Below are 57,671 nucleotides of genomic sequence, written 5' to 3' on the forward strand. Positions count from 1 at the left end.
TTCAACAAATGCACCAGCATCTTTTTTAAGATAAAAAGTCGGTGTACCTGTTCCGCTGAAACTGTCTACTGTCAAGGTTCCATCTGCTTCACCATTACAGGAAACATTCGTGTGTGAAGCGGCTAAAGTAACCGTATTCACTGTAATATCAAATGATACTACTGCAGCGCATAATGACCCCGGAAGAACGCTACGAACATATATCGTATCGTCGCCTGATGGGTAAGCATCTGGAGATAATAAAGCATTTAATCCTTTCTCAGCATCATCTTGGGAAAGATGAAAAGAAATGTTACCTCCTCCATTGTTAGTAACACCATTATTAAGATCAAAAGTAGCTGTACCAGACCCAGCGTCACAAGCTGTAAGATTTTTTACCGCTGGTTCTGGTGGTGGGATAACAAACCCAAACTGGTACGGTCCCGAAAAATCTTTCAACTCACTCGTTACAGATCCACCAGAACTACGAGTCTTAACCAATAAACTACCCAGTACATTGGCACATGGATTTTCACTTCCTCGTCTGTCTAAACCATAAGTGGTAAGATTAATGCCAATTTCGACATGTTGCAAGGTCAGATACTCGCTAGAGAAATCGGCTTTCGGCCCTTCCAGGGTTCCCCATGGAGTGCCTAAGGTACTTCCTTCTACATTTACCCTACCAAAAATACTTTCGTCTCCAGCAACGCCAGGATCCTTCTCTGCAATCTGTACATAGCCAAAATTCCCGCTATCAGTCCCTTTCACAAAAGTTCCAGCCACAACATTAAAAGGTCTATCAGGAGCGTTATTATCGAAACTATTAAAAACGGATTCTTCCATCCATACCCTGATCTCTACACCAGGTGATCTCCCTCCGCCTGAATAATCAATCGAAACGAGAATACATCCTGGATCTAAAACGGAACCTACAAATTCTCCCTGAGGTCCTACTTCAGTGCGAAAAGTAAATGCGTTTCGCCCACCTTGCTCGACAGGGCCGGTATTCACAATTTTATTATTTTCGATAGTTGCCAAGGTTCTGAAGAATTCAAAATCAATATGCTTGCTTCCTGAAGTGGATCGCAGCGTGGCCGCCGCAAAAGCCCAAAGTTCTTCAAAGGGCCTGTCGTCTAATTCAGGGTTTTCGGGAGCTTGCGGCTCTGTCCCTCTCAAATGCGCCATCACATCAATGATATCGTCTTTTTGGGGACCACCTGCTCCAACTCCAAGGGTCCACGAGGAAGGATTATCAGCATTCTTATCCGCTCCTGAGGTAAACCAGGTTTTATCAGCGGCATCGCCTGTAATCCCAACCACATTATAGTCCCTGCCATAAACGGCATCTAACCATAAATAGTTTACGCCATTAGTCTCCACGACTGGAAAACCGGCAATAACATCCTTAACATCTGGATTACTTCCAGAATCCGCAGCAGTTAACGACTGCCTTTTTTCAAAGGAATAGTTGTTGTTATCCATTATGTTTTGCATAATATTTCCCAGATCATATGGAACTGTTCCAGCTGGGTCAGAGGCCAATATCCCAAGGTTACTTTGATCTATCACTCCTTTTCCGGAACCAGGCCAAAAAACAGGTAGCCCAGATTTTTTCTCAAACCAGTCATCCGTATTCAAAAAATCAGTCCCAGGACCTGGTGGTGGTGGTGGTGTATAATTAGGTGATATAATGGAGAATCCTATAAAGTTGGCATAGGCATCCGCCTCCACACCAAAATTAGCCTTTACGGCACCCTCCCCGACAAGCTGCCCGTAAGTATTAGTCGTAAAAACAATACCTAAAAGCAGCAGCGTTGCATAGAAAACGAGTCTCTTAGTAAACCTACTCGTCTCAAAAAAACCTGAAAAACCTGCTTTAAAACGGCAGGAAAAAGTTTGACAATACTGTTGCCAGACTTTTAGCTTTGATAAAATTGTAATCTTTTTCATAATAATAGTATTTTTACTTCATAAAACATGTTATACAGGTTGTTTATAGACTCAGGGAAGAAACTATTAAAAAAAAACACCTTCATAAAAAATATGAAGTGGACCGTCAGTTGAAGGAAATTTTGCCGCTAACAAAACTCTTCTATTGAACTTCTAAAAGCTCAATAATTAAAATTAAAGTAGGAGAATTGATAAAGAAAAGCTTGGGGCAGCCTCAAAAAAATAACATCCTTCAAAATTGATAATGAAGTCAAGAATCATAAAAGGAAAATTGTCAAATTAAAAAAATCCCTTTTTAGCACTAAGAGCTTTATTAATAAAATAAAGTGCTTCTTACTGTTAAATAAAGTTAGCTATTAATCAAAAAAAAGAAGAAAATCAGACCCTCTAATAGACAAGGTTCTTTAATAGCCGATAAAAAACAGGGTCGATAAAGAAACCGATTACAAAAAAAATACATTAACACCTTTAAACTTGTTAAAGTGCTGACAAATAGATTATTAGCTTTTATATTACAAATTAAATGTTAACCCTCAGCATAGTTTTACTATTCATTTAAGAATACTTCTTATCAAGGTATTGGTCTTATATTTTCTTTTTAACCGGTATCGTGCTTTAAAATAGTGGATGTATGCTACCTTAATAGTAGCGCATAGTATAAATGAAAAAACCTCCCGCAAATGGGAGGTTTTTTGCTAAGAGATCCCGATTGTTTCGCGTAGCATAAATGAAAAAACCTCCCATAAAATGGAAGGCTTTTTGATAAGAGATCTCGGTTGTTTCGCATAGCATAAATGAAAAAACCTCCCATAAATGGAAGGCTCTTTGATAAGAAATCCAGACAGACATCGGGATAAGAGATTCACACACTTTTTTGCCAGGCAAAAAAGTGGTTCTCTTATTACATATTTCTTCGATATTGACCACCCACTTCAAATAATGCAGCAGTGATTTGTCCCAAAGAACAAACCTTAGTTGCTTCCATTAAGTGATCGAATAAGTTTTCGTTATTAATAGCTGCTTCTTGAATAGCACTCAACATTTCGTCGACTTGGTCATGATTTGCTTTGTGCAAGTTATCCAACATCGTGATTTGGTATAATTTCTCTTTTTCAGTAGCTCGAATCACCTCAGCCGGAATAACCGTCGGGGATCCTTTCGAACTCAAGAACGTATTCACTCCGATGATTGGGAATTCCCCTGTGTGTTTCAACGTTTCATAATACAGGCTTTCTTCTTGAATTTTAGAACGTTGGTACATGGTTTCCATAGCACCCAGAACGCCACCACGTTCAGTTATTCTGTCAAATTCCAATAATACGGCTGCTTCAACCAAATCAGTTAATTCTTCGATGATAAAAGCTCCTTGAATTGGATTTTCATTTTTAGCCAGACCTAATTCTTTATTGATAATCAACTGAATCGCCATCGCACGACGCACGGACTCCTCTGTAGGCGTTGTAATCGCTTCATCATAGGCATTTGTATGCAATGAATTACAGTTGTCATAAATCGCGTACAAGGCTTGTAAAGTCGTACGGATATCATTGAAGTCAATTTCTTGTGCGTGCAAAGAACGACCTGATGTTTGAATATGGTATTTCAACATTTGAGCACGTTCATTAGCCCCATATTTGTTTTTCATGGCTTTCGCCCAAATTTTACGTGCTACACGACCAATAACTGCATATTCAGGATCTACTCCATTCGAGAAAAAGAAAGATAAGTTAGGTCCAAAATCATTGATGCTCATTCCGCGACTCAAATAGTACTCTACATAAGTGAATCCGTTTGAAAGTGTGAACGCCAGTTGTGTAATTGGATTTGCACCTGCCTCAGCTATGTGATACCCTGATATAGAAACCGAATAAAAGTTCCTTACGTTATTAGTAATGAAATATTCCTGCACATCACCCATTAAACGCAAGGCAAATTCAGTAGAGAAAATACAAGTGTTTTGTGCCTGATCTTCTTTTAAAATATCTGCTTGAACCGTTCCACGAACTTGTGACAAGGTTCGCGCTTTAATTTCATTATAAACGTCTAAAGGTAAGACCTGATCTCCGGTCACACCTAAAAGCTTCAATCCTAATCCATTATTTCCGACTGGTAAATCGCCTTGATACTGAGGGCGCTCTACTCCTTTTGCTTTATAAATCGCATTGATTTTTACATCAACTTCCTTTTCTAAACCGTTCTCCTTAATATAATATTCACATTGTTGATCAATGGCAGCATTCATAAAAAAGCCTAATAGCATAGGTGCCGGTCCGTTGATGGTCATACTCACTGATGTCAAGGCATGAACCAAATCAAAACCAGAATACAATTTTTTAGCGTCATCCAAACAACAAATAGAAACTCCTGCATTCCCTATTTTTCCATAAATATCAGGACGTGTATGAGGATCATTTCCATATAAAGTCACACTGTCAAAAGCCGTTGACAATCGTTTTGCAGGTAATTCAGCACTTACGTAATGAAAACGTTTGTTTGTTCTTTCCGGTCCTCCCTCACCTGCAAACATACGAGAAGGATCTTCTCCCGCTCTCTTGAAAGGATATAAACCAGCAGTGAAAGGATATTCTCCAGGAACATTTTCCTGCAAGCACCAGCGTAGAATATCTCCCCAAGCTTTGTACTTTGGTAAAGCAATTTTAGGGATTTGAGAATGAGAAAGTGACTCCGTATGCGTTGGCATTTTTATTTCTCTATCACGTACTTTGAACGTATATACGGGATCTTTGTATTTATTTATTTTTTCATTCCAAGTCAATATAATTTCCCAGTTGTAGGGATCTAAGTCCATTTTTACTTTATCGAACTGATTCAATAGCAGATTTAGAAAAATTTTATTTTCAGCAGCTCCTTCTTTTTCAGATTCAATGGCAGTTGGCAATACAGAAGCATCATCTATTCCTGATTTTGTGATAACGGGAACTTTTGCTGAAACTGTTTCTATTGTTTTGAAAACACCATATAATTTTTGAGCTACTTGTTCCTGAGTCATAGCCGTTTCATCGTAATGACGATTGCTTTCGGCAATTTCAGATAAATAACGTGTTCTGTGTGGCGGAATAACGTAAATTTTCTCGCTCATTTCACGAGTGATTTCAAATGTTGATTTCAAATCAGAATTTGTTTTCTCATCCACCTTATCCATAATCGCTTTGTAAAGCGTATTCATCCCCGGATCATTGAACTGTGAAGCAATGGTCCCAAAAACGGGCATATCATCAGGATTCACATCCCATAGGTTATGGTTGCGTTGGTATTGTTTTTTCACGTCGCGAATGGCATCTAAAGCCCCGCGTTTGTCAAATTTATTTAAAGCCACTAGATCCGCAAAATCAAGCATGTCGATTTTTTCCAACTGGGTTGCGGCACCAAACTCAGGTGTCATTACATATAATGAAACATCTGAATGGTCCATTATCTCCGTATCTGATTGACCAATGCCAGAAGTTTCTAAAATGATAATATCATACTTAGCTGCTTTTATCACCTGGATCGCATCGGCTACATATTTTGATAAAGCCAAATTAGATTGACGTGTTGCCAGAGAACGCATAAAAACTCTTGGACTGTTAATCGCATTCATACGAATTCTGTCTCCTAAAAGAGCTCCTCCTGTTTTTCGTTTTGATGGATCCACAGAAATCAAACCAATTGTTTTTTCTGGAAAATCGACCAGAAAACGACGAACCAACTCATCCACTAAAGAGGATTTTCCTGAACCCCCTGTTCCTGTAATTCCAAGAACTGGTGTTTTGCAGGTTTCGTTCATTTTATGAATAGCCTCCATCGCAGGTTTCGCTATTTCGGGAAAATTCTCTGCCGCAGAAATAACTCTGGCAATAGCTGTAGGATTTTTTGAGGCTAACTGTGCTACTTCATTTGTCAGTTTATCCCCTACAGGATAATCTGAACGTTCAACCAAGTCATTTATCATTCCTTGTAATCCCATTGAACGACCATCATCTGGTGCGTAAATCCGGGTAATTCCATAAGCTTGCAATTCTTCAATTTCATAAGGCAAGATCACTCCTCCTCCACCTCCAAATATCTTAATGTGGCCTGCTCCTTTTTCTACAAGCAAGTCATACATGTATTTAAAATACTCCATATGACCTCCTTGATAGGACGTCAAAGCAATCGCATTTGCATCTTCTTGAATAGCGGTATTCACTACTTCGTCGACACTGCGATCATGACCAAGATGGATTACCTCAACACCTGTAGATTGGATAATTCGCCTCATGATATTTATGGCTGCATCGTGACCGTCAAAAAGAGCGGCTGCAGTAACAATTCTTACTTTATTCTTAGGAATATAGGGTGTTTGTGGATTCATTTTGAGAATATGATAATTATACTGCCGCAATTTACAAATTTTTTTAATGATTGCCCGATGTTCCTTGCAGATGTTGATAAAAAAGCAATAATCTTCTCCTCTAGCCCCGATGGAAGCGACATCCTTCGCTTTTTTGGCGAAGATATAGCGCACAGCGGGACTACTGCCTCTTAAATAAAAAATGAAGTTTATGCTACAAAAACAATTAGTGGCTTTATATTTGAATAAGTAGTATTTTTGAATCAAGCCGAATGGCAACGCAGCTGAAGTAAACCAATATAACGACGAACATGAAAAAATTTTTGATTTTAACAATGGCTTTTTCTCTTTTTGGTTGCGCTGAGATGCAACAGGTAATGAATCAGTTCCCACAAACGGACGGTACCGGACTTCTTAATATTTCCGGAGGGTTAAAAGAAGCCTTGAACAACGGTATTTCTAAACAGGTAACAAAGCTTACTGCTACAGATGGTTTTTACAAGAATGAAGCGGTAAAGATTCTTTTGCCGGAAGAATTAAGGAAAGTAGATGCCGGACTAAGAAGCATTGGTCTTAGCTCTCTAGCTGATGAAGGTCTTAGAGTGCTAAATCGTGCGGCAGAAGAAGCAGTGAAGGAAGCGACTCCTATATTTGTGGATGCGGTGACTAACATGTCATTTGCAGATGCCAGAGGAATCTTGATGGGGAACGAAAGTGCAGCAACAAGCTATTTACAAAACAGTACTTCTACCGCTTTATACGGGAAGTTTAATCCTGTAATAAAAAATTCATTCACTAAAGTGGGTGCTGATAAAGTGTGGACGAACATCATCACTAAATACAATAGCATTCCGCTGGTAAACAAGGTAAACCCTGATTTAACAGACTATGTAACGAACCAAGCACTGAATGGGGTTTTTAAAATGGTGGCTGTCGAAGAAAAGAATATCAGAACAAATCTTAGTTCCAGAACCTCTGTTTTATTACAAAGAGTTTTTGCTTTGCAGGACAAGAAGATGTAATTCTTTTTTCTTGCATCCATGCTATTTAAAAATTACACAAAAAAATAGCGGTAAACAGAGATATAAAACATCCTTTACCGGTCTGCTTTAGCTAAAATGGTTTAGTTTTGGTTTTGCTTTCATCCATTGTATGAAATAGGAAAATTAAAACTAAACTTTTTTTGTTATCCAAAAAAAGAATTGAAAATTACAATATCCGACCATTTAAAACACCAAAAGAACCAACTATAATGCAAAAAATCACCCTACTTATTCATTGCGAAGACCAAAAAGGAATTATAGCTACCGTGACGAATTTTATAGTAAAAGTAGAAGGGAATATCACCTATTTAGATCAGCATGTTGATTTGGAACGAAATGTATTCTTTATGCGACTGGAAAGTGAACTCACTAATCCATCTATTACCCTAGCATCCATAAGAGCTGATTTTCAGCAAACCATCGCCACTGATTTTAACATGTCTTGGGATCTCTATAACAAGGAGGTAGTACCTAAAATGGCATTGTTTGTATCCAAATACAATCATTGTTTGTATGATATTTTAGGGCGTTACAGTGCCGGAGAATTAAATGTGGAAATACCTTTGATTATCTCCAATCACATCGATCTAAAACTCATCGCTGATCAATTCAATATTCCGTTTTTTCATGTTCCTTTCACTAAGGACAACAAAGCCGAAGGAGAAAAGCAACAAATTGAATTACTCCAGAAATACGAAATCAATTTTATTGTTTTAGCCCGTTACATGCAGATCATAACACCGGATTTGATTTCGCTGTACGAAAATAAAATCATCAATATTCACCATTCCTTTTTACCTGCTTTTCCGGGGGCTAAACCCTATCATTCCGCTTTTAAAAGAGGGGTGAAAATCATTGGTGCCACCAGTCATTACGTTACTGCAGAACTAGATGAAGGCCCAATTATCGAGCAAGACATCACCAGAGTTTCCCATATCAATTCTGTGGATGATTTCATCATGAAAGGAAAAGATTTAGAGCGCATTGTTTTGGCAAGAGCCATAAAACTGCATGCAGAAAGAAAAGTGATGGTCTATTCCAATAAAACGGTGGTGTTCTATTAAAACACCACCTCTTAATTATTAGTCTCCCATACATATATTTTGTCCTTGTTGCTAAAAGTTATCTTTTTCCAGAAAGGCATCGCTTTTACAGTTGTGGGATACCAATCCCTCCCCTCGTCAGATAGAGTAAAAAGTCCCGTCTCTGTTCCTAAAACAATGAATTTATCCAGTTTGGGCTGCATTGGAAATACTGAAACTCCAAACCTATCGTAAATTTCATCACTGAGTAGAGCTATATTTTGAGAAACTAAACCAATTTCACTGACAGAAACAATCGAGTTACCATCAAATTTTTTGTCCGATTTAGTATCAAGATTATATCGGGTGATAAATTCTAGTACATTTCCGTTTTTATCATAAAAATATAAAGACTTCGCATTCCAGTTGTAAAAATCCGCTATTTTTTCAGGCGGAATAACTTCTAAAATAACCGTTTTTCTTTCCATCCAAGCATAGGCTTCAAACAGCGTATTTTTAGGAATATCAAAAGCAAAGTGGTAGACGGGAGCTTCCTCTTTAGACCGTCTAAATATCAATTTTGTTGCACCTGCAGCAAATGCAATACTGGATTCGGATTGTGAAATAATTGGCAGACCGATGACCTCGCCATAAAAAACGGCTGTCTTCTCCATATCATTTGTCAATAATTCGAGCTCCTGTATATTCATAGTATATCATTTAAAAAACACTATCGTTGATCGAGGTCTACTTCAAAGTCTAATCCGGCAGAGGCACCCGATCCTAAACGGCCATCTACTCTGTACCAATGGGAAAGCTGTTTATTAATTATTTTGTCCTTTTTAGGGCCTTCAATACCAGACATGGCTCCAACAATATTATTTATGGTGTTTTGTTTTGCTTCTGCGGTCCTGATTTCAAATAAATTTCCAGGCTGGGAATAATAGTCATTCTCCCTTCGCAATTTCTGTCATACCAACCTGCAAAATGACTATTTAATAGTACTGACAGCTCTTTGTGTTTTTGGTCAATTTCCATCTCGTCAAAACTGTTGCAATAGTAATTTGGATATTCACTGCCATTTCCATCTACATGCATCTGCCCATCCCATTGGTAAATATTAACTACAAAAGGATAGCGATTTACCGGAATTTACTACTGATTTGTTCCTAGTCGATAGCGTTGCGCATCCAGATAGCACAACAAACGACCTTGCAACACCAGATCAGGAGCATAACGGCCCGCGTAAACCAGCAGACTAAAACTTTTCATTTTCCGCAAAGGATATTTCTAATGCCGTTGTCAACTTTTTATATAATATCATAATTAAAGTATTTATAATTTCTATTTAAAAAATATGTTTATACACGGTAATGAAACTGATGGTTTTTATGTTTTAAAAACAAATAACCATCAATTAAACTTAATTGAAAATTGAAATAAAATAATTTAGAAGAGGGGGCATGTTATAACGCTAAAAATCGCTACAGCTGAGAGCAACAGGAATTAGGCTACAACATAATAAAGTTAAAAAACTTAACTTATATGCAACAAACTAATAACAAAACCTTAACAACAAATGCCTGAGATATGTATCATCTTTGCTGAGTAATAAACTGGTTATTTATTATTTGGTTTTGGTTAGTTAAAGAACTGCCGGTATTTTAGGATACCGGCAGTTCTTATTTAGTTTCATACATAAAAGAAAGAACCGCATCGTTAAAAACATTGGGTTGTTCCACATTTACCACGTGACCACAGTTTGCAACAACAAACAGTTTTGATGACTTATAATGACTGTCGACCACTTTTCTCACTGATGGTAAAAACATATAATCTTCTTCACCCATAACATAAAGCGTAGGAATATTTAACTCGCTCTGGCGAAACCACTTAAGAATAGGATTAATTTCAGCTGTCAGTTTGAACCATTTTAAAAATTCTTTGTGATACAATTTTTTCGCCTCATTTATAAAAAGAATACGAGATTGCTTGTGGTTTTTTTTGGGCATGATCACAAAGGCGAAAAATCGGTATAAAACCAAATATGGCAAAACATACTTGAACGTATTACCCAAACGCATTAATATCTGGGAACGAAAATTCATTTTTAAGATTGCACCACCAAGTATCATGCTTTCCGCCCTATGCGGATACATTTCAGCTAGTTGTCTGATAAGAATCGTACCCAGCGAAATGCCTACAAAATGTGATTTTTCAATTTTAAGAAAATCTAATACCTCCAGAATATCATTGGCAAGAGCCGAAAAAGTATATTTTTGTTTGAAGGCCGTTTTTAGCGACTTAGAATTCCCATGACCGCGCAAATCCAATAACAGCACATTATACCGTTTTTGAAAATCCCTGACTTGTTTGAACCATATCGATGAGCTTCCCCCTGCACCATGAACAAACGTTACCCATTTGGTACTGTTCTGATTTTCGTAAATGGTATAATTAAGCACGTCTTTTTTTTGTAAAAATAGCACTTTAATTTGAAATCCCAATCTTAACAATTTTTATTGCTCATTTTATCAGAGTATCGCGTAAATTTGCCGAAAAAATACCACCATGATCGGATTACTGAAAGAGAAAAGTGAAATTGAAAAACTCCAAAAAGAATACAAAATACTTTCTGAATCAAATTTCAACACTGAAGAAACATCTCCCTCTACAACAACCGTTTACAAAGAAGAGCTCGCCCTTGAAGAATGCGAATCATAATTCGATTAGTTTTACTTTACCGTTTAAAAAACCCTCCTAATTAGCAACTGACATAAAAACTTTAAAACAGATAATTTGTTAAGTAAGATAGTAACTTATTTATATTCAATTAGTTATTTCTTTTTTGAATTGCTTAAAAATTGCTACAGTTCCCTGTCCTGCAAACTAGGCAACACGGTCCTTTTAACCTATAATAATATTATTTAGAAATATTCTAAACAAAATTTTGAAATTACAAAACTGTAGTATATATTTGCGCAAAATTATTCTTATTCAATCTAAATAAACAATTATTATGATACTAAAAAAGGTGCTACTCTCCACGTTATTAGTAACAGGCTTAACAATCACTTCCTGTTCAAATGATGATATGCCCGTTCAAGACCAAACTACTAATTATACTGTTCCAGCCACTTATACTTTTGAAAGAAGCAGCAACACTACAGTGGACTTTTCAGGACAAAGCAGTCGTTTACTAATGCTTGAAGAAATAGGAACTATAATCAAAACTGCTGCTACTAATGGAACCCAAGCTAGTCAATCAGTTTTGACCCAAATGTACTCTAACACCAACAACGCTTTTTCGAATACCGCTTTAAACACGACAGGTAAACAATTAAAAGATAAGACTGCCGCTTCTAAAGACTACTTTCAATTATTCCTTGGTGGCGGTACAACTCTTGAAAAAGTGAGTGTTCAATCGTTCTTTGAAACTCAATTAACTTTAGCAAATAAAGCCAGTCTGGGCGCAACGGCATCAGCAGGTATGACAGGTTCTTATCTTGATGGTACCAGCAAAAGATTATTTGCTGCCAATGGGTTAGAACCACAACAAGTCTTCTTAAAAGGGATGATGGGTGCCTCTTTTATGGATCAAATTGTCAATAACTATTTAAGCAAGAACAAATTAGACGAAGGAACAAATAGAATAAACAACACTAATAAGGTTCTGGAAGATAGTAAAACCTATACTACAATGGAACATACTTGGGATGAAGCATATGGTTACATATATGGTGCGGATGGTACAAAATTCTGGAGTGATTATATTGACGAAGTAAATGCAGATGTTGATTTCAAAACCTTAAAAGCAGTTATCAACTTAGCTTTTCGTACCGGTAGAGCAGCAATTGTAGCCAATGATTATGCTACTCGTGATACACAAATTGACATTATTAAAGCCAAAATAGCATTAGTACCAGCAGTTAGAGCCGTTTTTTATCTTCAAGAAGGAAAATCAAAATTAACTACAGATAAAGGTGCTAAAGCTTTTCATGCCCTTTCAGAAGCATACGGTTTCATAATTTCATTACGATACACTAACAAACCAGGTACAAACAACCCTTATTTTACGAAAGCAGAAGTTGATGCTATGTTAGCCAATATGGTCAGTGGGACAAATGGACTATGGGACATTGACACCCTTGGAGCAAAATTAGACACTATATCAGTTCAAATCGCTACTAAATTTGGCTTTACAGTGACACAAGCCGCAACGGTAAATTAATTTAGAATTAATCCAAATAAGTACAATTCATTTTGTATTTTTGCAAAAAATTTTTTAAAATGAAGAAACTATTCATCTTTTTTAGTGCTTTACTTACTGTCGTAGCTTGTTCTTCAAGTGATAGTAGCGAAGCTGGCATAGACGGTAATAATTACAACAGAACCTTACTTTTGACAAACTGGGCAGACAACATTATTATCCCTAGTTATGTTAATTACAAAGTTAAAGTAGAGGTATTAGCTACGAACATCAATACGTTCAATAGTGCTCCTACTGAAATTAACCTTCAAGCGCTAAGAGCCTCATGGATTGAAGCCTATAAAGCGTATCAATATGTTGCCATTTACAATTTTGGTAAATCAGAGGAGCTTTACTTAAAAGAGACTGCTAACACCTACCCTACTAATGCATCTGGCATAGAGGCTAATGTTACTACAGGTGGATATAATCTGGCCTTATTATCACAGTTTGACAAGCAAGGTTTCCCTGCTTTGGATTATTTGATCAATGGATTAAATACTACTGACGCGTTAATCGTCACTCGCTATACTACTAATGTAAATGCTGCAAAATATAAAAAGTACTTAACAGATGTTGTTATGCGCTTAAAATCAAGTGCAGACATTGTAGTTGCGGACTGGAATTCAGGCTATAGAAATAGTTATATTGCTAATAGTGGTACCTCTGTAGGTAGCTCAGTAAACACTACTACAAATAACTTTGTAAAGAATTTAGAGAAAAATGTTCGTTCAGGAAAACTTGGAATTCCTGCAGGACTTTTCTCAGGTGGCGTAAAATATCCTGAGAAAGTAGAAGCTTTTTATAAAAATGATCTTTCAAAAGAGTTATTAAACACTGCCGTAAAAGCTTCTCAAGATTTCTTCAACGGAAAACATTTTAATAGTACAGCAACTGGCGAAGGTTTAGGTTCTTATCTTGATTACCTTAAAACAATCCGTAACGGAGAGCAACTCAGTAGCATCATAAACAAACAATATGCAACTATTTTTACTGCGAATGCCACTCTAAACAATAATTTTTCAAACCAAGTTAATACTGATAATGCTAAAATGATCTTAGCTTACGATGCGTTACAGCAAAATGTAATCTACACTAAACTAGACATGATGCAAGCTTTGAACATTACTATTGACTACATTGATAGCGATGGTGATTGATTATGAATAAGCAAATCCAAAAATATCTGAATACCTATTCACATGCCTCGACGCTAGCTTTTTTCAGGCTAGCGTTTGGCTTAATGATGTTGTTTAGTTTAATTCGTTTTGCCAGTTACGGATGGATTAAGAAGTTTTATATTGATCCGCAATTTCATTTTACTTATTATGGATTTCAATGGGTAAAACCCATAGGAAACTATACCTATTTACTTTTTATCATTGCCGGACTTGCTGCTTTTTTTATCGCAATAGGGTACAAATACAAATGGGCGGCTTTTGCCTTTTTCTTGAGTTTTACCTACATAGAACTTATGGACAAAACCACCTATCTGAATCATTATTATTTCATCACTATAATCAGTTTTGTATTGGTGTTTTTACCAGCAAACTGTTATTTTTCGGTCGACGCATATACCAAGGAAAAAATACGATTCCAGAAAATACCACGATGGAATATTGATATTCTAAAATTACTACTGGCTATTGTCTATTTCTATGCTGGTTTAGCAAAACTGAACTCGGACTGGCTATTGGAAGCGATGCCTCTTAAAGTTTGGTTACCCAACAATTCTAATCTGCCATTAATAGGCACATTATTAAATGAAAACTGGGTACATTATGTTTTTAGCTGGACTGGAGCCATCTACGATCTTGGCATTGTTTTTTTATTACTTTACAAAAGAACCCGCCTATTCGGTTTTATCTTAGTTGTTGTATTTCATATTTTAACTAAAATATTATTCCCAATTGGAGTGTTCCCTTATATAATGATTATCAGCTCCTTAATTTTCTTTGATGCCAGTTTCCATAAAAGCGCCTTATCTCTTTTAGGAAAATGTTGTTCTATTCCCTTATTATTATTCGAAAACGGAAAAGAAAAAGTACAACACTATAACTCGGTATATAAAACCAAAATACTATTTATAAGCTGCTTTATTGCGTTTCAGCTATTGTTTCCATTTCGCTATTTATGCTACCCAAATGAGTTGTTTTGGACCGAAGAAGGTTTCCGATTCTCTTGGCGCGTTATGTTGATGGAAAAAGCGGGATATGCAACATTTAAAGTTAAAGATGCTCTTACTAAGAAAGAAATCACCATCAACAACAGTCACTTTTTGACTACATTTCAAGAAAAACAAATGGCGTTCCAGCCTGATTTCATTTTGGAATATGCCCATTATTTACATGAACATTACAAAAAACAAGGATTTACTAATCCAGAAGTTTACGTAGAAAGCTACGTAGCGCTGAACGGAAGATTAAGCCAAAAATACATAGACCCAAAAACGAACCTAATAAACGAAAATGAAAATTTCAAACACAAAACTTGGATACTGCCTTTCAACGACACAATTAAGGGGTTTTAGTGTCTTCTTTCTCTTATTGTTTTCTTTAGGTAGTATAGCCCAAAATAAAATTGCAGGTGTGATTACCGATGGAGACGGACAAAAATTAACGACTGTAGAAGTCTACAATAAGACAACCAACATCAAAGTATTTACCGATGCTGCTGGCGCTTTTGAATTTGATTTAAAAAAATCAGGAAGCTTCGATTTTGTTTTCTTCAAAGAAGGCTACTCCATTGTAGAACAAAACAACATTACAACCGGCAGCACCCTAACGATTGCGCTGAAGAAAATCATAAACCTATCTGAAGTAATCATTAGGAAGCAAAATGCTAAAATATTTGCGCTCCATAAACTGAAAGATATTGAAGGAACTGCAATCTACGCTGGTAAAAAGACCGAAGTCGTATCTGTAAATAAATTGACAGCTAATAAAGCAACCAATAATGCCCGACAAATATTTGCTCAAGTAGTTGGGCTGACAATTAACGAAAGTTCCGATGGGGGATTGCAACTCAGCATAGGCGGCCGCGGCTTAGACCCTAACAGAACTTCAAATTTTAATACTCGTCAAAACGGTTACGATATTAGCGCCGATGTTTTAGGGTATCCTGAAAGTTATTATGCCACTCCTACCGAAGCTTTAGAAGAAATACAAGTAATTCGTGGAGCCGCCTCTTTGCAATACGGTACACAATTTGGAGGATTAGTGAACTTTAAGATAAAATCACCGACTAAAAAACCTTTTGAATTTACATCTAGAAACACCATAGGTTCTTACGGTTTGTTTACCAATTTCACATCTGTTAGTGGAACAAACAAAAAATTCAGTTACTACAGTTTTTACAATTACAAACAAGGAAATGGTTTTAGACCCAACTCCGATTTTGAAAGCAAAAATTATTTTGCCAATTTGAACTATCAATTGAATGACAAAACTTCTTTGCATTTTGATTATACTTATTTTAATTACCTAGCACAACAGGCAGGCGGATTAACGGATGTCATGTTCAACCAAAACCCGACACAGAGCAATAGATCTAGAAACTGGTTTGCAGTAGATTGGAATTTATTTGCCTTAAAATTAGAGCATAAATTCAATAACGATGCTGATTTCTCTTTACAGTTATTTGGCTTAAATGCTAATAGAAAATCGATAGGATATCGCTCAAACCGTGTTTCAAGTCCTGATACAGAGAGAACTATTAGGGATTTAATTGTAGGGGATTTTGTGAACTGGGGAGCCGAAGCCCGTTATTTAAAACGATACAACATAAATGACAACAGAAGCGCCTTTTTAATTGGAGCCAAATACTACCAATCGCAAAACACCGGACTGCAAGGGCCAGGAAGCTCGGGTAGTGATGCCAATTTTAATTTGGCTAACAACGAATTCCCTTTTTATGCCAATCAATCGGATTATACGTTCCCAAACTTAAATTTTGCTGTTTTTGGAGAGAATATTTTCAAAATCACTTCAAACTTTTCTATTACCCCCGGTTTTAGATTTGAAAAAATACGCACCCAAGCAGAAGGGTATTACCGAAAAATAAACCTGGACTTAGCCGGAAATGTAATCCTTGATGAAAACCAGCAAGAGAATAATGTCAAAGACAGGAATTTTGTATTATTAGGTGTTGGATTGAGCTACAAACCGCAGAACCAAATTGAGTTATACGGAAATGTGTCTCAAAATTACCGTTCAGTGACTTTTAATGATATCCGTACCGTTAGTCCAAGTAGCGTAATTGACCCCAACATATCCGATGAAAAAGGATTTACTTCAGACATTGGTATACGTGGACAATTGGGAGACAAAGTAACCTTTGACGCTAGTGTCTACGGTTTATATTACAATGATAAGATTGGGGAGTATGAAACCCGTAACCCAAATGGATCTGCTGCTGTAGTTCGTTACCGTTCGAATATTGGTACGGCAGTCACCTATGGTTTTGAAACCATGTTTGACTGGAGTTTAAACAGAACTTTTTTTGAACAAAAAGAAAACTTTATCTGGAATATCTTCTCTAACATTGCATTAACCGACTCACAATATTTAAAATCAGATGCTCCTAATATAGAAGGCAAAAAAGTGGAATTTGTACCTCTTTTTAACATTAAAACAGGAACGGGAATTGGCTATAAAAACTTTATGTCTAGTCTGCAACTTACATATGTCTCCTCTCAATTTACAGAAGCTAGCAACAGCAAAATAGATAACAACGACAATACCTACGGGATATTTGGAGAAATTCCTTCTTATTATGTAGCCGATTTTTCAGCCTCATACAAGTGGAAAAAATGGAAACTGGAAGCGGGTGTAACTAACTTTACCAACAATAGCTATTTCACGAGAAGAGCTACCGGATATCCAGGACCAGGAATAATCCCCTCGGACACAAGGACATTTTATACTACACTAGAGTTTGTATTTTAAAGGATCGAAGAAGTCATAAAATTCAAAACCATTTAGAAATTAAGTACTAAATCTTAATTTCTAAATGGTTTTTTTTTAATAGTAACAAAAGTATAATTTTAGCTTTTACGAAAGCAAAAAAACTACTTCCCTAACTCTTTGTCAATAATTAGTTTGATGAAAAACTTCGTCAGTTCGAGTGATGCACCGCGGCGAATTGTATCGAGAACAAAAAAGTTTTATCAAAAACGGTTCTCGATACTTTTTTTTGTGGATTCCTTTCGACAAAAAACACTCGAACTGACGTTTATAATAATTAGATTCAACATGTTAATTCCCTATATTTTTATGCAGCATCTTAAAATAATCAAACGCTTTTAAAAGTCGGCTTCCATACCAAGAGAACATTTCCCCATCTACTATAAATGTTTGTGCCTTGTTTGTATATTGCTCTATTTCATATCCATCCTCTTTCTTAAACGGAAAAGGCTCTGAGGAAAGAAAAACAATTTCAGGATCTCCTTCTGTCTTCATTTTATCTAGTTCGATCTCAGGGTAACGTCCCGGAGTTTCGGGATTATTGTCATATATATTTTTGAAGTGATTTAGCTTTAACAACTCATTGATAAAATTATCGGAGCCGGCAACCATGTAGGGATTTTTCCAAATGAAGTAAGCTACCTTTTTTAAGGGTTTGTCTTTAATAAAATTTTTAAAATCACTCAAGGCATAAGCCAATTTATCATTCCATTTCTGCGCTTCGGTTCTACAGTTAAAAAGTTGACCAAAATCAGAAATTATTTGGAAATTATCTTCGATAGTAATGATGTTGGTCACCCAAACCGGGCAAATCTCACTCAGTCTTTCAACAATTTCTTGAGTGTTTTCTTCCTTATTGCAAATGATAATATCGGGTTCGAGCAAACGGATTTTTTCGTAATGAACTTTTTTGGTACCGCCAACACGCTTTTTAGTTGATCTAAAATGGTAGGGATGCACACAAAATTTAGTTATACCAATAATTTTAGCTTCCTGACCCAAATCATACAATAATTCCGTTTGAGAAGGAACTAAAGAAATAATACGCTGAGGCGAAGTTTCAAAAGTATGAGCTGTTCCGAGCTGGTCGATTAGTGTTTTCATAATGTATAATTTAACCACAAAGATTTTTCCTTAACCCCAAGGATTCTCTTAACCACAATGTTCACAAAGGTTTCACAAGGATCGCAAAAGTTTTAACCATTTAGACGTTAAAACAAATTAAGGTTTTATCAACTTAACCACAAAGTACGCAAAGTTTTACGCAAAGACACAACTTTTTTTTTATGATTCTATGTGTTTCATTTTTTTAAACCGCAAAGCATCCAAGGCTTATTACTTGACAATACCCTAAATAAAACATAATTCCTTACTAGTTCAAATCTAAAGGTTAGACAACTTCAGACAAAATTAGCTCCATTTTCTTTTGCATTTTCAACGCTTCTGCTCTTGCTTTTTCGGCAAAATCAGTACCGTTTGAAGCGTAGATAATTCCCCTAGAAGAATTAATAAGTAATCCCACATTGGCATTCATTCCGTATTTACAAACTTCAGATAAACTTCCTCCCTGCGCTCCTACTCCGGGAACAAGCAAGAAACTGTCTGGAACAATCTTACGAATTTCAGTGAAATATTCTGCTTTGGTTGCACCCACGACATACATCAGGTTCTCCGAGTTCTTCCAAGTTTTCGACGTTTCCAGAACGTGCTTGTACAATTCCTTTCCATCCACAGCCAACGTTTGGAAGTCAAAAGCGCCTTCATTTGACGTTAAGGCCAGCATTATAGTATGTTTGTTTTTAAAGGCCAAAAACGGCTCCACTGAATCTTTCCCCATGTACGGAGCAACGGTAACCGAATCGAAGTTTAAATCTTCAAAAAAAGCTTTGGCATACATCGAGGAGGTATTTCCTATGTCACCACGTTTTGCATCGGCAATGGTGAAAATAGCTGGATACGTCTCGTTGATATAATTGATTGTTTTTTGTAACGACATCCAGCCTTTAATCCCATACGCTTCATAGAAAGCCGTATTGGGTTTATAGGAAACACATAAATCATGAGTCGCATCAATTATCGCTTTGTTGAATTCAAAAATCGGATCTTCTAGTTCTAAAAGATGTTTTGGCATTTTATCTAGATCAACATCTAACCCTACCGCCAGAAATGATTTCTTTATTTTGATTTGCTCAATAAGTTGTTGTGTCGTCATGGTACTTTATTTAACAGTAAAGTTCGCAAAGTTTTTCGCAAAGTTCACAATGTTCTCTCTTTTTTGCCCTTATTATCAAGGAATTAAATTCTAATTGATAAAAAAATACCACACTAAATAATTTAGCGTGGTATCTTTATTCTATCTTCTTAGCTCTTGCATCTATTTTCTTAAAAAACTTCGCTAGCTTCTTTTAATTTTTCCATGTTGTTTACTAATGCTAGTTCATCAACAATTTTCTGAATATCACCATTCATGATATTTCCTAGATCATAAAGCGTCAAACCTACTCTGTGATCCGTTACACGACCCTGCGCATAATTGTAAGTACGTATTTTGTTAGAACGGTCACCAGAACTTACTTGAGACGTACGTTTTGTAGCATCTTCAGCCTGTTTTTTGGCTAATTCTTGTTCGTATAAACGAGAACGCAATACACCAAACGCTTTGTCTTTATTCTTATGTTGTGATTTTTGATCCTGACATTGCGCTACTAAACCAGTTGGAATGTGCGTCAAACGTACTGCTGATTTGGTAGTATTTACTGATTGTCCACCTGGTCCTGAAGAACAGAAAAAATCTACCCTCACATCATTCATATCGATTTGTACGTCGAATTCCTCCGCTTCCGGAAGCACCATGACAGTCGCTGCTGATGTGTGAACACGTCCTTGTGTTTCCGTTTGAGGAACACGTTGCACACGGTGAACACCCGCTTCAAACTTCAAAGTTCCATATACATCTTCACCGCTAACTTCAAAAATCACCTCTTTAAATCCTCCTGAAGTTCCTTCATTCATATCAACAACCGAAGTTCTCCAGCCTCTGTTTTCACAATATTTAGTGTACATACGGTATAAATCCCCTGCAAAAATACTCGCTTCATCCCCACCAGTACCGGCACGAATTTCCATCATCACATTTTTGGCGTCTTCTGGGTCTTTCGGGATCAACATAAATTTGATTTCTTCCTCCAGTTCCGGTAACCTTTCTTTTGCCTCGTCAAGTTGCATTTTGGCCATTTCGGTCATATCTGCATCACTATTGTCGGCTATGATTTCGTTTGCTTCTTCAATATTAGCCATGATAAGCACGTATTCATCACGCTTTTCTGCTAATGCTTTCAAAGTTTTATACTCTTGATTCAATTGCACATAACGCTTCTGATCAGAGATTACATCCGGCTGGATGATCAAATCCGATATCTCATCGAAACGTTGTTTTACTATTTGAAGTCTATCTAACATATTCTTAGTCCTTATATTTGGAGTGCAAAATTACGAAAAATAGTTTACAGTTAACTCTAGTTTCCTGACAGTTTTTTTTGGAGCCTTTTACAGCTAACCGCTCTATCTTTTTATCTGCACAAAAGCGGATAAAAAAAGATGCCACTACTATCAGGGGATAAAAAATTAACGCTTAAAAAACACACTTACGGTTTCTCGTAAAGTTGTTAGATTAAAACAATTTACATTTGAAAAACTGAATTTATTTTAATCAGCGTTTTCGGGAGAAAGTTATATATTTGATAATAACCAACAAAGGAAGTTTATCAGACAAAGCAACCCCATTTAGGGATGATAGGTTTGATAACGTCAGGCTTATTTACAAATTAGCAGCAAGTCTGGAAAACCGAAAATTGAATATAACCTAATATTAAAAGGATGAAAAACACAGATATTGAGCTTGAATTTTCAACAGACAAATCAAAACTTGATATTGGATTAATTCATGAGTTTCTGACAAATTCATATTGGGCAAAAGGAAGAACAATTGAGGCGGTAAAAAAATCAATTGAAAATTCATTTTGTTTCGGAATATATTTAAACACCCAACAAATTGGATTTGCAAGGGTTTTGTCGGACAATGTTTTCGCATATGTAACCGACTTGTTTATAATTGAGACATATCGAGGAAAAGGATTTTCCAAAGTGCTTCTAGAGAAAATGCTGTCACATCAAGAACTCGCCGAGATCGAACTATGGTTTTTAGCGACTAAAGATTCACAAATTTTATATAAAAAATTCGGTTTTACAATGATATCTAATCCTGAAATGTATATGATTCGAGGGAAGAATAGTAGCAAATCGAAATGGTATATAAGCCCAGATGCTAATAGCAGTTTGTAACAACTGCGAAGCTGGTACTTCTCCCAAATTTTCTGCGAAAATTAAAAAAGGGTTTTGTACTTGGAATAATCAGTTATTAATCATCGCAGCTGATACAAGCTGCGGAACATTGTAGAGCATAAAAAAAATCGAAAACATAATAACTTTTTACGTAGAACTTAAAAAATATGAAACAAATTACAATTGGAAATTTAACTTTCTCAAAAAAAGCAATTCACACAATTACATTTGCACTTTTTTGTACCGGAATTTTAATTGGAGCTTTAACTGCTCATCGCATTAAAACAGAAACAAATTTCAATTTTGGATTACTCGTGATTTTCAGTATTCCGATTTGGCTGATATTGAAATCTAAATTAAAAACTGAAATAATTAAAAAGATATAATAAATTTTCTCGTTACAAAAGATAACTTTAGCTGAACTAAATCTGAAAATACTTGGGTTGAAAATAAACCAGTTTAGCCAAACTCAACGTAAAAAACCCCTGCTCTGCGCAGTCTCCTGACTTCGTAGCCACTCCAATAATCGACAAGGAAAAATAAAGTTTATTACAGTTAGAGCGGCGTATAGCTATTAGTAAGATCCAAACTTAATTTAAAAAACAAGACTTAAACTACCCGACCAACCTTAGCAAAAGAGCTAGGGCTATTTACGATCTTTTTTCATAATTTTGCAGCTTCATTGTAATACAATTCAATCTCAAAATAGCTATGTATAAAAAAATCGTTTTCCTGTTGGCACTTACCACTTTCATTTCTTGTAAAAAAACAGATTCAGGTTCAGATTCAGATGAATCCGATAAAAATGAAAAGGATAAAATCAAAACAGCGCATTGGCTCCTAGGTCAATGGGAAGCTCAGTCTGGTGGTGGAACGCTTACTGAAACTTGGAAAAAAGCAAATGACAGTACCTATAACGGGCAGACTTATTTCATGAAAGGAACAGATACAATCCACACTGAAAAGATCCTGCTGCAACAAGTCGAAGACCAATTAAGCTATAACACAGCTATAAGAGGTCAAAATGACGATGAACCAGTACCCTTTACACTTACGGATAGAAACGCTACGCAACTTGTTTTTGAAAATATAAAGCATAACTATCCGCAAAAAATTAGCTACACGCGGATTTCTAAAGATAGTATGGTGACTGAAATATCAGGCATGCAATCAGGAAAACTGAGTTCTGAAAAATATATTATGCTTAGAACTAAGTAAGCAACTACTACACGCTATAAAAACGGCCTCGCTTGAATACAGCGGGGCCTTTTTTTTATAATCGACCGTCAAAAAGAAAGGTTCTTTAGCATAAAATTAGGAATGGCCTTTCACTCAATCTAGTAATTATCAATTATCCAACGGTCATACTAATACAACCAGGAAAACCTTAAAACACGTATTGAAATAAGTTATTTCAAAACTAATGCATAGCTAATATATTATTTTAAATTTTATTATTTTCTTACTGCTTCTTTCAAAATCCAAGTAGACCTTTCCCTACAAAATTTATGTTTTTTTATGAATTATTTACAATTGTTATTTTTGTAGAGTCTTAATAGTGAGCTATATTTACCCTCTCAAATAAAAACTATAAAAAATGAAATACGATACTATACTAGAAACCATTGGCCATACTCCCCACGTAAAAATCAATCGGTTGTTTGGACCTAACCATAATGTTTGGATTAAATTAGAAAGAGCGAATCCTGGCGCTAGCATAAAAGACAGAATCGCTTTGTCCATGATTGAAGACGCTGAGAAAAAAGGATTACTGAAAAAAGACAGCGTTATTATCGAAGCGACCTCGGGAAATACCGGAATTGGTTTAGCAATGGTAGCAGCGGTAAAAGGCTACCGATTGATTTTGGTAATGCCAGAATCCATGTCCGTAGAAAGAAGACGATTAATGAGTATTTATGGTGCCGAATTCGTATTAACACCACGCGAGAAAGGAATGAACGGAGCCATAGCAAAAGCGAAAGAACTGTCTGAAGAGCTACCTAATGCATGGTTACCGCTTCAATTTGACAATCCGGCCAACATTGAAATTCACAAAACAACGACCGCAGAAGAAATCATAAAAGACTTTCCTGATGGTTTAGATTACATGATTACGGGTGTAGGAACAGGTGGCCATATCACCGGTTGTGCTGAAATTCTGAAACAACATTACCCAAATCTTAAAGTTTTTGCCGTAGAGCCAGAGGCCTCCCCAGTTATTAGTGGTGGTGCTCCCGGCCCCCATCCTCTTCAAGGAATTGGCGCAGGATTTATCCCAACCAATTTATATACAGAACTTCTGGATGGAGCCATACAAGTGAGTAAAGACGAAGCTTTCGACTATACTCGAAGAGCAGCCAGAGAGGAAGGAATGCTAGTTGGAATCTCTTCTGGTGCTTCCTTAGCAGCGGTCGCAAAAAAACTTTCTGAAATTCCTGAAAATGCTAAAGTACTGACTTTTTGCTACGACACTGGAGAACACTATTTGAGTGTAGAAGGTCTTTTTGAATAATAACACCTTTCAAAAAAGTACTAATAAACAAGAAACCGATTTGTGAACGCAAGTCGGTTTTTTATGTCTTTTTTCTTGGACATGTCCCCGCTTCCACTATCGTTACATCAGGGTCAGGCTGTACGCTACAATCTTTGTTGCACTACGTTTCACAAAGGATTTATACTGCCATCCTTCATGCGAAACAGTCCCTAACCTGACATGAGCTTTCAAAACAAAACACACCAATTCTCTTCAAACGATTGTATTAAAACAAGAGAGTAGAAATATGAAGTTACCATTCCGATGAAAGGGCCAACCGACAATAGGTCGTAGCCTTCCTTCTTTTGGAAATAAAAGAATTATAGCTCATTTTTGAAAACGAGAAACCTAGTTTCCTAAAGATAAGTCGTGCTACGAACTGAATAAAAAAAGTTCTACACTTTAAAGGAACGTGCTTACTTGAACACAGCAAATTCTTGTTTTTTATTGAGAAAAAGTGAAGCTAACCCAACAAGTTACTATTCGATTCACTACCACATTTGCAAACAAAAATCTCCCTTAATTAGTTGCAAATAAAATAACGTATATTTGAATAGTAAGTCATCTGATATAAAATAGTGTCGGCTAGTGTGAGTTTTATTTAGAAACTTGAACGTTAGTGCAAGTAAGGAATGGTTGCGCAACAGCGAAGCAATCTAACCTATTATTGGCCGACCCTGATTGTAGTACTTTGAAAAAGAACTTTAAAAAGTACATACCGAGATTAGAAATTCTTATTTCACTATGTTTTACCACAGAAAAGTACCACTAGAAAATTATAATTAAGGCATATCGATTTGAAACAAATGAAAGTAATAATAATCTAAAAAAGCTTTATGAAATCTAAAGATAAAGACCAAGAGAAGCATCAAGAGGAATTAGAGAAAACATCAGAAGAAATAGATAGTGTCGATGAGCATCGCGATATTTTAAGCCGTGTTATTCGCGAAGGTGAAGAGATATTCAAAATAAATAACAGGGCTATAACGCTCAGTGCTATAATTGCGGGACTCGAAATAGGCTTCAGTTATTTCTTAATATGTAGTCTTTATTACTTATTGTCTGGAACAATTGCTGAAAACACAATTTTCAAACTTTTTAGCTTGGTCTATCCCATAGGATTCATTCTTGTCGTTTTAGGGAAGTCGGCACTTTTTACGGAGCAAACATCCGTTTTAACCATTCCCGTATTGAATAGGCAACGCACGATCTGGGAGTTACTGCGAGTTTGGGGATTGGTTATTCTGGGCAACCTAGTTGGAGGTATTTTGTTTACCCTATTTATAAGTCTGCTTGCACCACATTTAAACTTATTCACTCATGAAACAATGTTGAAAATAGGGAGTCATGTAATTCACTATGATGCTTGGGTTCTTTTTTTAAGTGCAATAGTTGCTGGCTGGCTAATGGGTTTATTAAACTGGTTAATAAACAGCGTCAAAAGCTCACTAACTCGTATTTTTCTCATTTTCATGATAACTGGTGTCATCGGTTTTGGAGGTTTTCACCACAGTATCGTTGGTAATATTGAGGTTTTTGGCGCTTTTTTACATTCAAGTACAATTACACTTTTAGACTACCTAACGTTTCTGTCTTTAGCCTTAGTTGGAAATGCCATCGGCGGCGCCGTAGTAGTGGGACTTTTCAAGTACAGAATTTTCGAATCAAATAGTATGAAATAAAACTACTACTCACTCTAATAAGTCATCGATCATAAGTTTTATGATTGCTCTGCCAATTAACTGAGATCACAATAAAAAATGTAGATTGAAAACGAAAATGGGTCATAGCTTATTAGGGTTCGCAACATATCCTACTAATACTATTTTCATTTTCGAAAATACTTTCGGCTACCACGATATACACCTTTTAGTCACCGACGTAAAAACAAGACTAAGTCCCAAAAAATTCGAGTCTTAGCGTCTTCGCGGCAAAACCGTCACCGTTCATAACTCCTGAAGATTTCATTTCCATACCAACTTCTAAATTCCTAATTTGCGACTTCAAATCAATAGGAAAAATGAAGGTCTGTATTGCCGAAAAACCAAGTGTAGCAAGGGAAATCGCATCCGTTTTAGGAGCTAATACAAAACATGATGGCTATTATGAAGGCAACGGCTATGCTGTTACCTATACCTTTGGGCATTTGTGTACTTTAAAAGAACCTAACGATTACAAATCCTATTGGAAAAGTTGGGATTTAAACAACTTGCCAATGCTTCCCGAGAAATTTGAAACCAAAGTGGTGGAGAATTCGGGTATCCAAAAGCAATTCAAAATTATAAAAAGTTTATTTGACAAAGCCGAGTTAGTCATCAACTGTGGGGATGCGGGGCAAGAAGGAGAGCTAATACAGCGCTGGGTGATGAATGAAGCCAATTATAAAGGTGAAGTACAGCGCCTGTGGATTTCTTCCTTAACCACCGAAGCCATTAGAGAGGGTTTTGAAAACTTAAAACCATCTGCCAACTACGATAATTTATACTATGCCGGATTTTCCAGAGCTATTGGAGACTGGTTATTGGGGATGAATGCGACTCGTTTGTACACTGTAAAACATGGTGGGTACAAACAAGTGCTGTCTATTGGACGGGTGCAAACCCCTACACTAGCAATGGTTGTGGATCGCTTCAAAGAAATCGAAAATTTTAAACCGCAACCCTACTGGGAGTTGCAGACGTTATATAGAGACACTCTTTTTAGTTATGAAGAAGGTCGTTTTTTGAAAAAGGAAGATGGAGAACTATTAGCCAATAAAGTCAAGGAAAGTGATTTCGAAATTATCTCTATCGAAAAAAAGAAAGGGAATGAGTTTGCGCCAAAGCTTTTCGATCTAACGGGCTTACAGGTATATTGCAATACTAAATTTGGCTTTACAGCAGATGAAACCTTAAAAATTGTTCAAACTTTATATGAACAAAAAGTAGTTACTTATCCTAGAGTTGACACTACGTTTTTACCAAACGATGTCTATCCAAAAGTGCACGGTATTCTACAAAAGTTGACTAATTATGCTGTTTTAACCGAGCCGCTTTTAGGAAAGAAGATTAAAAAATCAAGTAAAGTATTCAATGATAAAAAAGTAACGGATCACCATGCAATTATACCTACGGGAATTCAAAGTAACTTACAATACAACCAGCAACAAGTCTATGATATTATCACGAAGCGTTTTATTGCTGTGTTTTATGACGATTGTTCGGTAGCCAATACTACAGTAATTGGAAAAGCGGCTGATGTAGCCTTCAAAACAACAGGTAAAGTAATCTTAAAAAAAGAATGGCGCGTTGTTTTTGAAAATCCAGATGCAAAAGAAAAAGAAGCAGATCTATTGCCCGACTTTGTTGAAGGTGAAAAAGGGCCACACCAACCCTCATTTTTAGAAAAGGAAACCAAAGCACCCAATCAGTTCACGGAGGCGACCTTATTACGTGCTATGGAAACTGCAGGAAAGCAGGTAGACGATGAGGATTTACGAGAATTGATGAAAGAAAATGGTATTGGACGACCATCAACGCGAGCGAATATTATTGAAACGCTTTTTAAACGTCAATACATCGTTAGAAACAAAAAACAGGTATTACCAACGCCTACCGGGATTCAACTGATTGACACCATTCAAAATGATATGGTGAAGTCGGCTGAATTGACAGGGTCCTGGGAAAAGCAATTGAAAGATATTGAAAAAGGAACCTTTACCGCCGCTGCGTTTATCAATAATATGAAACGCATGGTAGATGCTTTGGTGTATGAAGTACGAAGTGAAACCACGCGCGCCAATATTTCGCATGCAGGAAGTATTCAAAAACAAGAAGTCAAAGTCGAGAAAAAGAAAGTGGCAGGAATTGCATCTGAAGTTTGTCCTAAATGCAAAAAAGGGATGCTAATAAAGGGGAAATCAGCCTATGGCTGTAGCAATTATAAAGCAGGTTGTGATTTTGTATTGCCCTACACTTTCGCAGCCAAAAAAATATCAGAGAACCAGTACTTGCGGCTGCTTCAAAAAGGGTCCACGGTAAATTTAAAAGTCTTCGCAACTGATGCAGGTACCGTGGAAGGTTTGCTTCGTTTTGATGAAAATTTCAAACTTAAATTGGAGCCTAAAAAAATAGCCACTTCTACCCCATCAACAGAAAACAAAGCCAATTCAGAACCTTTGCCCTGTCCGAAATGTAAAAAAGGAACCGTAATCAAAGGCAATACTGCTTATGGATGCAGCGCCTATAAATCTGGATGTGATTTCAAAGTAACTTTTGACGTGGTCAGAGAAAAATTAAAAGACCAAAAACCCACTAAAGAACTCGTTTATACTATTTTGAAAGAAAATAACTAAAAAAGTGGAAAGCTCTTTCTAAATTTCGAGTACTACGAAATTAGCAAAGCAATACAAAACTTAAAAAAACCAGACACGATTCTAAAAGGATTTTCCACCTCATTCATAACAAATAGTACATGCTACTTGACCATTTTTTTATTTGATAATAGACTATTTTCGCAAGCACAAATCCGACACCTACAATGAAAAAAAAGACTTTCAGAAATTTACATAGAGATTTAGGTTACTTCTATATTGGACTTATTGTTTCCTTTGCCTTGTCCGGGCTAATGATGAACCACCGCGACATGTGGCATCCTGAAAAATATACTACGGAGACCAAAGCCATTCAAGTACAACTGCCGGAAGAAAGCGGAATTAATGAAGAATTTGCTAAAGATTTAGCCAAGAAACTGGGGGTTGACGATAAAATGAGACGTCAGACGATTAAAGAAGGTACTTTTAAAATATCATTTGAAAACAATGATGTTGAAATAGACATGAAAACCGGGAAAGGCGAAATCGTTTCTTTCATAAAAACGCCTATCATCAGTCAGGCCATGAGTTTGCACAAAAACACTTCTAATTTCTGGATTTATTATTCTGATATTTTTGCCCTGAGTTTAATTACGATTGCATTAACGGGGACTATAATGGTAAAAGCCGGAAAGTTCAGCTTTAAAGAACGAGGATGGAAACTGGCCTTGGCAGGAGTTTTATTTCCATTGATCTTCTTGTTTCTATTGGCTTAAAAAGATTAAACAAGGCATAAAAAATCCCAGTTCTGAAAATTTTCAGAACTGGGATTTTTTTATAAAGAAAATACTAAATTTATTTCAGTCCGGCCAAACTCTGCTCAATCGTAGTGATTTTTGCCAGAGCATCAGCTTGTTTTTGTTTTTCGTTTGCCAATACTTTTTCTGGCGCACCAGCTACAAATTTTTCGTTTGCCAGTTTAGATTCCACAGACTTTAAAAATCCTTTTGTGTACGCTAATTCTGTCGTCAGTTTAGCAATTTCTTCTTCGACGTTAATATTTCCAGTAATCGGAATAAAATATTCATTTGATTTTACTCTAAACGACAAAGCACCATCCACTTTCTCAGAAACATATTCCAATGCGGTAATGTTACCTAATTTGGTTACAACCGAATCAAAATAAGTAGAAGCAGAATCGTTATTAATCGCTTTTAGCTCAATTGTATCTTTAAAAGGGATATTCTTGTCTTTACGAATGGTTCTAATTCCAGAAATCACTTCTGCAGCGTTTTCAAAATCGGAAATTAGAGTCGCATTAAAAGGTTTCAATTCTGGCCATGCTGACACAATTAACGCCTCTTCAGGAGTTCTCTCTGCCAATATCTGCCAGATCTCCTCCGTCAAGAATGGCATAAATGGATGCAATACTTTTAAGTTGTTTTCAAGCATTTCGATCGCTTTCGCAAAAGTTTTGCTGTCAATAGGCTGTTGGTACGCCGGTTTTATCATTTCCAAGAACCAAGAGCAGAAATCGTCCCATACTAATTTGTAAGTTCCCATTAAAGCTTCTGATATTCTGTATTTTTCAAAATTATCTTCGATTTCCAAAAGGGTTTGTTGCAACTTCGCCTCATACCATTCGATAGCCACCTTTGAAGATTCCGGTTGTGGTATCGTCTCTGAAACTTCCCATCCTTTTATCAATTTGAAAGCATTCCATATCTTATTGGTAAACCCTTTACCCTGGTTGCATAATTCTTCGTCAAACATGATATCATTTCCTGCAGAAGCGCTTAACAGCAATCCTACACGAACTCCATCAGCACCGAATTTTTCAATCAAATCTAACGGGTCTGGCGAATTACCCAATGATTTAGACATTTTACGTCTTTGTTTGTCCCTAACCAATCCCGTTAAATACACATTCGTAAATGGTTTTTTACCGGTATATTCATAACCCGCGATAATCATTCTGGCTACCCAGAAAAACAAGATATCCGGTCCGGTCACTAAATCATTCGTTGGGTAATAGTATTTAAAATCTTCGTTTTCGGGATCTGTAATTCCGCCAAAAACAGACATTGGCCAAAGCCAAGAAGAAAACCAAGTATCCAAGGCATCAACATCTTGTCTAAGGTCAGAAGTGAGAAGTGAGAAGTTTCCAGTTTTATCTTTGGCTAAAGCCAGAGCGTCTTCTATATTTTCAGCAACGACAAAGTCCTCTTTTCCTTCTCCGTAGAAATAGGCAGGAATTTGTTGCCCCCACCACAATTGACGGGAAATATTCCAATCACGAATATTATTCAACCAATGTGCGTACGTATTTTCAAAACGTTTTGGATGCAATTTAACTTCGCCATCCTCTAAAACCGCTTTTATGGCAGGCTTTACTAAATCTTCCATTTTCAAGAACCACTGATCTGACAATCGGGGTTCGATAACCGCTTTAGTCCTTTCAGAAGTTCCCACTTTATTAAGGTAGGCCTCCGTTTTTGCCAAAGCTCCTGTAGTTTCCAGTTCTTTTGCGATTTCCTCACGAACTACAAAACGGTCTTTTCCTTGGTAGTGTAAACCAAAACTATTCATCGTTGCATCTTCATTGAAGATATCAATAATTTCAAGATTATGCTTCTCTCCCAAAGCCTTGTCATTCATGTCATGTGCCGGAGTAACTTTTAAACATCCCGTCCCGAATTCGATATCTACATATTCATCTTCAATAATAGGAATCACACGGCCATTAATAGGTACAATGGCGCTCTTTCCTTTTAAATGAGCAAAACGTTCATCATTTGGATTGATACAAATCGCACTATCCCCAAAAATAGTTTCTGGACGCGTCGTGGCAATGGTTAAGAAGTCTTCACTTCCTTCAATTTTATATTTTAGGAAATATAATTTCCCTTGTTGCTCTTCATAAATTACTTCCTCATCTGACAACGTCGTTTTAGCTTCTGGATCCCAATTGACCATTCTGTATCCTCTGTAAATCAACCCTTTGTTATATAAGTCAACAAAAGAATGGATCACTGAAGCGGACATATCTGGATCCATCGTGAACTTCGTTCTCTCCCAGTCGCAGGAAGCACCTAATTTTTTAAGTTGTTCTAAAATTACTCCCCCATATTTTTCAGTCCAATCCCAAGCATGAGCAAGAAATTCCTCGCGAGTTAAATCGTTTTTATTAATTCCTTCTGCTTTTAATTTAGCGACAACTTTCGCTTCGGTAGCTATAGAAGCATGATCCGTACCGGGAACCCAGCACGCATTAAATCCCTTTAAACGTGCTCTTCTAATCAAGACATCTTGAATAGTATTATTTAACATGTGTCCCATATGTAAAACTCCAGTCACATTTGGAGGAGGGATTACTATGGTATATGGGGTTCTATGGTCTGGTTCCGAATGAAAATAATTGTTTTTCATCCAGTAGTCATACCATTTATCTTCAATAGTCTTGGCGTCAAATTGTGCGGGAATTGTCATAAAAAGCAACTGTTAAAACCAAAATTAAACTTTGGTCTGATATTTGTAATTCGTACAGGGAACAAAAGTAAATAATTAAGTACACTATAAAAAGAGAAATAAAAATTTGTGCTTTAATTAAAACAAACTAAATTTACTTTATATCTATAACAAGATTATTATGAAAAAAATAGCAACAATAATAGCCGTCGTATTCTTTACCAGTATTGGATTTGCCCAGAACGGCGCTAAAATTGAATTTACAGCCGAAAACAACACCATCGATTACGGAACGATAACCAAAGCAAAAGATAATGGTATTCGAGTATTTGAATTTACCAATACTGGTACTACTCCCCTAATTATCTATGCCGTTCAATCGACAGCGAGTTCTACTGTGCTGTCAAAACAAACCGACACTGTTTTACCGGGAAAATCAAGTAAGATTGAAGTAAAGTACAACATGGCCGTAGGACCTATAAGAAAAACAATTACAGTGGAATCTAATGCTGTTAATTATGACGGCGGCAGAGTTCCTTTAAAAATTAAAGGCGAAGTAACCGATAATTAATACCTGGTCCTTTAAAAAACACAAAGCCTTTCTTGATAATTATTTCATGAAAGTCTTCGTTTTTTTTTTACAAAACATCTATAAGTTGAAATCTGAACTTCATTGGCTGACTGTCTCTTTTAATTTCTAAAATTATCCATTTCTCCTCTTTTGGTCTTAAAAGTGAATTAATTTTCTGTAATGTATACTTATAGGCAGCATTTTTATTAATGGAAATAATCACATCTCCCTTTTGTAAACCACTATTTGCTGCGGGTGAATTTTTTCGAATATTTGCTATTTCGAAAACAGGTTTTAATTGAAACTTATATTTAAAATTAGAGATATTTCTCTCCCTATTAGTGTCCGCATGGTCTACGGTTATAGGAAAGGTTTGCAGCTGGACTGTTTCCTTAACCCATTGCACGCCAGAATGCATAATTTCAATCCCGCTTTTATTATAAACAAACGGAGCAAAATACTGTCTGTTTTTCTTTAAATACAAAAATCCATTTGGGTAGTCAAAAATCACCGAAAATCTGCGTAAAATTTCACCTCCAAGAGAACCCACCCGATCGGGAACCATTTTTAAATGTCTTATCGAACTAGAATCCGGGAAAGCTACTATGGGCCTACTAAATTTAAAATCAGAAATTAAAAACGTCGCGATTCTCGCTCTTCTTCCCACTACATCACCGCTAAAACCTTTACCCAAATAATCCTCGAAATTATTTATCGGAACATTTATTTTATCAGAAACATCTTGAAATAGCCAAATCGCATCGCTGTTTCCAACATCTACAAGTAATTTCGTTGGAATAAGATCAGAATCAATAACTACATTTCCATTTACATACGGTTTTGACCCGTCAATAGTAATTGGAACTTTTTTATATTTCCTTTCTATCCTTTTTCTGTTTTTGCGGCTGTTTTCATAAAAAACAATCCTTTTCTTTTCATAGTTAATTTCCACTACACCATTTTTAAAAAAAGTAGATCCGATTATTCCATTTACTGGAATTCCAACGTGGGACGATAAATTAAAATCCTGATCAACAATAATATATAAAAGATGATTAATGGATTCCATACCCTCAACTTCGAGTAAATTCCCCACAGACTTCAATCCTTCAATCGCGTCTTCACTTCCTAAACCCCGCAACGTAATTTTTTCAATATTTTTAAGTCTAATTTCATTTTTATCTTCTAAACTGAACAAAATAGTCTCCTTTACCCCGGAATCCAATAAAAATGTTAATTCCACCCCATTGACATGTATCGGAATGAATACTAGGTTATTAATCAATTTAAAAGGAATCTTTACTTTGTTAACCTCTTTTTTAAATCGAAAACTACCCTGTGCCGAAATAGTAAGGGCATAAATGAAAAGGAAAAAAAATAAGATTCGATTTTTCATTAGAGGAGGTTTTCATAAAATTACTGAAAAAACAGAAGAATGTTGCACATTTAACAATAAATAGGCTTGCTAGCTTATTTAGTTCAAAAAAAAAATCGCAAATTTGCATTTCAACAATTACTATCATGCCAAAAATATCGAACAAGGGTACACAAATGCCTGAATCTCCAATACGTAAATTAGTCCCTTACTCCGAAATTGCAAAGAAAAAAGGGAACAAAGTATATCACTTGAATATCGGACAACCTGACATTAAGACACCTGAGGTGGCCATGAATGCGGTTAAGAATTTTGATATAAAAGTATTAGAATACAGCCATTCAGCTGGTTTTGAAAGTTACAGAACTAAATTATCTCAATTCTATACTAATCAGGGATTGCCAATCAATGTTGAAGACATTATCATTACAACAGGTGGATCAGAAGCTTTACTTTTTGCAATGGGAAGCACCATGGATCCGGGAGATGAGATCATCATCCCTGAACCATTTTACGCTAATTACAACGGTTTTTCCACTGCATCTGGAGTCGATGTAGTCCCAGTTATTTCATCGATTGACACTGGTTTTGCATTACCTGCAATAGCTGATTTCGAAAAACTAATTACGCCAAAAACAAAAGCAATCCTTATATGCAATCCAGGAAACCCAACGGGTTATTTGTATTCGAAAGAGGAAATGATGCAGCTAGCTGAATTGGTAAAAAAACACGACCTGTTCTTAATAGCTGATGAAGTTTACAGAGAATTTACTTATGACGGAGACATCCATTATTCTGTAATGAATATTCCTGGACTAGAAGAAAATGCTATCATGATTGACTCTGTATCGAAAAGATACAGTATGTGCGGTGCAAGAGTTGGTTGTATTGTCTCAAAAAACAAGGAATTAATGGGCGCTGCAATGAAATTTGCACAAGCAAGATTAAGCCCACCTACATTTGCTCAAGTAGCTAGTGAGGCAGCTCTTGATACTCCTCAAAGTTATTTTGATGAAGTAATCTCAGAATACAGAGAACGAAGAGATACACTTATCGCTGAACTACATAAAATTAAAGGAGCAAAAGTGGCCACTCCAAAAGGAGCATTCTATTGTATCGCTGAACTTCCTATTGACAACGCAGATGATTTTGCCAGATGGCTTTTAGAAAGTTACGATCTTGATGGAGAAACGGTAATGGTGGCACCAGGAGCTGGATTTTACTCTACTCCTGGAGTAGGTTTGAACCAAGTTCGAATTGCTTATGTATTAAAGAAAGAAGAATTAATCAGAGCAGTACAAATACTTAAAGAAGCAATTGTAGTTTATAACTCAAAATAATATAGTACTGCAATTTGGCAGCAGTCAAACTATAATCCGTTACATATAGCGATATAGCATTCACAATCAAAAGAATACCCTACAACGGCAATAACCATTACGGTTATTGCCGTTTGCTTTTAAATAAAAATCGTAAAAAGCACTTTAAACAATCACTGTCGTAAAGCAATCATTAATTATTAAAAGGGATGGAAATTCTTTAGTATTTATTAATTATCTTTACACCCTAAATATATACACCCACTATAATAGTAGCTTTTAATGAAAAATAATGAAGAAATTCATGACGAAATAGGAGATAATCATATTGGTTCATGCGCAACAAATCCCTTACGAAAAGACGCTTTTGATATTACTGATGACGAAAAAATAGAAAGCATAAAAAAAGATGTTGAAAATATCCTTCTTACACTTGGGATGGATTTGACAGATGACAGCATTAAAGGAACACCTAATCGTGTCGCTAAAATGTTTGTACAAGAAATTTTTGGAGGATTAAATCCTGCAAAAAAACCAAAAGCATCTACATTCGACAATAATTATAAATACGGCGAAATGTTAGTTGAAAAAAACATTATCGTTTACTCCACTTGCGAGCATCATTTATTACCGATTATAGGAAGAGCCCATGTTGCTTATATCTCTAACGGAAGGGTAATTGGTCTTTCAAAAATGAATAGAATTGTTGAGTATTATTCTAAAAGACCTCAGGTACAAGAGCGCTTGACGATGCAAATCGTTCAAGAATTACAAAATGCTTTAGGCACAAAAGACGTTGCCTGCGTTATTGACGCAAAACATCTTTGCGTGAATTCACGAGGAATCAGTGATATTGAAAGTAGCACAGTCACCTCTGAGTTTGGCGGAAAATTTAAAGACCCTCAAGCTAGAAGAGAGTTTTTGGATTATATTAAATTAGAAACAAAATTCTAAAATAAAATAAATTCAATTAATACCAATAAGCCTTAGTCCTAATTACAGTGAAAATCCCACGCTTTTTTGCGTGGATTGCAACGCAAAGCAGGAAAAAGCTTCAAAATAATAACAATGCCTTTATATACTACCCAGAAGTTAAAAATATACAATTCTCTTTCAGGCGAAAAAGAAACATTCGTTCCTATACATGAAGGTAGCATTGGTATGTATGTTTGCGGCCCAACGGTTTACAGCAATGTACACCTTGGTAACGTGAGAACTTTTATGTCATTTGACATTATATTCAGATACTTACTGCATTTAGGCTATAAAGTTCGCTACGTACGAAACATTACTGACGTAGGACATATTGTGGATGATGCAGAAGATGGCGAGGACAAAATCGCAAAGAAAGCACGTTTAGAGCAGTTAGAACCTATGGAAGTCGTGCAACGCTACACTGTCGACTTTCATGAGATTTTGAAAGCTTTTAATTTCTTACCTCCAAGTATCGAGCCTACAGCTACGGGCCACCTTATTGAACAAATAGAGATCATCAAAACAATTATTGATAAAGGAATTGGATATGTAGCCAACGGCTCTGTCTATTTTGATGTCGTTAAGTTCAATGAGACCAATCATTATGGTAGATTAAGCGGTAGAAATATTGAAGACATGCTTACCAATACGCGCGATCTTGACGGACAAACGGACAAAAGAAACCCTCAAGATTTTGCACTTTGGAAAAAAGCCGAACCGCAGCATATTATGCGTTGGCCATCCCCATGGAGCGAAGGTTTTCCTGGTTGGCATTTAGAATGTACGGCTATGAGCACAAAATACCTAGGAAATCATTTTGATATTCACGGTGGCGGAATGGATTTAAAATTCCCACATCATGAATGTGAAATCGCCCAAAATGAAGCTTGTACCGGCCAAACTCCAGTTAATTACTGGATGCATGCCAACATGCTTACTTTGAACGGTAAAAAAATGGCCAAATCCACCGGAAATAATATTTTACCTAGAGAGATCTTAACGGGAGAAAATTCCATCTTAAGTAAAGCCTTTCCAGCTTCGGTAGCTCGATTCTTTATGTTACAAGCACACTACAGAAGCATCCTTGATTTTTCTGACGATGCTATTGTTGCAGCTGAAAAAGGATACAAAAGATTAATGGAAGCATTAACTACTTTAAAACAGATAAGCGTAAGTCCTAACAGCACATTGGATATAGCAACCTGGAAACAGTCCTGCTATGACGCCATGAATGATGATTTTAATTCCCCTATTTTAATCGCACAATTATTTGAAGGAGTTCGCTTTATTAATCTATTAAATGACGGTAAAGAAACTTTAACTGAAGTTGATTTAGAAAATTTTTCAGCTGAAATGAATTCCTTTGTATTTGATGTATTGGGACTGGAAGCTGAAAAAACAACAGACAACGGCAACGATAAACTGGAAGCAGTTGTTAATTTGCTTATCGGCATGAGAAATCAAGCCAGAGCAGATAAGAACTTTAAACTTTCTGACCAAATAAGAGACCAATTGATAGCGCATGGTATCCAGTTAAAAGATGGAAAAGAAGGAACGACCTTTAGTGTTTAATACCGATTGTGTATTCAATATATTCCAATAATACCGAACAATCGCGAGGCCTATTTTCATACTAGATCGGCATTATACTAAAAAATTGCAGACTACATAGCATTAGTAATTAGTATAATGTGATTTATCAGCAGTGGATTATCGTCCCTAACGCAACTCAAATTACTGCTATTACTATTCAATAATGGAGAAAAGAAACCCTTAAACAATGTTTTCAAAAATAATCATATTCCCATTTGTCGTACTGGTTCGTTTTTATCAGGTTGCCTTATCCCCTTTCCTGCCCGCAGCCTGCCGATTTGCACCCACCTGTTCTGCTTATATGATTGAAGCATTACGAACGCACGGGCTGTTTTACGGCGGATTCCTGGGTGTTAAACGGATTTTAAGCTGTCATCCGTGGGGTAAGACAGGATATGACCCAGTCCCTAAAAAGAAGTGCAATCATTAATATAATTCATGAAATTGAAATCGTGTTTTTTGACACTTAAATAGTTCGCAAGAATAAGGCATATCTTCAATATACTATTGAAACTCAAAACAAAAAATGTATTTTTACACCAAATAGAAAATAATGACACACGCTTTAAACATAGTTTGGAACCCATCAGAAGGAATTGATTTAGGTTTTTTTATAATTCGTTTCTACAGCCTAATGTTTGTAGTTGCATTTGGATTAGGATGGTACATTATGAAAAACATCTATGATCGCGAAAACGAATCCATAGAGAAATTAGACTCCTTATTCATCTGGACTGTACTCGCAACATTGCTAGGGGCGCGTTTGGGTCATGTTATCTTTTATGATTGGGAATATTTCCGTAATCATTTATTGGAAATATTTTTACCTTTTCGATTCACTCCTACTTTTGAATTCACCGGCTATGCAGGATTGGCAAGTCATGGGGCAGCCATATCAATAATAATCTCCATGTATTATTACAGCAAGAAAATACTAAAAAGACCCTTGTTGTGGATTTTAGACCGAATCGTTATAGGGGTGGCGAGTGGCGCTATTTTCGTGCGGCTGGGTAATTTTTTCAATTCTGAAATTATAGGAAAAGAAACAAGCTCCTCTTTCGGAATAAAATTTGTCCGTGATCAATTTAGCGCAAGAGATGCGGTAAACGCAACACAAATACCAAATCCAACACAGGCATATCAAGCTATTGCAACCAATCCGCAATTTGCCAATTTACTAGAACAAGTTCCAGCCAGACATCCTGCTCAGTTATATGAAGCATTTTGTTATGTTTTTGTTTTTGCTGCATTGTTTTTCTTGTATTGGAAAACAGAAGCAAGACTAAAATCAGGGCTTTTATTCGGCCTTTTTCTAGTACTATTGTTTTCTGTACGTATCGTTGTCGAATTTGTGAAAGAAAGTCAAGGTGGATTTGAAAGCTCCTTAGGATTACTTTCTACAGGTCAATGGCTAAGTATCCCATTTATTCTTATCGGGCTATATTTTATTTTTACAGCTGAAAAACCAGTGAAAATTTAAACCTATTTTACAATAAAATTTTAACATAAAATTAAAAAAGCTCCCAGATCTGGAAGCTTTTTTTATTTTATCTTTTCAACGAAAAATGAGATTTAAACTTTTTAATTATCCCATCTTCAGGATAATCAACGACAAACCAATAATCGGTTGCGGGTAATGGTCGTCCATTATAAGTTCCGTTCCAACCTGTTCCATTTGGAGTAATCTCTTTTATAAGCTTACCGTAACGATCAAATATCTGAATCTTTGACCCCGACTTATCAACTAAAGTAAAGACATTCCAGTCATCATTAAATCCATCATTATTTGGCGTGAAAAACCTAGGGTAGTCGATAACTAAGACATCATCATTTCTTAATTCACTACAACCATTTACGTCTTTGACCGTGATGGAATGCATTCCTAAAGAAACCATTTCAAAAGCAGTTTCTTCCTGGAACGAGCCATCATCAAGCTGATACAAATAATTGGCTCCCAGTGGATCTGTCACGGTGACTATTTGATTGTCGGCAAATGCCTCGCTAACCGTCCAGCCCACACTCAAAATTGTATTTGATGGATTTACTGTGACATTTATAGTTTTAGTAGTTGGCGCACAGGCTTGCAGTGAAAACGGCGTAAAAACATAGGACCCACTTGTTGTATTGTCTACACTTGACGGTGACCAGGTTCCGCTAATTCCATTAGGTGACGGAGTACTCAAACTAGGCGCTGGTTCACCAGAGCAGATTGAAAAATCAGCGAAATCCGGAACAGTTGGTCCTACTGTCACAGTTAAGGTTTTAGTTAATGCGCAAGGGCCTGAAACAGGATCTGGTGTAAAAACATAATCGCTGGTTCCCGCTGTGCTCGTATTTACAACTACTGGAGCCCAAGTCCCTGTAATTGCAGGACTATCCTCAGAACTAGTTGGCAAGTTTGTTGTGGCTTCATTAAGACAATAGGATGTTGGAACTGAACTAAAGTCGGGTGTTTTAATATTAGCTGCTGAACATTCTGTTGTACAAGTTTCAGTTTCGCTCAAGACACAAGACTTTGCCCCAACAGGAGTGAGGGTAAAAGACACTATTTGTCCTTCGCCTAAGCCCGAAACAGTAAAATTAGATGGGGAATTATGAGTTCCTGTAATAGCTGCACCTCCGTCTATCGTGTAGCTATAAGTATAACTAGATTGTCCAGTATTTGCGAAATCAAATTTGATAGAGCTCGTCGTTATCGTAGCGCAGAATAAATCTAATTTTTGATCCACATATACATATATTGCTGTCCTAGGAGAACTTTCAACTCCACCAATTTCTTGTGTCACATAAAATATAAGTCGATCATCTCCTGTCGCTGGTGTAGATGTAGATGGCGTGGGAGCATTGGTTGAAGAAGCTCCTCCGGTGGGGTCAGTACCATACCATCTTAATGTACCACCTGTAGAAGCTGTCGCGGACAAAGGAGCTGCGGACTCATTTAAACAATAATATAGATATTCTGGAGTGGGAGTTGGCGGAGGAGTAGCCAATACACTTATACCGTGACCTAAAGTCTTCGTTTCATACGAAGTATGTGCATGAAGCACTATATTCGATAAACATACTACTAATAAAAGATAAAGAAATGACCTGTTTTGTTTTTTCATTATACTTTGTGGTTTAAATTTAATCGAAAATAAAAATAGTCTATTATATCAACATTTAGTAAATATATAAAAACTGAAACTTTAATAAAATTAAATACCTACTTATTGTCGAGAGCAATTGGGATAAAACAGCTAATACTTTCTGTATTTCTTACAAAAAAGAAAACTTACAACAGAGATACGGTGATAAAATCCTAATGGGACATAAGACCCCCAACTTCAAATTAAGAGTATCAAAACCAAAATTTACTTTTACAAGCCTTCATTTGAAAGGTGGCTATAATTAGGTCTCAATTCAAATATCATCTTGTAGACATGATAAGAAATCCTGAGTTCAAAACAAAAAAAAAGACCCAACTAGCGTTGGATCCTTTTTTAAATTGTGTAAGATAAATATTAACTTTCTTGATGTTGTTTTTCAATTAACTTTTTATCTTCTCGTGAAATTGTATCTACTAATACCGGTGTTGCGATAAATAATGAGGAATAAGTTCCAACAACAATACCTATAAGCATTGCAAAGACAAATCCTCTAATAGACTCTCCACCAAAAATAAACATTATAGCCAATACACCTATCATTGTTAATGAAGTATTGATTGTTCTTGACATTGTTGAATTAATTGATTTGTTCACAATTTCCGGAAAAGTACCTTTAGTTTTACCATCTAAAAATTCACGAACTCTGTCGAATACAATTACAGTATCATTCATTGAATACCCGATAACAGTAAGGATTGCTGCTATAAAATGTTGATCAATTTCCATTCCGAAAGGCATAATCTTATAGAATAAAGAATAAATCCCTAATACAAATATAACATCATGCGCTACAGCTGCGATCGCACCTAAACCATATTGCCATTTTCTAAAACTGATTAACAAATATAAGAATACAATTAGCAGAGCTCCAAGAACCGCCCAATATGCATTAGTTTTAATATCCTCAGCGACAGTAGGCCCTACTTTTGACGCCTGTACAACACCAAATACTTTACCTGGATAAGCATTTATAAATTTATCATACGTTAAATCTGCTGCGAAATGCGATTTCAAACTTTGAAACAATAATTTGTTCACCTCTTGATCAGCTTCTATCCCGTGCTCTTCAACTTTATATTTAGTAGTAATTTTCAGTTGATTGTCATTACCAAATATTTTAGCTTCAGCACTACCAAATACTTTAGTAAGCTCCTCTTTTACAATTCCGGCTTCAATTGGTTTTTCAAAACGAACCTGAAAAGTTCTTCCTCCAACAAAATCAACACCTTGATCCAGTTTGTTTGTCGCCAATGAAACAATGCTCACCACAACTACAACTGCTGAAAACAAATAAGTCCATTTTTTTACTTTTAAGAAATCGAAATGGAAGTTTGTGAAAAAGTCTTTAGAAAAATTAGTTACAAATGTTAAATTAGCTTTTTTAGCAATGTTTTTATCAATAAAGATTCTTGCAATAAAGATTGAAGTAAACAATGACGTTATAATACCAATCAATAATGTAGTTGCGAAACCTTTTATTGGTCCTGACCCAAAAATAAATAATACCGCACCAATTAAGATGTGCGTAACGTTTGCATCTACAATAGATCGCATTGCTCCTGTCCAACTATAAGAAGCTTTTACAGCTTCATCCAGTGATTTTGCATCTCGTAACTCTTCCTTAGCTCTTTCATAGATAATGATATTAGCATCTACTGCTGTACCCATTGTCAAAACGATACCTGCAATACCAGGTAATGTAAGAACTGCACCTAAACTTGCCAAGATTCCAAAAAGAAACAATAAGTTCACCGCTAATGCAATATTGGCATACCAACCCGCTTTACCATAATAAACCATCATCCAAAGCGATACTAAAAGTAATCCCACAATAGCAGAATTTGTACCATTATCTATAGCTTCTTGACCTAAGGATGGACCTACCACTTCTGACTGAACAATATCAGCAGATGCTGGAAGTTTACCCGCTCTCAATACATTAGCTAAATCTTTAGTTTCTGTAACGTCAAACGATCCAGAGATTTCAGATCTACCACCGGCGATTGGCCCGCTAGATACTCCTGGTGCAGAATAAACGATATTATCAAGTACGATCGCAATACTACTTTTTTGCGTATATGCTCTACCTGTTAATTCTTCCCAACCTTTTGCACCTTGACCATTCATCTGCATAGAAACAGCTGGTTTTCCTGACTGATCAAAAGTATCTTTTGCATCAGTAACAACGCCACCGCTCATTGCAGGGGTGTTATCTCTATTTCCTTTTATAGCGTATAATTCTACCGCCTCAATATCTTTATCTTTAGCATCTTTAATTACTGTCAGTTTACCCCAAAGAAATTTAACATAACGCTGATCTGCAGATAGTAAATTTCTAACATCTTGTCTTTTAAAATACCCATTTACTGTTGCCGTATCTTTTGGTGAGAAAAGACCTAAAACCGGTCCACCACCTTGAGCAAGAATTTTGTCAAGCAATGGATTATTTCCTTTTTTAGCAGTAGCTGAATCTCCCCCGTTCGTTAACAAAGCACTCAAAGAGTCTTTAACTACTGGTTTTGATTCTACTGTAGTTATTTCGGTTTTTTTCAATGTCTCATTTGCAGCCATTAAGAAATTACCCATTTCTTCAATCTTGTACGTTTCCCAAAACTCCAATTGAGCCGTACTTTGCAATAATTTTTTTATTCTGTCTACATCTTTAGCACCAGGAAGTTCAACAAGAATTTGTCCTGACTCTCCCAATTTTTGAATGTTAGGTTGAGTAACACCAAATTTATCAATTCTTTTTCTTAGTACTCCAAAGGCACTTTCTACAGATTCGTTAACTTTTCTTCGGATTACCTTTTGAACTTCTGCATCAGTCATTTGAAAATCTACCCCACCTTCTCCTTGTAAACTTCTGTTTGCAAAAATATCTGGCGAAGCTAACTTTACAGTCCCTTTTGAATTTGCTTCAAAGGCATCAAAAAACTTTTCTAAGTACGGAGTATTCCCTTGTATGTTAGCTGTCGCATCTGCTAAAGACTTGTTGAATACAGGGTTTTTAGAATTACTGGATAATCCTTTCAATATATCTTTTACAGAAATCTGAAGTATTACATTGATACCTCCTTCTAAGTCAAGACCTTTGTTGATCTGCTTATCACTTACCTCATCGAAGTTGAAATTTGTAAATCCAAGATTAAACACGTTTTCCTTACCGATGGAATCCAAGTATCTTGTTTCTTTATCAGAATTACCTGCAGCAAATGCTTTGGCGTCATTTTTTACTTTGTTTGCGACAAAAGTGAAAGAAAGTTGGTAAATACTCACCAATGCAAATAGAATTGCGAAAAATTTAATAAGTCCTTTATTCTGCATTATTACTAAAAATTAATTATTTTATATTTATTTATTTTCAACTCTTATAAAACAACTCCTGACCACGATTTCAATCCTAAAAAAGAAAACCAAGAATTATATTATTATTTTTTAACCGAGCAAATATATCATTAAGGTTAAGATTAACCAATTTATTTGTTAATTAAAATCAAAAAAAAGACTGCAAAAGTGCAGTCTTTTTTATTATATAATATATTATTAGGCTAAAATCGATTTCAGCGCATCGTTCATTGCACGAACCGCTTCTGCACTTTTAGCGAATATCGCTTTTTCTTTATCATTTAACTCAATCTCAATAATTTCTTCAACACCATTTTTACCAATTATACAAGGAACGCCAATGCAAATATCATTCTGCTCATACTCTCCTTCAACAAAAACAGAACAAGCGATCATTTTCTTTTGGTCATTCAAAATACTGTCAACTAAATAAGCAACTGATGCTCCTGGGGCATACCAAGCTGATGTTCCTAGAAGACCTGTAAGCGTTGCTCCTCCAACCATAGTATCAGCAGCCACTTTTTCCAGAGCCTCTTCTGAAAGAAATTGAGATACCGGGATTCCATTGTAAGACGCTAAACGCGTCAATGGAATCATTGTAGTATCACCGTGACCTCCTATAACCATTGCCGAAATATCATTTGCTGGCTTACCCAACGCCATTGACAAGTACGTTCTAAAACGAGAGCTATCAAGAGCTCCACCCATTCCTATGATTCTATTTTTTGGTAATCCGGTAGATTTTAACGCCAAGTATGTCATTGTATCCATTGGGTTTGACACCACTACTATAATAGCATTTGGTGAATGAATCAATACATTATCAACAACCGTTTTAACGATTCCTGCATTAATCCCTATCAATTCTTCACGAGTCATTCCCGGTTTTCTCGGAATCCCAGAGGTAATTACTACCACATTACTATCAGCGGTCTTCGTATAATCATTGGTAACACCCGAAACTTTAGTATTAAATCCTGTATTGGTAGCGCATTGCATAATATCCAACGCTTTCCCTTCGGCAAAACCTTCTTTAATATCCAACAATACTACTTCGCTTGCAATTCCTCTATAAGAAATTACGTCTGCACAGGTTGCTCCTACATTTCCTGCTCCTACAATAGTAACTTTCATCTTTTATATTTGTATTTTTGGTTAGTTAGTTGATTCTTATAAAGCTAATTAGGCATCAATATTTGCATAAATAGCATTTTTCTCAATAAATTCTCTTCTAGGTGGCACTTCATCTCCCATTAACATGGAGAAAACTCTGTCCGCTTCAGCTAAGCTATCGATGGTCACCTGACGTAAGGTTCTAAAACTCGGGTCCATCGTCGTCTCCCACAACTGCTCCGCATTCATTTCCCCAAGACCTTTATAACGCTGAATAGCTGCGCTACCGCCCATTCTTTCATTAATTTCATTACGTTGAGCGTCATTCCAGGCATATTCTTTCTTATTTCCTTTTTTAACTAAATATAAAGGTGGTGCAGCTATATAAACATGCCCTTCTTCGATTAATTCTCTCATAAACCTGAAGAAAAACGTTAATATTAAAGTAGAAATATGGCTACCATCGACATCGGCATCACACATAATAATTACTTTATGGTAACGTAATTTCTCCATATTTAAAGCTTTACTATCTTCAGCTGTACCAACGGTAACACCTAATGCAGTAAATATATTTCTTATCTCTTCGTTTTCAAACACTTTATGATGCATTGCTTTCTCCACGTTCAAAATCTTACCACGTAATGGCAGAATCGCTTGAAACTTTCTGTCACGACCCTGTTTAGCCGTTCCCCCTGCCGAGTCTCCCTCGACAAGATATACTTCGCATTTTGCAGGATCTTGCTCTGAACAATCAGAAAGTTTACCCGGTAATCCACCTCCACCCATTACGGTTTTACGTTGGACCATTTCACGCGCTTTTTTAGCGGCGTGACGGGCTTGTGCAGCAAGAATTACTTTTTGAACAATGATACGGGCATCATTTGGATTTTCTTCCAAATAATTCTCTATCATTTCACTTACCGCTTGACTTACAGGAGAAACAACCTCTCTATTACCAAGCTTAGTTTTAGTTTGTCCTTCAAATTGTGGCTCCGCAACCTTTACAGATATGATAGCCGTAAGTCCCTCACGAAAATCATCCCCTGATATGTCAAATTTCAATTTATCCAACATTCCCGAAGCATCCGCATATTTCTTAAGCGATCTTGTAAGACCCGTTCTGAAACCTTGCAAGTGCGTTCCTCCTTCATGCGTATTGATATTGTTTACGTAAGAAAAAATATTTTCGGTATAACTTGTATTATAAATCAAGGCAACCTCAACTGGTATTTCCCCTTTCTCATTATCCATAGAAATAACATGTGCAATAATTGGCTCACGATTTACGTCTAAATAACGAATATATTCTTTCAAGCCTTCATCAGAATGAAAAACTTCACAAACAAAATTTCCATCTTTATCAAGTTCTCTTTTATCCGTAAATGTGATTGTGATTCCCTTATTAAGGTATGACAATTCACGCATACGGGCAGATAACGTATCATATGAAAAATCTGTTGTTTGAGTAAATATAGTTTCATCAGGATAAAAAGTAACTATAGTCCCTCTTTTTGTAGTTTCTCCAATTTGTTTTACCGGATATAGCGCTTTTCCTTTTTCATATTCTTGTTGATACACTTTACCATCGCCACTATGAACAGTAGCCGTAAGATGATTTGACAGTGCATTCACCACAGAAACCCCGACACCGTGCAGTCCACCGGAAACTTTATAAGAATCTTTATCAAATTTTCCTCCCGCACCAATTTTAGTCATTACAACCTGTAATGCTGAAACTCCTTCTTTTTTATGAATCCCTACCGGAATACCACGACCATTATCTTCAACAGTAATAGAACCATCTTCATTAATATCAACGATAATGGTATCACAATAACCACCCATCGCCTCATCGATCGAGTTATCCACTACTTCATAAACTAAATGATGAAGTCCTCGAACTCCCACATCTCCAATATACATGGACGGACGCATTCTTACATGCTCCATTCCTTCTAATGCCTGAATACTATCCGCTGAATAATTGTCCTTCTTGATTTCTTCGCTCATATGATTTATTCTAAATAATGTAATTTCGTCTAACACGCAAATATATAAAAATGTAAACTATATTACCGTTAAAATAGCCTTTTAAGATGTTAAGTTATTAACAAAACGGTGGTTTTTTACATAAAAAAACGCTCTCAAAATGGAGAGCGTTCTTCTTTTCATAAAACTTAAACATTTATGTCAACCTTTGCTATTTCGGTATCCGCCTTCACATGTGCCTCATTTGCCCTTCCACTTGGATCTTGATTTTCCTGCCATTGTGGAATCCATTTCCTAACCGTTTGTGCAGCACTGACCTGCGGATAGTACTTATTAAAGACAGAACGGTAAAAATAAGCCTCTTTAGTCATTGGCGAATTGTACGGGAATTCCGTAACCGCTCCCGATAACTGTTCATCCGTAACTTGAGAAGCGCAATATTCTATCAACTGACCAATCCAGTTGTATCCTACCCCATCAGAAAATTGTTCTTTTTGCCTCCATAAAACCTCTGCTGGCAAATAGGGATCTTCTGGAATATCAAATGCTTTTCTTAATATATATTTTTCTTTACCATCGTACGTTTTAGGCTGCTTCTCTTCCGCTTTAATACACATAGCCATTTCTAAGAATGCCTTGTCTAAAAACGGCACCCTGGTTTCCAGTCCGTGAGCCATTGTCGATTTATCTGCTCTTAACAAATCAGCAGTGAATAATTTCTGAACTCTTTCAATAGTTTCTTTTTGGAATTCCACAGCAGAAGGCGCGTTTCTAAAGTATAAATAACCTCCAAAAATCTCGTCAGCCCCTTCCCCTGACAGCACAACTTTAATTCCTAAATCACTGATTGCTTTTGATAAAAAATACATGGGCGTACTGGCTCTGATAGATGTTACATCATAGGTTTCCAAATGCCAAATTAATTTATCTAATATTTTTATACCCTCTTCAACCGTAAAATGAATCTCATGATGTTCAGTTCCCAAGAATTCAGCTACTTTCCTTGCCGCTAAAGCATCCGGAGCATCTGCATCTAGTCCTATAGAAAATGATCGTAGTTTCTTTCCCTGTTCCGCCAATAATCTGGAGGCAATTGCCGATGTTAACGACGAGTCCAATCCTCCTGACAACAGCACTCCAACAGGGACATCACTCATCAAGCGCTTGCGGGTAGCGTCAGTCAAAGTAGTTCGGATTAATTCTAAGTCTAAGTTTTGATCTGCCTTTTGATAATCTTCATATACAGGCCTGTAATACTTAACAAAACCTGTTTTTTGAGTATAATAATGCCCCGGAGGAAAAGTGGAGAATGTTTTACATTGCTCAGCAAGAGACTTCATTTCTGAAGCGAAATAAATTCTGCCTCTTTCATCTAAACCGTAATATAATGGTTTTACTCCCAGTGGATCTCGAGCGGCGACAAAATCATCTCCGTTTACCACAACGAAAGCAAAATCGCCATCTATCTTATTACAAAAGTCATAACCGAATTCTTCATACAAATGAACAATCACTTCCGAGTCTGATTTTGTTCTGAAAGTGTGTTCTTTCAAGATACCATCTCTTAGTGCTTGATGATTATAAACCTCCCCATTATGGATCACGTAAGCAGTATTAGTTCCTTGAATAGGCTGTTTTCCTGAATGCAAATCGATAATCGACAAACGCTCATGACTTAAAACAGACCCGTTTTCCATAACATGCAAATCACTTTCGTCAGGACCACGGTGTGACATCCTTTTCGAAAGATCCTTTACTGATTCCGCATCTTTTCCTTTTCCTATAATGGCTAATATCCCGCACATAATTCTACTTTTTTCTTAAATTTAATAATCCAAAGATGCATTACCACTTATAAATACAAAACACAAGCGCATTATTTAGTTATACTTATAAACCAAAAGAGATAAAATACATAGAAAATGAAATTAAAACAGATCTAATCTAAAGTATTGCCTTATAAATTGTAAACGACCCTTTTTAAGCAGTTCATTTATTTAACTTTTATTCCTTTTACATAGGTATTCACGGGCTTCATTTTCAAAATTTGGCTATCTTCGATTTTCATAATGTCTTTGTCATACAAAACAAAGTCGGCCCATTTACCCACCTCTAGACTTCCTTTCTCTTTTTCTTCGAAATTAGAGTAAGCAGCCCAAATTGTCATCCCTTTTAAGGTTTCCTCTCGAGTCAATGCATTTTCCATCTGAAAACCAGCACTAGGATACCCTTTGCTATCCTTTCTGGCGAATGCCGCATGAAAAGTCAACATTGGGTTCACTTCTTCTACAGGAAAATCAGTACCTAAAGCTATAACTCCTGCTTTATTTAATAACTTTTTATATGCATAAGCATTTTTTAAACGCTTTTTTCCTAACCTTTGGCCTGCCCAATACATATCTGAAGTAGCATGTGTAGGCTGAACAGATGGAATAATTCCTAGCTTAAAATAATCAAAATCAGCTTCTTGTATCACTTGTGCATGTTCAATTTTCCAACGTCTGTCTTTTTTTCCTTCCAAAGCTTCTTTATACACTTTCAATATTACCGTGTTTGCAGAATCACCTATGGCATGTGTATTCAGTTGAAAAGCAGAAGCTGCAATTCTGTCGGCAACCGTTTTCATATCAGAAATAGGAGTAATTAGCGCACCTAATTGCTTAGGACTGTCTGAATAAGGTTTGTGCATGCAGGCACCACGGGAACCTAAAGCGCCATCTCCATACATCTTGAAAGAACGAACATTCAGGTTATCGGTTTTATAAATCCCTTTCTTAAAATACAAATCCATGTTTTTTGGATTCACCGTAATCATTGCATAAACATTAAGCTTCATCGCCTTAGCCTTTTGCAAACTGTCTATTAAATCAATAATCTGAGGATCTAAACCAGCGTCATTTACCGTCGTCAATCCATAGTCGAACATGATTTTTTCAGCATCTAGTAATGCTGTTATTTGTGTTTTTCTACTCGGTTTTGGAATTATATTAAACACCAATTCCATCGGATTATCAATTAAGATTCCCGTTGGCTCTCCATTCACGATTTCGATCTGTCCGCCAATTGCTTTTGTGTCTTTAGTAATATTTGCTAAAGACAACACTTTACTATTAACAACTATGGCATGACTATCAACTCTATTTAGTACTACAGGAATATTTGGGAAATACTTATCTAAAATTGCTTTAGAAGGAAATTCTTTTACTTCCCAATCGTTTTGATCCCAACCATTTCCAACAATAAATTTAAGGTTTTTCTCTTTTTGAAAAGTTTGAATACGGCTTATCACTTCGTCCATACTTTTAGTACCTCGTAAATCGACTTCCTGCAAACTAAGTCCATAACTGTAAAAATGACAGTGCGCATCAATCAAGCCCGGATACATAAACTTACCCTCTGCATCGATGGTGTTATCGGACTTAAATTTATTAGTTATCTCATCATTTGTACCAATAGCTAGTATTTTGCCATCACTGATAGCCATAGCCGTTGCCGTATCAAAAGAGTTGTTTACGGTATATATCGTGGCATCAGTAAATATTGCATCAACGGCAATTTTGTCTTTTTTTAAACAAGAAACTAGAGAAAATAGAGCAAGAATTAAAATATAAGGTTTCATATTATGCGGTTTAGATAGGCTAATATAAAAAAGAAGCGCAAATAAAAAAAACTACTCCCTGTTATTTAAGCTAGTATCCCGATTGTAAATTTCATTTTTGACTTAAATATAGTTTAAGCCAACTAAAACACGCAAGAAAAACAAGCCCTTAAAAACGGTATAAACTATCTCCACTATCATTAATTTAAATAAAAAAAACGCTCTCATAAATGAAAACGTTTCCTTATCTGATTAAAAACAAACTTTAAATCAATCTTCTATATTAAACTTTTGCATAAGCATCGGAATGCACATTGGCAACTGCTCTTCCAGAAGGATCATTCATGTTTTTAAAAGCTTCATCCCACTCCAATGCGATTTTTGTACTACATGCTACACTGGCTTCCTGAGGCACACACAAGGCTGCGGCATCACTTGGGAAATGTTCATGAAAAATAGAACGGTAGTAATATTCTTCCTTAGACGCAGGAGTCTGTAATGGGAAACGAAATTTCGCACTTGCTAATTGCTCATCTGTCACCTCAACAGCCACGACTTCTTTTAATTTGTCAATCCAACCATATCCTACTCCATCGCTAAATTGCTCTTTTTGTCTCCAAGCTACACTTGGAGGCAACATATCTTCAAAAGCTTTACGCACTACCCATTTTTCCATTGGGTGCTCTTTATTGATCATTTTATCTTGTGGGTTGATTCGCATCGCCACATCCATAAACTCTTTGTCTAAAAACGGTACACGTCCTTCAATTCCCCAAGCTGCTAAACTTTTGTTAGCTCTCAAACAGTCGTACATATGCAGTTTCCCTAATTTACGAACATTTTCTTCGTGAAATTCTCTTGCGTTTGGCGCTTTGTGGAAATACAAATATCCTCCAAAAAGTTCATCGGCACCTTCACCAGACAACACCATTTTTATTCCCATAGACTTGATCACTCTCGCCATTAACCACATTGGCGTTGATGCTCTAATGGTCGTTACGTCATACGTTTCTAAGTTGTAAATCACATCACGGATAGCATCTAAGCCTTCCTGAATTGTAAACTTAATTTCGTGGTGGATAGTTCCAATATGATCTGCCACAATTTGAGCAGCTGCTAAATCGGGAGAACCTTCTAATCCTACCGAAAAAGAGTGCAATTGCGGATACCAAGCGTCAGCAACATCGCCTGACTCAATACGTTTTTGAGCATATTTCTTGGCTATAGCCGAAGTAACAGAAGAATCTAATCCGCCTGAAAGCAAAACCCCATAAGGAACGTCACTCATCAATTGTCTGTGAACAGCTGCTTCAAGAGCCTCTTTAATAGCCTGTATACTTGTTTCGTTGTCCTTTACAGCATCGTAATCAGTCCACTCTCTTTTGTACCATTGTACAAACTCACCATCTTTGCTTGTCATATAGTGTCCTGGAGGAAATAATTGAATTTTTGTACAATAACCTTCCAATGCTTTCAATTCTGATGCCACATAAAAAGTTCCGTGTTGGTCCCAACCAATATATAATGGAATGATTCCCATATGGTCACGAGCTACAAAATACTCATCTTTATCAACATCATAGATGGCAAATCCAAAGATTCCATTCATTTCATCAATAAAATGTGGTCCTTTTTCTTTGTAAAGTGCTAAGATAACTTCACAGTCACTTTCAGTCTGAAAGTTATACTTTCCTTCAAATTGCTTACGCAACTCTCTGTGGTTGTAAATCTCACCATTTGCCGCTAAAACTAATTTTCCATCTTCGCTAAACAAAGGTTGCTTGCCGGAAGCCGGGTCAACGATTGCTAAACGCTCATGAGACATAATTGCTTTATCATTACTGTAAATTCCGCTCCAGTCTGGTCCGCGGTGACGAATGATTTTAGACATTTCTAATACTTGCGGTCTTAAAACTTCCGCTTTTTGTTTTAGATCAAAGGCACATACTATTCCACACATAACTATATATTTTTAACTTTTTTGTTTATTTTGATAAGCCAAAGATGGAATTATAGTTACAATCAAAAAACACAAATAACTTATTTGATTATAAAATAGAGTTAAAAAATAGAATTTAGTTTAAAAATGTAACTAAAAAACATGAAGAATAGTTTCCCAGTTGAAAATAGTAATTTCATAACATCTTCCCTACGCATTAAAGAGGATTAAATAGACCGGATACTATGCAATCTCCTCTATTAAATACGTTGTACTATTAATTTCAAATGTAAAACCTACTGTATTTCCCATCAGTTTATTTCCCAATGGTGATTGTGGAGACAAGGCAATCACATTAACTCCTTCTATGTTAATTTTAGGCAATGCTAGACTAAGGTATAAGTAGATTCCGTTTGCTTTTACTAAACTCCCTACTACTATAGTGACGGCAATTTTAACTGGGTCAATTTTATCCAAGATTGCTTTTTGAGTCACCACTTCCCGTAGTTTATTATTGAGTTTTTCCTGCTCGATATGCATCATGGATAACGCTGTCTCATGCTTATCCCCTGCAGAACCTTTGGCATCATTTTTAGAATCCTCGGTAAGCGCCACGATCATATCTCTAAAAACATCAATTCTATCTTGAACGAGTTGTAAGTAATACTGATATATCTTTTGTTTGAAAGTCATAATTATTATTTTTAAATAGGGATAATACAAATGAATTAGCCCCTTTCAAATTGACGTGCGCCACTACCATTTCACATTATAGGTTCCAAAGTTATGTTATTATTATAGAGTCTAACTTTTTTTCTGAATCCTTTTCGGTATTTGTATTGAGTTTAATCAGGAATTTTTAACTTTACATTTGATTGAATACTAATTTCAACATCAAAACCTTTATAATTCAAACTATGAAAAAATCAACATTGATTGCTACGATTGCTTTTGCCTTTACGCTATTGCTTTCTTCAAATGCAAATGCCCAGAAATTTCCTGATCTTGACAAAAGCCCTATGGATGTGGCTTCCTACCCTACGGACTATAAAAATGCAGACAAACTTGCAAAAGTCACCTACAGCAGACCGCAACTAAAAGGACGTAGTTTAAACGAACTTGCTCCAGCGGGAAAAGTATGGAGAACAGGCGCAAATGAGGCCGCAGAAATTACGCTTTACAAAGACATGAAATTAGGAGAAACTAAGGTTAAGGCAGGTACTTATACTTTATACGCTATTCCAGAAAAAGACAACTACACTATAATCATTAGTAAAGACTTGAATGTTTGGGGATCATACTTCTACAAAGAAGCTAATGATGTTGCTCGACTAAAAGTTCCTGTAACTGAAGCTGCTGATTCACTCGAGTCTTTCTCTATGATTTTCACCAAAGCGGATAACGGCATTGTTTTAAACTTTGGATGGGATAAAGTTAGAGTTGCAGTTCCGTTTACTGAATAACACTATTTTTAGAATATACAAAAAATGGCTTCCCAAATCAGGAAGCCATTTTTTTTGTAGTCGTTTTGACTTAAAGCCAAACTAAAAATCAAATTTATAGTTTGCACCTACTACGATTTGAAAACGTTGAACCGGATAATTCAACCATTTTTGATAACTATTGTTAGTTATATTGTTAGCTCTAACAAATCCTGTCAATTGACTGTTGTATTTATAACCTAAATGAGCATTAACATCAAAATATGATTTTAGGATTGTTGGATTTTCACTAGGAGCAACTATATAAATAATATCAGAATTAATTTGATAATCTTTACGTTTCCCTACATAAAAAACAGCCGCACCGGCAAACCATTTTGGAGTAATGTTAAAATCAATGCTGGAGTTTAATTTAATCGTGGGCAAATTCCAGGCTTCTTGCTGAAAATCGTTTGTATAGCTATTGAAAGTTCCGCTGATACCAAAAGTCACATCATCTGAAAAATTAGCTTTCAAATCTCCTGTAAACCTCAAGGTTCTCATATCATCATAAACAACCTGAAATGAATTCCCATAGGCATAGTCTTCGTTTGACGTTTTTTCACTAAAATCATTGCTTCGATACAACGCTTTGTTTCTTTCGTTTATATACGACCCACGAATATTATAACTCACATTATTCACTATTTTCCCTTTCAAACCAGCAAAAACATCATACTGCATGTCTGTAGGTACAATATTCAACGTTGGAGATAAGTATAAATTCTCATTAGCAAAATCCATGTACGAATTCTGCTCTAAGTTTCCTTCGGCACCGGCATAAAAAATCATTAAATCCCCAACCACCTTGTAAGAAGCATTAAATTTCGGATACACATAAAGTTTATTACTACTGTTTTCATTATCTAAACTATAGAACAATGCAGCACCTATATTCAAGGTCCAGTCGTCCTTTTGCATGACAAAGCTAGGGGCTATACCAAAATTTGTATACCCATATTTTAAAGGTTCTGTATTAGTCTTTAAATAATTATTTTCAAAACTTCCTCCTACGTAATCAACTATTATATCTGTTTTAATCGACTCTTCCATAACATCAAATTGTAAGGATGGCTTGATGTAAAATCGATTTTCAGCAGAACCTAAAGCGTCCGTAAAACGATTGAATTTCATACTTGCTTCATTCAACAAGCCTTCATTGAAGTCTATTTTACCTCCAAAATAAATCGTGTTATAAGTATGCTGTGGGTCAATTCCATAAATCAAGCTAGCCCTGTCAACCGGGTTTAAAGAAGCACCAAAATTTTCCGGTAATCCATACCAGTTATAGATTTGGTTTTTATAGCCTAAATCTAGATTCCAAGACATATCACTATAATTTACCCCGTATGTCAAATCGATTGATGAATCATAAAACCGATCGTCTAACTCCACACCGTTTATTCCGCCTTGTGAAGACAGATGACGAAACATCCCACCTACATAATCATTATTACTCAGTTCCTGATTAACAAACAATTCAGCGTTTAATGTTCTGTAATTTCCAAACCCAAGCGTAGCATAATTATTATACATATGCTCTTGTTTTGTTTTGTCTACACCTTCCGCTTTTCCTTTTGAAGGCGTAAAGGTAGAAGCTACAGGAAAAGAGAAAATAGTATATTTAATTGTTTCTTTTTTTGCATTCTCCTCATCATCAAGAACAGGAGTCTCCGGTACCTTGAAAGCATCCGAAATAGCAGGCGTATAAGGCTTAACCACATTTACCACCTCAGAACCGATGTTTTCGCCCTTTACTTGGGCAAATGATAACTGGTAAGCCATTATCAAAAGAGCAATTATTATTTTATTTTGGAAATTGAATTTCATATTTTAATATTTTTTTAGAGTTAAGAAGAAAACTTCTGAACTTAATCTCCTGTTTTTCTCTTTTCGTATTTACTTTTTTTTAACTAGTTCCTCGTTGCTATTCTATTTCCCATTCTCCTTTTGCAATGAGTTGTGTTTTCCCACCTATTTTTATATCGAAATACCCATCAGATAACTTTCCTTCGAAAAAAATTTGTGAAGGCCTATTAATAAATTCTCCTTGATTATTAATTATTTCAATCACAGGAGCATGATATTTTAAAAGAAATGCTTGCAAACAGCTGCTTGCACTTCCCGTAGCGGCATCTTCTATCAACTGATTTTTTTCGATACATAACATTCTACTGCTAAGCGTTGCATCTTCAAGGCAAAAAAAGTAAAATGCCTGATGAGCGGTTTTACAATGATCCTTTAGCCACTTCTCCGCTTTGCTTTTATCCAGTTCAATTTTCTCAAGTGTCTTTTTATCTTTAACAGGCACCATTATAAAAGCACTACCGGTAGTGACTTCTTGAATATGAAATCGACTATCAAAATCATTCCTTTCTAAGTTACTGAAAGACACAAAATCATCTTTTGAAAAAATATCAAAAAATTCTGGTTGTGCTGCCTGTAACCACACCAAACCTTCTGATTGGTAAACCGGAATTGGACCAATAGGAACCGTTATGGTACTCTTTTGAGGATTATTATTGAAAAGTTTATTCATCAATACCCATGACGCCCCTATAATAGGGTGTCCCGCAAACTGCATCTCTTTTACCGGAGTGAATATTCTAATTTGCGCAGTAGCTTCATCAGCATTCATTTTACTAATAAAAGTGCTTTCTGCAAAATTGATTTCAGCAGCTATTTTCTGCATCTGATCCTCTTCTATATTCTCTGCATTTAAAAAAACTGCCAATTGATTTCCAGCATACTTGCTATCTGAAAAAACATCAACGATGTAAAAAGGAAGGTTCATTTTTTATGAATTATTTTAAAACTTTAGATCAGGTAATCAACAATAATTTACCTTCCTTCATTTTTATTTTACAATCGATGAATTTGTTTTAGACTCTTCCGTTTTAATAGCATCCAATTCTCTTTTCGCTTCGGATATCACATCTGGAAAATCAGTGAAATTCTCAATTACATTATCTAAAATATAGGTTGCTTGAAAACTATCTTTCAATCCGTAGAAATTCTTAGCCATAAGAATTAAACCTTTGGCTCCAA

42 protein-coding genes (1 of these 42 running past the window's edge) are annotated in these 57,671 nt (G+C 36.1%); 20 read left to right on the forward strand and 22 right to left on the reverse strand.

The genetic code is table 11. From position 1 onward, the window contains the following. A partial coding sequence (locus CXF59_RS08695) for a hypothetical protein (protein ID WP_157824552.1) occupies positions 1-1,929 on the reverse strand: 1,929 nt, incomplete at its 3' end. Between the two features lie 901 nt (positions 1,930-2,830). Next, complete coding sequence (locus CXF59_RS08705; protein WP_101137435.1) at positions 2,831-6,283, reverse strand: methylmalonyl-CoA mutase family protein; 3,453 nt, start codon at positions 6,281-6,283, stop codon at positions 2,831-2,833. Between the two features lie 290 nt (positions 6,284-6,573). Here CXF59_RS08705 and CXF59_RS08710 point away from each other — a divergent pair, with 290 nt between their 5' ends. Continuing rightward, positions 6,574-7,284: a DUF4197 domain-containing protein gene (locus tag CXF59_RS08710; protein ID WP_101137436.1), complete on the forward strand. Its 711-nt coding sequence runs from the start codon at positions 6,574-6,576 to the stop codon at positions 7,282-7,284. Between the two features lie 230 nt (positions 7,285-7,514). Continuing rightward, entirely contained in the window at positions 7,515-8,369 is an 855-nt protein-coding gene (gene purU / locus CXF59_RS08715; RefSeq protein WP_101138493.1) for a formyltetrahydrofolate deformylase, read from the forward strand. 11 nt (positions 8,370-8,380) lie between these two features. Here the strand turns inward: purU and CXF59_RS08720 are convergent, their stop codons facing one another. From CXF59_RS08720 to CXF59_RS08730, 4 genes are all read right to left on the reverse strand, one after another. Then, entirely contained in the window at positions 8,381-9,037 is a 657-nt protein-coding gene (locus tag CXF59_RS08720; protein WP_101137437.1) for a VOC family protein, read from the reverse strand. A gap of 20 nt (positions 9,038-9,057) precedes the next feature. Continuing rightward, positions 9,058-9,291 (reverse strand): catalase-related domain-containing protein, encoded by a 234-nt coding sequence (locus tag CXF59_RS14960; protein WP_157824553.1) that lies wholly within the window; start codon positions 9,289-9,291, stop codon positions 9,058-9,060. A 191-nt stretch (positions 9,292-9,482) separates the two neighbouring features. After that, positions 9,483-9,599 carry a catalase gene (locus CXF59_RS15750; protein ID WP_198554664.1) on the reverse strand — a complete coding sequence of 39 codons (117 nt, stop codon included), beginning with the start codon at positions 9,597-9,599 and terminating at the stop codon, positions 9,483-9,485. Between the two features lie 410 nt (positions 9,600-10,009). Continuing rightward, positions 10,010-10,792 (reverse strand): alpha/beta fold hydrolase, encoded by a 783-nt coding sequence (locus CXF59_RS08730; RefSeq protein ID WP_101138494.1) that lies wholly within the window; start codon positions 10,790-10,792, stop codon positions 10,010-10,012. A 106-nt stretch (positions 10,793-10,898) separates the two neighbouring features. On the opposite strand from CXF59_RS08730, the gene CXF59_RS15110 reads away from it, so the two are divergent. The 5 genes from CXF59_RS15110 (at position 10,899) to CXF59_RS08750 (ending at position 17,522) form a co-directional block, all read left to right on the forward strand. After that, on the forward strand, positions 10,899-11,051 hold the full coding sequence (locus CXF59_RS15110) for a hypothetical protein (protein ID WP_198554665.1): 153 nt from the start codon (positions 10,899-10,901) through the stop codon (positions 11,049-11,051). A 295-nt stretch (positions 11,052-11,346) separates the two neighbouring features. Further along, positions 11,347-12,558 (forward strand): DUF4856 domain-containing protein, encoded by a 1,212-nt coding sequence (locus CXF59_RS08735; RefSeq protein WP_101137438.1) that lies wholly within the window; start codon positions 11,347-11,349, stop codon positions 12,556-12,558. Between the two features lie 59 nt (positions 12,559-12,617). Then, entirely contained in the window at positions 12,618-13,736 is a 1,119-nt protein-coding gene (locus CXF59_RS08740; RefSeq protein ID WP_101137439.1) for an imelysin family protein, read from the forward strand. Positions 13,737-13,738: 2 nt separating this feature from the next. Continuing rightward, the gene (locus tag CXF59_RS08745; RefSeq protein ID WP_101137440.1) at positions 13,739-15,106 is read left to right on the forward strand and encodes an HTTM domain-containing protein; all 1,368 of its coding nucleotides are present in this window, start codon (positions 13,739-13,741) and stop codon (positions 15,104-15,106) included. Beyond that, complete coding sequence (locus CXF59_RS08750) at positions 15,045-17,522, forward strand: TonB-dependent receptor (protein ID WP_232758800.1); 2,478 nt, start codon at positions 15,045-15,047, stop codon at positions 17,520-17,522. Before CXF59_RS08745 ends, CXF59_RS08750 begins: the two co-directional genes overlap by 62 nt. Before the next feature lie 309 nt (positions 17,523-17,831). Here CXF59_RS08750 and CXF59_RS08755 read toward each other — a convergent pair whose 3' ends face one another. From CXF59_RS08755 to prfA, 3 genes are all read right to left on the reverse strand, one after another. Further along, positions 17,832-18,644 carry an ABC transporter substrate-binding protein gene (locus CXF59_RS08755; protein WP_101137442.1) on the reverse strand — a complete coding sequence of 271 codons (813 nt, stop codon included), beginning with the start codon at positions 18,642-18,644 and terminating at the stop codon, positions 17,832-17,834. Positions 18,645-18,930: 286 nt separating this feature from the next. After that, the gene (gene pyrF / locus CXF59_RS08760) at positions 18,931-19,752 is read right to left on the reverse strand and encodes an orotidine-5'-phosphate decarboxylase (protein WP_101137443.1); all 822 of its coding nucleotides are present in this window, start codon (positions 19,750-19,752) and stop codon (positions 18,931-18,933) included. 170 nt (positions 19,753-19,922) lie between these two features. Further along, a complete protein-coding gene (prfA, locus tag CXF59_RS08765) occupies positions 19,923-20,999 on the reverse strand; it encodes a peptide chain release factor 1 (protein ID WP_101137444.1) in 1,077 nt (358 codons plus the stop codon). A 417-nt stretch (positions 21,000-21,416) separates the two neighbouring features. Here prfA and CXF59_RS08770 point away from each other — a divergent pair, with 417 nt between their 5' ends. From CXF59_RS08770 to CXF59_RS08800, 6 genes are all read left to right on the forward strand, one after another. Continuing rightward, entirely contained in the window at positions 21,417-21,881 is a 465-nt protein-coding gene (locus CXF59_RS08770) for a GNAT family N-acetyltransferase (RefSeq protein ID WP_101137445.1), read from the forward strand. A gap of 711 nt (positions 21,882-22,592) precedes the next feature. Further along, positions 22,593-23,099, forward strand: a complete 507-nt coding sequence (locus CXF59_RS08780) for a DUF6265 family protein (protein ID WP_101137447.1) — start codon at positions 22,593-22,595, stop codon at positions 23,097-23,099. Positions 23,100-23,478: 379 nt separating this feature from the next. Then, on the forward strand, positions 23,479-24,393 hold the full coding sequence (cysK, locus tag CXF59_RS08785; RefSeq protein ID WP_101137448.1) for a cysteine synthase A: 915 nt from the start codon (positions 23,479-23,481) through the stop codon (positions 24,391-24,393). A gap of 857 nt (positions 24,394-25,250) precedes the next feature. After that, the gene (locus tag CXF59_RS08790; RefSeq protein ID WP_101137449.1) at positions 25,251-26,096 is read left to right on the forward strand and encodes a formate/nitrite transporter family protein; all 846 of its coding nucleotides are present in this window, start codon (positions 25,251-25,253) and stop codon (positions 26,094-26,096) included. Between the two features lie 338 nt (positions 26,097-26,434). Then, a complete protein-coding gene (locus tag CXF59_RS08795) occupies positions 26,435-28,747 on the forward strand; it encodes a DNA topoisomerase 3 (protein WP_101137450.1) in 2,313 nt (770 codons plus the stop codon). Positions 28,748-28,932: 185 nt separating this feature from the next. Further along, positions 28,933-29,481: a PepSY-associated TM helix domain-containing protein gene (locus tag CXF59_RS08800; RefSeq protein ID WP_101137451.1), complete on the forward strand. Its 549-nt coding sequence runs from the start codon at positions 28,933-28,935 to the stop codon at positions 29,479-29,481. Between the two features lie 79 nt (positions 29,482-29,560). Here the strand turns inward: CXF59_RS08800 and CXF59_RS08805 are convergent, their stop codons facing one another. Then, positions 29,561-32,194: a valine--tRNA ligase gene (locus tag CXF59_RS08805; RefSeq protein WP_101137452.1), complete on the reverse strand. Its 2,634-nt coding sequence runs from the start codon at positions 32,192-32,194 to the stop codon at positions 29,561-29,563. Between the two features lie 160 nt (positions 32,195-32,354). Between CXF59_RS08805 and CXF59_RS08810 the strand changes: the two genes are divergently transcribed. Then, positions 32,355-32,744, forward strand: a complete 390-nt coding sequence (locus tag CXF59_RS08810; RefSeq protein ID WP_101137453.1) for a DUF1573 domain-containing protein — start codon at positions 32,355-32,357, stop codon at positions 32,742-32,744. Positions 32,745-32,811: 67 nt separating this feature from the next. On the opposite strand, the gene CXF59_RS08815 is transcribed toward CXF59_RS08810, so the two are convergent. Continuing rightward, the gene (locus CXF59_RS08815; protein ID WP_101137454.1) at positions 32,812-34,140 is read right to left on the reverse strand and encodes a PDZ domain-containing protein; all 1,329 of its coding nucleotides are present in this window, start codon (positions 34,138-34,140) and stop codon (positions 32,812-32,814) included. A 125-nt stretch (positions 34,141-34,265) separates the two neighbouring features. Between CXF59_RS08815 and CXF59_RS08820 the strand changes: the two genes are divergently transcribed. From CXF59_RS08820 to lgt, 5 genes are all read left to right on the forward strand, one after another. Then, complete coding sequence (locus tag CXF59_RS08820; RefSeq protein ID WP_101137455.1) at positions 34,266-35,459, forward strand: pyridoxal phosphate-dependent aminotransferase; 1,194 nt, start codon at positions 34,266-34,268, stop codon at positions 35,457-35,459. A gap of 261 nt (positions 35,460-35,720) precedes the next feature. Beyond that, positions 35,721-36,392: a GTP cyclohydrolase I FolE gene (gene folE / locus CXF59_RS08825; protein ID WP_101137456.1), complete on the forward strand. Its 672-nt coding sequence runs from the start codon at positions 35,721-35,723 to the stop codon at positions 36,390-36,392. A gap of 114 nt (positions 36,393-36,506) precedes the next feature. Beyond that, positions 36,507-37,985: a cysteine--tRNA ligase gene (cysS, locus tag CXF59_RS08830; RefSeq protein WP_101137457.1), complete on the forward strand. Its 1,479-nt coding sequence runs from the start codon at positions 36,507-36,509 to the stop codon at positions 37,983-37,985. Positions 37,986-38,193: 208 nt separating this feature from the next. Then, the gene (yidD, locus tag CXF59_RS08835; protein ID WP_101137458.1) at positions 38,194-38,436 is read left to right on the forward strand and encodes a membrane protein insertion efficiency factor YidD; all 243 of its coding nucleotides are present in this window, start codon (positions 38,194-38,196) and stop codon (positions 38,434-38,436) included. A gap of 123 nt (positions 38,437-38,559) precedes the next feature. Beyond that, positions 38,560-39,486 (forward strand): prolipoprotein diacylglyceryl transferase, encoded by a 927-nt coding sequence (gene lgt, locus CXF59_RS08840; protein ID WP_101137459.1) that lies wholly within the window; start codon positions 38,560-38,562, stop codon positions 39,484-39,486. 67 nt (positions 39,487-39,553) lie between these two features. Here the strand turns inward: lgt and CXF59_RS08845 are convergent, their stop codons facing one another. The 8 genes from CXF59_RS08845 to CXF59_RS08880 form a co-directional block, all read right to left on the reverse strand. Beyond that, the gene (locus CXF59_RS08845; RefSeq protein WP_101137460.1) at positions 39,554-41,113 is read right to left on the reverse strand and encodes a T9SS type B sorting domain-containing protein; all 1,560 of its coding nucleotides are present in this window, start codon (positions 41,111-41,113) and stop codon (positions 39,554-39,556) included. Positions 41,114-41,509: 396 nt separating this feature from the next. Continuing rightward, positions 41,510-44,479 carry a protein translocase subunit SecDF gene (gene secDF, locus CXF59_RS08850; protein ID WP_101137461.1) on the reverse strand — a complete coding sequence of 990 codons (2,970 nt, stop codon included), beginning with the start codon at positions 44,477-44,479 and terminating at the stop codon, positions 41,510-41,512. A gap of 219 nt (positions 44,480-44,698) precedes the next feature. Then, positions 44,699-45,634, reverse strand: a complete 936-nt coding sequence (mdh, locus tag CXF59_RS08855; RefSeq protein ID WP_101137462.1) for a malate dehydrogenase — start codon at positions 45,632-45,634, stop codon at positions 44,699-44,701. A gap of 48 nt (positions 45,635-45,682) precedes the next feature. Further along, on the reverse strand, positions 45,683-47,626 hold the full coding sequence (gene gyrB, locus CXF59_RS08860) for a DNA topoisomerase (ATP-hydrolyzing) subunit B (protein ID WP_101137463.1): 1,944 nt from the start codon (positions 47,624-47,626) through the stop codon (positions 45,683-45,685). 167 nt (positions 47,627-47,793) lie between these two features. After that, a complete protein-coding gene (gene asnB / locus CXF59_RS08865; RefSeq protein ID WP_101137464.1) occupies positions 47,794-49,410 on the reverse strand; it encodes an asparagine synthase B in 1,617 nt (538 codons plus the stop codon). Positions 49,411-49,598: 188 nt separating this feature from the next. Continuing rightward, the gene (locus CXF59_RS08870; protein ID WP_101137465.1) at positions 49,599-51,224 is read right to left on the reverse strand and encodes an amidohydrolase; all 1,626 of its coding nucleotides are present in this window, start codon (positions 51,222-51,224) and stop codon (positions 49,599-49,601) included. A gap of 262 nt (positions 51,225-51,486) precedes the next feature. Further along, the gene (gene asnB, locus CXF59_RS08875) at positions 51,487-53,163 is read right to left on the reverse strand and encodes an asparagine synthase B (protein WP_101137466.1); all 1,677 of its coding nucleotides are present in this window, start codon (positions 53,161-53,163) and stop codon (positions 51,487-51,489) included. Positions 53,164-53,385: 222 nt separating this feature from the next. Continuing rightward, a complete protein-coding gene (locus CXF59_RS08880) occupies positions 53,386-53,835 on the reverse strand; it encodes a hypothetical protein (RefSeq protein ID WP_101137467.1) in 450 nt (149 codons plus the stop codon). 224 nt (positions 53,836-54,059) lie between these two features. Between CXF59_RS08880 and CXF59_RS08885 the strand changes: the two genes are divergently transcribed. Further along, positions 54,060-54,605 carry a DUF2911 domain-containing protein gene (locus CXF59_RS08885; RefSeq protein WP_101137468.1) on the forward strand — a complete coding sequence of 182 codons (546 nt, stop codon included), beginning with the start codon at positions 54,060-54,062 and terminating at the stop codon, positions 54,603-54,605. An 81-nt stretch (positions 54,606-54,686) separates the two neighbouring features. Here CXF59_RS08885 and CXF59_RS08890 read toward each other — a convergent pair whose 3' ends face one another. From CXF59_RS08890 to CXF59_RS08900, 3 genes are all read right to left on the reverse strand, one after another. Further along, a complete protein-coding gene (locus tag CXF59_RS08890) occupies positions 54,687-56,453 on the reverse strand; it encodes a TonB-dependent receptor (protein WP_101137469.1) in 1,767 nt (588 codons plus the stop codon). Positions 56,454-56,550: 97 nt separating this feature from the next. Further along, a complete protein-coding gene (locus CXF59_RS08895; RefSeq protein WP_101137470.1) occupies positions 56,551-57,417 on the reverse strand; it encodes a PhzF family phenazine biosynthesis protein in 867 nt (288 codons plus the stop codon). Between the two features lie 63 nt (positions 57,418-57,480). Then, positions 57,481-57,671, reverse strand: the 3' end of a protein-coding gene (locus CXF59_RS08900; protein ID WP_101137471.1) for a tetratricopeptide repeat protein. It continues 2,824 nt past the right edge of the window; the window shows 191 of its 3,015 coding nt (coding positions 2,825-3,015); its start codon lies beyond the right edge, outside the window; it ends in the stop codon at positions 57,481-57,483.

Origin of the sequence: Flavobacterium sp. ALD4, assembly GCF_002836475.1 — a bacterium.
Classification (GTDB): Bacteria; Bacteroidota; Bacteroidia; order Flavobacteriales; family Flavobacteriaceae; genus Flavobacterium.

Coding starts and splice junctions, on each gene's coding strand:
- CXF59_RS08705 (WP_101137435.1), bottom strand. CDS start 6,283: ATGAATCCACAAACACCCTATATTCCTAAGAATAAAGTAAGAATTGTT.
- CXF59_RS08710 (WP_101137436.1), top strand. CDS start 6,574: ATGAAAAAATTTTTGATTTTAACAATGGCTTTTTCTCTTTTTGGTTGC.
- purU (WP_101138493.1), top strand. CDS start 7,515: ATGCAAAAAATCACCCTACTTATTCATTGCGAAGACCAAAAAGGAATT.
- CXF59_RS08720 (WP_101137437.1), bottom strand. CDS start 9,037: ATGAATATACAGGAGCTCGAATTATTGACAAATGATATGGAGAAGACA.
- CXF59_RS15750 (WP_198554664.1), bottom strand. CDS start 9,599: ATGAAAAGTTTTAGTCTGCTGGTTTACGCGGGCCGTTATGCTCCTGAT.
- CXF59_RS15110 (WP_198554665.1), top strand. CDS start 10,899: ATGATCGGATTACTGAAAGAGAAAAGTGAAATTGAAAAACTCCAAAAA.
- CXF59_RS08735 (WP_101137438.1), top strand. CDS start 11,347: ATGATACTAAAAAAGGTGCTACTCTCCACGTTATTAGTAACAGGCTTA.
- CXF59_RS08740 (WP_101137439.1), top strand. CDS start 12,618: ATGAAGAAACTATTCATCTTTTTTAGTGCTTTACTTACTGTCGTAGCT.
- CXF59_RS08745 (WP_101137440.1), top strand. CDS start 13,739: ATGAATAAGCAAATCCAAAAATATCTGAATACCTATTCACATGCCTCG.
- CXF59_RS08750 (WP_232758800.1), top strand. CDS start 15,045: ATGAAAATTTCAAACACAAAACTTGGATACTGCCTTTCAACGACACAA.
- CXF59_RS08755 (WP_101137442.1), bottom strand. CDS start 18,644: ATGAAAACACTAATCGACCAGCTCGGAACAGCTCATACTTTTGAAACT.
- pyrF (WP_101137443.1), bottom strand. CDS start 19,752: ATGACGACACAACAACTTATTGAGCAAATCAAAATAAAGAAATCATTT.
- prfA (WP_101137444.1), bottom strand. CDS start 20,999: ATGTTAGATAGACTTCAAATAGTAAAACAACGTTTCGATGAGATATCG.
- CXF59_RS08770 (WP_101137445.1), top strand. CDS start 21,417: ATGAAAAACACAGATATTGAGCTTGAATTTTCAACAGACAAATCAAAA.
- CXF59_RS08780 (WP_101137447.1), top strand. CDS start 22,593: ATGTATAAAAAAATCGTTTTCCTGTTGGCACTTACCACTTTCATTTCT.
- cysK (WP_101137448.1), top strand. CDS start 23,479: ATGAAATACGATACTATACTAGAAACCATTGGCCATACTCCCCACGTA.
- CXF59_RS08790 (WP_101137449.1), top strand. CDS start 25,251: ATGAAATCTAAAGATAAAGACCAAGAGAAGCATCAAGAGGAATTAGAG.
- CXF59_RS08795 (WP_101137450.1), top strand. CDS start 26,435: ATGAAGGTCTGTATTGCCGAAAAACCAAGTGTAGCAAGGGAAATCGCA.
- CXF59_RS08800 (WP_101137451.1), top strand. CDS start 28,933: ATGAAAAAAAAGACTTTCAGAAATTTACATAGAGATTTAGGTTACTTC.
- CXF59_RS08805 (WP_101137452.1), bottom strand. CDS start 32,194: ATGACAATTCCCGCACAATTTGACGCCAAGACTATTGAAGATAAATGG.
- CXF59_RS08810 (WP_101137453.1), top strand. CDS start 32,355: ATGAAAAAAATAGCAACAATAATAGCCGTCGTATTCTTTACCAGTATT.
- CXF59_RS08815 (WP_101137454.1), bottom strand. CDS start 34,140: ATGAAAAATCGAATCTTATTTTTTTTCCTTTTCATTTATGCCCTTACT.
- CXF59_RS08820 (WP_101137455.1), top strand. CDS start 34,266: ATGCCAAAAATATCGAACAAGGGTACACAAATGCCTGAATCTCCAATA.
- folE (WP_101137456.1), top strand. CDS start 35,721: ATGAAAAATAATGAAGAAATTCATGACGAAATAGGAGATAATCATATT.
- cysS (WP_101137457.1), top strand. CDS start 36,507: ATGCCTTTATATACTACCCAGAAGTTAAAAATATACAATTCTCTTTCA.
- yidD (WP_101137458.1), top strand. CDS start 38,194: ATGTTTTCAAAAATAATCATATTCCCATTTGTCGTACTGGTTCGTTTT.
- lgt (WP_101137459.1), top strand. CDS start 38,560: ATGACACACGCTTTAAACATAGTTTGGAACCCATCAGAAGGAATTGAT.
- CXF59_RS08845 (WP_101137460.1), bottom strand. CDS start 41,113: ATGAAAAAACAAAACAGGTCATTTCTTTATCTTTTATTAGTAGTATGT.
- secDF (WP_101137461.1), bottom strand. CDS start 44,479: ATGCAGAATAAAGGACTTATTAAATTTTTCGCAATTCTATTTGCATTG.
- mdh (WP_101137462.1), bottom strand. CDS start 45,634: ATGAAAGTTACTATTGTAGGAGCAGGAAATGTAGGAGCAACCTGTGCA.
- gyrB (WP_101137463.1), bottom strand. CDS start 47,626: ATGAGCGAAGAAATCAAGAAGGACAATTATTCAGCGGATAGTATTCAG.
- asnB (WP_101137464.1), bottom strand. CDS start 49,410: ATGTGCGGGATATTAGCCATTATAGGAAAAGGAAAAGATGCGGAATCA.
- CXF59_RS08870 (WP_101137465.1), bottom strand. CDS start 51,224: ATGAAACCTTATATTTTAATTCTTGCTCTATTTTCTCTAGTTTCTTGT.
- asnB (WP_101137466.1), bottom strand. CDS start 53,163: ATGTGTGGAATAGTATGTGCCTTTGATCTAAAACAAAAAGCGGAAGTT.
- CXF59_RS08880 (WP_101137467.1), bottom strand. CDS start 53,835: ATGACTTTCAAACAAAAGATATATCAGTATTACTTACAACTCGTTCAA.
- CXF59_RS08885 (WP_101137468.1), top strand. CDS start 54,060: ATGAAAAAATCAACATTGATTGCTACGATTGCTTTTGCCTTTACGCTA.
- CXF59_RS08890 (WP_101137469.1), bottom strand. CDS start 56,453: ATGAAATTCAATTTCCAAAATAAAATAATAATTGCTCTTTTGATAATG.
- CXF59_RS08895 (WP_101137470.1), bottom strand. CDS start 57,417: ATGAACCTTCCTTTTTACATCGTTGATGTTTTTTCAGATAGCAAGTAT.